At 64.4% G+C, this 57,671-nt stretch carries 40 protein-coding genes (2 of these 40 cut by a window edge); 24 read left to right on the forward strand and 16 right to left on the reverse strand.

Going from position 1 to position 57,671, the window contains the following annotated elements; genetic code table 11:
* The 3 genes in view from ACR65N_RS06820 to ACR65N_RS06830 are tightly spaced (at most 16 nt apart) and all read right to left on the reverse strand, a layout consistent with a single transcriptional unit that may run on beyond the window.
* Positions 1–367: the start of a carbohydrate ABC transporter permease gene (locus ACR65N_RS06820; protein ID WP_440456326.1), read on the reverse strand. It extends 476 nt beyond the left edge of the window; only the first 367 of its 843 coding nucleotides appear in the window; its start codon is at positions 365–367; its stop codon lies off the left edge, out of view.
* Entirely contained in the window at positions 364–1,329 is a 966-nt protein-coding gene (locus ACR65N_RS06825; RefSeq protein WP_440456327.1) for a carbohydrate ABC transporter permease, read from the reverse strand. Before ACR65N_RS06825 ends, ACR65N_RS06820 begins: the two co-directional genes overlap by 4 nt.
* Before the next feature lie 16 nt (positions 1,330–1,345).
* The gene (locus ACR65N_RS06830) at positions 1,346–2,599 is read right to left on the reverse strand and encodes a sugar ABC transporter substrate-binding protein (protein ID WP_440456328.1); all 1,254 of its coding nucleotides are present in this window, start codon (positions 2,597–2,599) and stop codon (positions 1,346–1,348) included.
* Positions 2,600–2,839: 240 nt separating this feature from the next.
* Between ACR65N_RS06830 and ACR65N_RS06835 the strand changes: the two genes are divergently transcribed.
* From ACR65N_RS06835 to ACR65N_RS06860, 6 genes are all read left to right on the forward strand, one after another.
* Positions 2,840–4,066, forward strand: a complete 1,227-nt coding sequence (locus ACR65N_RS06835) for an ROK family protein (protein WP_440456329.1) — start codon at positions 2,840–2,842, stop codon at positions 4,064–4,066.
* A gap of 19 nt (positions 4,067–4,085) precedes the next feature.
* On the forward strand, positions 4,086–6,488 hold the full coding sequence (locus ACR65N_RS06840; protein ID WP_440456330.1) for a PIG-L family deacetylase: 2,403 nt from the start codon (positions 4,086–4,088) through the stop codon (positions 6,486–6,488).
* A gap of 77 nt (positions 6,489–6,565) precedes the next feature.
* Positions 6,566–7,393 (forward strand): DMT family transporter, encoded by an 828-nt coding sequence (locus ACR65N_RS06845; RefSeq protein ID WP_440456783.1) that lies wholly within the window; start codon positions 6,566–6,568, stop codon positions 7,391–7,393.
* 92 nt (positions 7,394–7,485) lie between these two features.
* On the forward strand, positions 7,486–8,190 hold the full coding sequence (locus ACR65N_RS06850) for a GntR family transcriptional regulator (protein ID WP_440456331.1): 705 nt from the start codon (positions 7,486–7,488) through the stop codon (positions 8,188–8,190).
* Positions 8,191–8,294: 104 nt separating this feature from the next.
* Positions 8,295–9,257 (forward strand): dihydrodipicolinate synthase family protein, encoded by a 963-nt coding sequence (locus tag ACR65N_RS06855; protein WP_440456332.1) that lies wholly within the window; start codon positions 8,295–8,297, stop codon positions 9,255–9,257.
* Positions 9,258–9,346: 89 nt separating this feature from the next.
* Complete coding sequence (locus tag ACR65N_RS06860) at positions 9,347–10,591, forward strand: NAD(P)/FAD-dependent oxidoreductase (RefSeq protein WP_440456333.1); 1,245 nt, start codon at positions 9,347–9,349, stop codon at positions 10,589–10,591.
* Positions 10,592–10,604: 13 nt separating this feature from the next.
* Here ACR65N_RS06860 and ftsZ read toward each other — a convergent pair whose 3' ends face one another.
* From ftsZ to ACR65N_RS06890, 6 genes are all read right to left on the reverse strand, one after another.
* Positions 10,605–11,582, reverse strand: coding sequence for a cell division protein FtsZ (ftsZ, locus tag ACR65N_RS06865; protein ID WP_440456334.1), 978 nt, complete (start codon positions 11,580–11,582; stop codon positions 10,605–10,607).
* 135 nt (positions 11,583–11,717) lie between these two features.
* The gene (locus tag ACR65N_RS06870; RefSeq protein WP_440456335.1) at positions 11,718–13,463 is read right to left on the reverse strand and encodes an FAD-dependent oxidoreductase; all 1,746 of its coding nucleotides are present in this window, start codon (positions 13,461–13,463) and stop codon (positions 11,718–11,720) included.
* A 57-nt stretch (positions 13,464–13,520) separates the two neighbouring features.
* Positions 13,521–13,823, reverse strand: coding sequence for a UBP-type zinc finger domain-containing protein (locus ACR65N_RS06875; RefSeq protein WP_440456336.1), 303 nt, complete (start codon positions 13,821–13,823; stop codon positions 13,521–13,523).
* A gap of 2 nt (positions 13,824–13,825) precedes the next feature.
* Positions 13,826–14,218, reverse strand: a complete 393-nt coding sequence (locus tag ACR65N_RS06880; RefSeq protein WP_430306763.1) for a response regulator transcription factor — start codon at positions 14,216–14,218, stop codon at positions 13,826–13,828.
* A 103-nt stretch (positions 14,219–14,321) separates the two neighbouring features.
* Positions 14,322–14,978, reverse strand: coding sequence for a response regulator transcription factor (locus ACR65N_RS06885; RefSeq protein ID WP_440456337.1), 657 nt, complete (start codon positions 14,976–14,978; stop codon positions 14,322–14,324).
* The gene (locus ACR65N_RS06890) at positions 14,971–16,566 is read right to left on the reverse strand and encodes a sensor histidine kinase (protein WP_440456338.1); all 1,596 of its coding nucleotides are present in this window, start codon (positions 16,564–16,566) and stop codon (positions 14,971–14,973) included. The genes ACR65N_RS06885 and ACR65N_RS06890 overlap by 8 nt, the downstream gene beginning before the upstream one ends.
* A 366-nt stretch (positions 16,567–16,932) precedes the next feature.
* Between ACR65N_RS06890 and ACR65N_RS06895 the strand changes: the two genes are divergently transcribed.
* Complete coding sequence (locus ACR65N_RS06895; protein ID WP_440456339.1) at positions 16,933–17,451, forward strand: Dps family protein; 519 nt, start codon at positions 16,933–16,935, stop codon at positions 17,449–17,451.
* Positions 17,452–17,600: 149 nt separating this feature from the next.
* Here the strand turns inward: ACR65N_RS06895 and ACR65N_RS06900 are convergent, their stop codons facing one another.
* Complete coding sequence (locus ACR65N_RS06900) at positions 17,601–18,242, reverse strand: GntR family transcriptional regulator (RefSeq protein WP_440456784.1); 642 nt, start codon at positions 18,240–18,242, stop codon at positions 17,601–17,603.
* A 334-nt stretch (positions 18,243–18,576) separates the two neighbouring features.
* On the opposite strand from ACR65N_RS06900, the gene ACR65N_RS06905 reads away from it, so the two are divergent.
* The 15 genes from ACR65N_RS06905 to ACR65N_RS06975 all read left to right on the forward strand — a co-directional run bounded on the left by ACR65N_RS06905 (position 18,577) and on the right by ACR65N_RS06975 (position 38,371).
* Positions 18,577–19,344 (forward strand): LamB/YcsF family protein, encoded by a 768-nt coding sequence (locus ACR65N_RS06905; protein ID WP_440456340.1) that lies wholly within the window; start codon positions 18,577–18,579, stop codon positions 19,342–19,344.
* Positions 19,345–19,388: 44 nt separating this feature from the next.
* On the forward strand, positions 19,389–20,993 hold the full coding sequence (locus ACR65N_RS06910) for a 5-oxoprolinase subunit B/C family protein (protein WP_440456341.1): 1,605 nt from the start codon (positions 19,389–19,391) through the stop codon (positions 20,991–20,993).
* Positions 20,990–22,774, forward strand: a complete 1,785-nt coding sequence (locus ACR65N_RS06915) for an acetyl/propionyl/methylcrotonyl-CoA carboxylase subunit alpha (RefSeq protein ID WP_440456342.1) — start codon at positions 20,990–20,992, stop codon at positions 22,772–22,774. Before ACR65N_RS06910 ends, ACR65N_RS06915 begins: the two co-directional genes overlap by 4 nt.
* A complete protein-coding gene (locus tag ACR65N_RS06920; protein WP_440456343.1) occupies positions 22,771–24,612 on the forward strand; it encodes an ABC transporter ATP-binding protein in 1,842 nt (613 codons plus the stop codon). Before ACR65N_RS06915 ends, ACR65N_RS06920 begins: the two co-directional genes overlap by 4 nt.
* 43 nt (positions 24,613–24,655) lie before the next feature.
* Positions 24,656–26,191: an ABC transporter substrate-binding protein gene (locus ACR65N_RS06925; RefSeq protein WP_430306770.1), complete on the forward strand. Its 1,536-nt coding sequence runs from the start codon at positions 24,656–24,658 to the stop codon at positions 26,189–26,191.
* Positions 26,192–26,253: 62 nt separating this feature from the next.
* Positions 26,254–27,177, forward strand: coding sequence for an ABC transporter permease (locus tag ACR65N_RS06930; RefSeq protein ID WP_440456344.1), 924 nt, complete (start codon positions 26,254–26,256; stop codon positions 27,175–27,177).
* Between the two features lie 6 nt (positions 27,178–27,183).
* Positions 27,184–28,032 (forward strand): ABC transporter permease, encoded by an 849-nt coding sequence (locus tag ACR65N_RS06935; protein WP_430306772.1) that lies wholly within the window; start codon positions 27,184–27,186, stop codon positions 28,030–28,032.
* Positions 28,033–28,038: 6 nt separating this feature from the next.
* Positions 28,039–29,772, forward strand: coding sequence for a M14 family metallopeptidase (locus tag ACR65N_RS06940; RefSeq protein ID WP_440456345.1), 1,734 nt, complete (start codon positions 28,039–28,041; stop codon positions 29,770–29,772).
* A 102-nt stretch (positions 29,773–29,874) separates the two neighbouring features.
* Positions 29,875–30,780 (forward strand): LysR family transcriptional regulator, encoded by a 906-nt coding sequence (locus ACR65N_RS06945; protein ID WP_440456346.1) that lies wholly within the window; start codon positions 29,875–29,877, stop codon positions 30,778–30,780.
* A 175-nt stretch (positions 30,781–30,955) separates the two neighbouring features.
* A complete protein-coding gene (locus tag ACR65N_RS06950; protein ID WP_440456347.1) occupies positions 30,956–31,900 on the forward strand; it encodes an ABC transporter permease in 945 nt (314 codons plus the stop codon).
* Positions 31,897–32,715 carry an ABC transporter permease gene (locus ACR65N_RS06955; protein WP_430306776.1) on the forward strand — a complete coding sequence of 273 codons (819 nt, stop codon included), beginning with the start codon at positions 31,897–31,899 and terminating at the stop codon, positions 32,713–32,715. The genes ACR65N_RS06950 and ACR65N_RS06955 overlap by 4 nt, the downstream gene beginning before the upstream one ends.
* Positions 32,712–34,346: an ABC transporter ATP-binding protein gene (locus ACR65N_RS06960; protein WP_440456348.1), complete on the forward strand. Its 1,635-nt coding sequence runs from the start codon at positions 32,712–32,714 to the stop codon at positions 34,344–34,346. The genes ACR65N_RS06955 and ACR65N_RS06960 overlap by 4 nt, the downstream gene beginning before the upstream one ends.
* Positions 34,347–34,359: 13 nt before the next feature.
* On the forward strand, positions 34,360–35,202 hold the full coding sequence (locus ACR65N_RS06965; RefSeq protein WP_440456349.1) for a serine hydrolase: 843 nt from the start codon (positions 34,360–34,362) through the stop codon (positions 35,200–35,202).
* A gap of 40 nt (positions 35,203–35,242) precedes the next feature.
* Positions 35,243–36,787 carry an ABC transporter substrate-binding protein gene (locus tag ACR65N_RS06970; protein WP_440456350.1) on the forward strand — a complete coding sequence of 515 codons (1,545 nt, stop codon included), beginning with the start codon at positions 35,243–35,245 and terminating at the stop codon, positions 36,785–36,787.
* A gap of 132 nt (positions 36,788–36,919) precedes the next feature.
* Positions 36,920–38,371: a M20 family metallopeptidase gene (locus ACR65N_RS06975; protein ID WP_440456351.1), complete on the forward strand. Its 1,452-nt coding sequence runs from the start codon at positions 36,920–36,922 to the stop codon at positions 38,369–38,371.
* A gap of 71 nt (positions 38,372–38,442) precedes the next feature.
* On the opposite strand, the gene ACR65N_RS06980 is transcribed toward ACR65N_RS06975, so the two are convergent.
* Entirely contained in the window at positions 38,443–38,691 is a 249-nt protein-coding gene (locus ACR65N_RS06980; protein WP_440456352.1) for a hypothetical protein, read from the reverse strand.
* Between the two features lie 171 nt (positions 38,692–38,862).
* On the opposite strand from ACR65N_RS06980, the gene ligD reads away from it, so the two are divergent.
* Positions 38,863–41,571, forward strand: coding sequence for a DNA ligase D (gene ligD, locus ACR65N_RS06985; protein WP_440456353.1), 2,709 nt, complete (start codon positions 38,863–38,865; stop codon positions 41,569–41,571).
* A 12-nt stretch (positions 41,572–41,583) separates the two neighbouring features.
* Entirely contained in the window at positions 41,584–41,970 is a 387-nt protein-coding gene (locus ACR65N_RS06990; protein WP_440456354.1) for a DUF4267 domain-containing protein, read from the forward strand.
* 15 nt (positions 41,971–41,985) lie between these two features.
* Here the strand turns inward: ACR65N_RS06990 and ACR65N_RS06995 are convergent, their stop codons facing one another.
* The 5 genes from ACR65N_RS06995 to ACR65N_RS07015 form a co-directional block, all read right to left on the reverse strand.
* Entirely contained in the window at positions 41,986–42,675 is a 690-nt protein-coding gene (locus ACR65N_RS06995; protein ID WP_440456355.1) for an alpha/beta hydrolase, read from the reverse strand.
* Between the two features lie 23 nt (positions 42,676–42,698).
* Positions 42,699–43,148, reverse strand: a complete 450-nt coding sequence (locus ACR65N_RS07000; RefSeq protein ID WP_430306785.1) for a DUF2383 domain-containing protein — start codon at positions 43,146–43,148, stop codon at positions 42,699–42,701.
* Positions 43,149–43,233: 85 nt separating this feature from the next.
* Positions 43,234–44,430 (reverse strand): HlyD family type I secretion periplasmic adaptor subunit, encoded by a 1,197-nt coding sequence (locus tag ACR65N_RS07005; RefSeq protein ID WP_440456356.1) that lies wholly within the window; start codon positions 44,428–44,430, stop codon positions 43,234–43,236.
* A complete protein-coding gene (locus tag ACR65N_RS07010; RefSeq protein WP_440456357.1) occupies positions 44,427–46,694 on the reverse strand; it encodes a type I secretion system permease/ATPase in 2,268 nt (755 codons plus the stop codon). Before ACR65N_RS07010 ends, ACR65N_RS07005 begins: the two co-directional genes overlap by 4 nt.
* A gap of 81 nt (positions 46,695–46,775) precedes the next feature.
* Positions 46,776–57,671, reverse strand: the 3' portion of a protein-coding gene (locus ACR65N_RS07015; protein WP_440456358.1) for a BapA/Bap/LapF family prefix-like domain-containing protein. Its footprint extends 726 nt past the window's final position; 10,896 of the gene's 11,622 nt are visible here — the last part of the coding sequence; the start codon falls outside the window, past its right edge — the gene reads right to left on this strand; its stop codon occupies positions 46,776–46,778.

The following is a 57,671-nucleotide window of genomic DNA, read 5'->3' on the forward strand; positions in this document are numbered from 1 at the left end:
GGATCATCAGCGTCGAGAGGATGGCAATGAATACGAACTGCCGGCCACGGAACTGGAACTTGGCGAGCGTGTAGCCTACGAGGCTGTCGAAGAAGCAGTTGGAAACGGTGACGGCCACCGCCACCAGCGTCGAATTGAAGAACCATCGCGTGAACCGGCCGTCGGCCAGCACCGCCACGTAGTTGGCAAGCGTCGGCGCCGCCGGAATGAGGCGCAGGTCATAGACCTGGTCGGCGGTCTTCAGTGAGGTCGAGAACATGAAGGCCAGCGGCGAGATCATGATCACCCCGCCGATGAACAGCAGCGTCCAGGCGATGATGCGGCCGGGGCGGATGTTGGCGCGGTGGAGCGTCGGGGCTTCGCTCATTTCTTTTCTCTCAGGATGAAAAGCTGCAGCAGCGAGACGATCATCAGAATGACGAACAGCACGACGGTCTGGGCTGCGGCATAGCCCATGGCATAGGAGTTGAAGGCCGTCTGGTAGATCATCAGCACGAGCGGCTTGGTCGATCCGAGCGGTCCGCCGGGATCGTTGGTCGTCATGTTGTAGACCTGGTCGAAGATGCGCAGGAAGCCGATCGACGAGAAGACGACGAGGAAGACCGTGGTTGGTTTCAGCAGCGGCAGCGTGATCTTGCGCAGGATCGCCCATTCGCCAAGCCCGTCGATGCGGGCGGCTTCATAGAATGTCGACGGGATGGCGCGCAGGCCCGCCATGAAGATGATGATCTGGAACCCGAGGCCCGCCCAGATCGCCGTCACCATGATCGAAAACAGCGCCTGGTCGGTCGAGCGGATGAACGGCTGCTGCGGAATGCCGGCAATGCCGAGCAGGTCGTTGATGATGCCGATCGGCGGCGGCTGGTAGAACCAGCGCCAGACCCAGGCCATGGCTGCGGCCGTCGTCAGGAACGGTAGGAAGTAGAGCGCCCGGATGAAGTTGTGCATGAAGCGGACGCGATCGAGGAAGTAGGCGATGGCGAATGCCAGCACGAGGCTGATCGGCGTACCGACGATCAGGTAGGTGAAGGTGTTCTTGAACACCTTCCAGAACTGAGGGTCCTTGAACAGCTTGATGTAGTTGGCAAAGCCGACGAGCTTTGCCGGCCGCAGCAGGTCCCAGTTGGTGAACGACAGGTAGAAGGCTTGCAGGGTCGGGTAGAACCGGATCACCGTGTAGAACAGGATCGGCAGCGCCAGAAATCCCCAGACCCAGAGAAGCCGCCGGGTGCGCATGGAAAGGCGCTCACTGAAGCCGCCCCCCGGGTTGCCCCCGAGGTGACTGGTGAGACGGCCAGGCGCCGCCCCCTGCTGTTCAATCGCTGCCATGACCGGCTCCGTCGCTTTAAGGCTTCGCCGCGTCGATGATTTCCTGCTCGGCTTCGGCTGCCTGCTTCAGCGATTCCTCGACCGGCTGGTTTTCCAGAAGCACGCGGTTGACCATGTCGATGGCGTTCTGCCGCTGGGCGGCCTCATCCATGAACATCGTCGTATGCGCGTATTCGAGACCCTTGAGGAACGGCCCGAAGACCGGATCCTTGAGATTGGCTTCGATCATCGCCGCCGAACGACGCGCCGGCAGTTCGCCGACGGTCTTCAGCCAGATGTCCATCGCCTCGGGCGAGGAGATGTAGGCGAGGAACTTCTTCGAGGCTTCCAGTTCCTCGCCACTTGTCTTGGCGCTGATGCCGTTGGCGAAGTAGCTGGCATAGTTGGAGCGCACACCTTCGGCATTGGCCGGCAGTTCGGTCACGCCCCATTCGAAATCCTTGATCGACTTGAACGAGCCGAGGCGGAACGTGCCGTCGATCGTCATGCCGGCCTTGCCGCCACGGAAGGCAGCCTGGCCTTCGTCCATGAAGCCGGCCTGGCCGATCTTCTTCTCAAGCTGGAGGCTGGTGTAGAACTGCAGCGCCTTGAGGCCTGCCTCGTTGTCATAGGCAACCTTCTTATCGCCGTCCGTATACGGTTCGCCGCCGAACTGGCGGATCAGCACCTCACGCCACCACTGGTGATCCTGGCCACCCATGTCGAGCGTCGAACCGGCGACTGTCAGATTGCCGGCAGCGTCGTGCTTGGCGATCTTCTGGGCAGCGGCGACATACTCGTCGAGCGTCTTCGGCGGGCTGTTGGGATCGAGACCGGCCTCGGTGAAGAGCTTCTTGTTGTAGAACAGGGCGAGCGAGCGGACAGCCGTCGGCAGGCCGTAATAGTCATCGCCACGCTTCATCGCCGAAACGATGGGGAAGAACTCGCTTTCGATCTTGTCGTGCGGGAACGTGTCCTTGGGGAGTGGCTGAAGGATGCCGCCGACGGCGAATTTGTCGAGCCAGCCGTAGAAGAGCTGCATCACGTCCGGTCCGTTGCCCGACATGTTGGCGGCCACCACGCGGGTCTGGTAATCGGCGTAGGGGAAGGTCACCTGCTTGACAGTGATGTCGGGGTTGGCCTTCTGGAATTCGGCGATCAACTGGTCCATCGCCTTGACACGCGTGTCGAAGACGTACTGCCAGTATTCGATCTCGACCGCCTGAGCGGCGTTGAATGCCAGCGTGCTGAATCCGGCGACGAGACCGGCGAACAAAGTTGCCTTGCGCATGTAAGCCTCCAGTTTCCCAGCCGGCATTCCGGTCTTGGGGTGATCGTTCCCTTGGCCGATGCGCTAAACGCTCCGGCATTTGCAGTCGCCAGGCATGCCCGGCATCGGCAGGTCTTCTTCTGCCGCCTGGCTCTTACGGTCTCCCGAGATCCGTCAGGAGTCAATAAGATAATTTACTTGAATTAATCTATTGCCGTTCTTCGCAGTTGGACGGTATGAATTCGTGACGAGGAGATCGACATGACGATCCATCCGACCGGCAACCATCCGATAGCGATCGGTAAGAACCCCGAGCGTAGCCGAGACCACAACCGACGGGTCGTGCTCGATATCGTGCGCCAGCACGAGACCCTCGGGCGTGCCCATATCGCCAAGCTCACTCAGCTGACGCCGCAGGCGGTTGCCAATATCGTCGACGAACTGGTGGGCGAGGGCTTGCTGATGGAGATGGGCCGCAGGCGAACGGGCCGCGGCCAGCCGCCCATCCAATTCGCGGTCAATCCGGAAGGCGGCTTCACGATCGGTGTCGAGATCGCCGCCGACCACATCGTCACCGTGGCGCTCGATCTTGCCGGCAGGTTGCGCGCAAGTCGTATCCTGGCGCTGAAGGATTCCGGCCCGGATCATGTTCTTTCGACATTCGCCGCCGAGGTTGCGACGATCGCTGCCGAGGCTGGCTCAAGGCTCCTCGGCATCGGTGTCGTCATGCCCGGCCCCTTCGAGATCGACGGCATGACGTCTGTCGGTCCCACAACGCTTCCCGGCTGGAGCGGGCGCGATGCCGCAAAGGTGCTGGGCGAAGCCTGTGGCCATCCCGTCATCGTCGAGAACGACGCGACCGCAGCGGCCGTCGGCGAGAGACTGTTTGGCACGGGGCATTCGATCTCCAACTTCTGCATGGTCTATTTCGGCGTCGGTCTCGGTCTCGGCATCATCCAGGACGGCTCGCCCTATCGCGGTGCCTTCGGCAATGCCGGCGAGATCGGCCACGTGACGGTCGTTCCGAAGGGCAAGCAGTGTCCGTCATGCGGACAGCTCGGCTGTCTCGAAGGCTATGTCTCCGTCTATGCGCTGAAGGAGAAGCTTGCCTGCGCCGGGATCGTCGAGACGGACTTTGCCGATCTTGAGCGGCTGCATGCACAAAGCCATCCGGTAATCATCGAATGGGTAGAAGATGCCGCCACCTACCTCGGCCCGATGGTGGCCATGCTCGAAAACATTCTCGACCCGCAGACGTTGATCTTCGGCGGCGCCTTGCCCGACGCGATCATCGATGACGTCATCGGCCATATGAACCAGCTGCCGACATCCGTCGCCAGCCGCCGGCAACGCGATCTGCCGCGCGTCATGCGCGGCAAGACCGGCCAGCTTACGGCCGCCCTTGGTGCCGCAGCGCTTCCGCTTTTCGACATGGTGACCCCGAAGCTGGAGATCTCGCTCCCGGCCTCGGCGGCCGCTCTCGCATGATAGTCTGAGGAGGCCCCGCATGCTGAAAGCCCGCGAACGCATCGAACGCCAGATGAGCGACCCATCGTTGGTGCGGCTGCACCGCAAGCTCAGCCGGCTTCGGTCGACTGTGACGATGATGAACACCGGCGCGCATCCGGATGACGAGCAGAACGGTCTTCTCGCCTGGCTGCGCCTGGGGCTCGGAATGCGCGTCATCATCGCCTGCTCCACCCGCGGTGAGGGCGGTCAGAATGCACTCGGTCCCGAAAGGCTCGGCGCGCTTGGCGTCGTTCGTTCCCGGGAAATGGAGGAAGCCGCCCGGGTCCTGGATGCGGACGTGTTCTGGCTGGGCCATGGTCCGGCAGATCCCGTCCACGATTTCGGCTTCTCCAAGGACGGCGACGCAACATTCGGTCGCTGGGGCGAAATGCGCATCGTCGAGCGGTTGGTGCGCGCCTACCGGATGGAGCGGCCGGACATCGTCGTCCCGACCTTCCTCGACGTGCCGGGCCAGCACGGCCACCACCGGGCCATGACGCGGGCCGCGGAAGCCGCGATCGCGCTTGCCGCCGACGAGACGGCTTTTTCCGAGCATTTTTCCGAAGGGCTGAAGCCTTGGTCCGTCTCAAAGTACTATCTGCCGGCATGGTCCGGCGGCGGCGACACCTATGACGACGAGGTTCCGCCGCCGGATGCTACCCTGGTCATCCAGGCCGAAGGCCGGGATCCGGCCACCGGTGCCGAATACGACCGGATCGGCGAATGGTCGCGCTACTATCACGCGTCGCAAGGGATGGGACGCTGGCCGAAGCAGGCGCGCCGATCCTGGCCTTTGCATCTGAAGCTTTCCGGCGGCGGTTCCAGAACCGAGAATACCGTCGTTGACGGTGTTCCCGCCTCGCTTGCCGCGCTGGCCGACTTTCCGCAACTGCCGGCAGATGTCGCGGATGGTTTGAGAGCGGCCGATGCTGCTATCGCCGTTGCTTTGGCAGCGTTTCCGGATCGCGACGCGATCATTGAGCAACTGGTCGCCGCGGCCGGCGCTCTCGACCGGGTCGCGGCCGATGCGCCGGCAGCTTTTCAGGCACTGCATGGGCATCGGATCGAGCGCAAGCGGCTGGAACTGGATGCGGCCATCCTTGAAGCCGCCGCTATCTTCGAACGGGCTTTTGCCGATCCGGAGACGATTGCTCCGGGCGGCAGCAGCCTTCTGACCGTCGAGCTTTCGCAAGGGTTCGCGGGGAAGAACGTCGAGGTCGAGCCGATCCTCCCGACGGGGGTGACGTCGACAGTTCTTTCACGTCGTCCGGATCTTGAGTTCGCGCTTGCCGCCGCGTCCGATGCGCCGCTGTCGGATCTGTTTCGCCCCGCGTGGTCCGCACTCGGCGGCAACGGCCATGGCCACATCAGGCTGTCGGCCGAGATCGGCGGACGGACCGTCTTCGGATCGTTCGATCTGGAGGAGCCGTTTTCGGTGTCGCCCGCCGAGTCGCTCGCGCTGATGCCGGAGGCCCTGCTGGTGCCGCTGGACGCCGAGCGGACGGAGTGGCCAATTCAGGCCAGCATTCACGGTGCACAGGCTCCGCTCTCCTTCAAGCCGGTGCCGGGTTGGTCCATGAAGCCGGGCGATCAGGGTTGGACGCTTGCGGCGACCGGACCACTGATGCCAGGACTTGTGGAGGTGCAGCCGCAGCTCGACGGGCATCGCGCTTTTCAGGTTACGCCGATCGCCTTCCAGCACATCGGGCGCACCTCCTTCCGCCAGCCGGTGTCGCTGAAAATCCTGAGCCTCGATCTGAAGCTGCCGCTGGGTGCCAAGATCGGTTACGTCGGCGGAGGTGCCGACCGGGTAGGATTGTGGCTGTCGCGCATGGGTCTCGATGTTACCGAAATGGATGCCGCGGCGCTTGCCGGCGATCTGTCTCGCTTCACCACGATCGTCGTCGGCATTTTCGCCTTCGGCATCCGCAAGGATCTGGCGGCCGCAACGGCGCGTCTGCATCGGTTCGTCGAGGATGGCGGGCACCTCGTGACGCTCTATCATCGTCCAAGCGATGGATGGAACCCGAATGAGACGCCGGTCCGCCGAATCGAGATCGGCAGCCCGTCGCTGCGCTGGCGCGTCACGGATCCGAAGGCGGATGTCACCGTTCTCGCTCCCGAACATGTTCTGCTGGCCGGACCCAACCGGATCGGGCCGGACGACTGGCACGGCTGGGACAAGGAGCGCGGCCTCTACTTCGCCGCCCGCTTCGACGAGGCTTACGAGCCATTGCTCGCCATGCACGACGTCAACGAGCAGCCGCTCAACGGCGCGCTGATTTCGGCTGCTATCGGCAAGGGTCGCCATACCCACACCAGCCTCGTGCTGCATCACCAGATGGACAAACTGGTGCCCGGTGCCTTCAGGTTGATGGCAAATCTCGTGCAACCGGCGTGAGCGCGGCGGCGGCACCTGACGATGGAGAACAACGGCCCGCAGACGCGCGGATCGCCATCGGCTGGCTGCTGCTCGACATGACGCTCGTCTCCGGCGGCATGACCGCTCTCGTGAAGGCGCAAGGGGCGACCTATCCGGCCTTTCAGCTCGTCTTCATTCGGGCGATGATCGGCCTCGTGTTCATCCTGCCGCTGATCTGGCACCATCGATCCGAGATGTGCCGCGTCCGCCATCCCTGGCGCAACATCCTGCGCATTTCCTGCAATGCGATCGCGCTCACCAGCAATTTCCTCGCGATCACTCTCCTGCCGCTGGCCATGGTCAACGCCGTCGGCTTTTCCCGACCGCTGGTGACCATGGGACTGGCCGTCGCCATGCTTGGCGAGAAGGTCAGCCGCATTCGTTGGGCAGGCGCCGCCATCGCCTTCGTCGGAGTGCTGATCGTCATGGCGCCGGGAACATCGAGCTTCGACGTCAAGATCCTCGTCGTGCTGATTTCCGTCGTCTTCGGGTCGCTGGCGATCATCCAGACGCGGGCGCTGAGGGACGAGAACACGACCGTCATGATGGTGTTCTACACGGTCGGCCTTGCCGTCATCACGGCAGTCCCGGCGGCCTTCACCTGGCAGCCGGTGATGCCATTCGACTGGTTGCCGTTGCTCGGCATCGGCTTTTTGGCGCAGATCGGCCAGTACTGCTTCCTGCGCGCCTATCGCATTGCCGATGCAAGCGTGCTTGCGCCGATCGGCTATCTGTCGATCGTCTTCGTAACCGCCGTCGGCTACGTTTTCTTCGGCGAGGTGCCCGAAATGCGCGTTGTGTTCGGGGTCGTGGTGATCATCGCCTCCCTCCAGGGCGCGGCGCTTGTCGAACGCCGCCGCGCGCGTCGGCTGCCGGGCAGATAGGGCTGCCTGAGCCAAACGGGATCCTGCGCCTGACAATGCCGCCGTGATCGGCTATGGCAGGAAGCATCATGTCGACAGGAGGATTGGGCGGGATGACACACAGTGATCCGGGCCAGATGCTGGAGCGCAAGCGTGGATCCGGCGTGAAGCTGGTCTACGACCTTCTGCGCGATGAGATCCTCGACCTCAAGCTCGCCCCGGGAAGCGCTGTCGACGAGGTGCAGCTCGCGGCGCGGTTCGGCATGTCGCGGACGCCGATCCGCGAGGCCCTTGTGCGTCTTGCGGGCGAGGGGCTGATCGAGACGCTGCCCAATCGCTCGACGATGGTGTCGAACATCGATTTTCTCGGAATGCCGGCCTATTTTGACGCGCTAGTGCTCATGTACCGCGTCACCACAAGGCTGGCGGCCCAGCATCACACCGCGCAGGATCTGCAGGTCATCCGCTCGCATCAGGCGGCGTTTACCGCCGCCGTAGAGGCGCAGGACGCGCTGGCGATGATCGCCACCAATGTCGAATTCCATTCCGCCATCGCCGCTGCCGGCCGCAACGCTTACTATGCCGGCTTCTTCGAGCGATTGCTGGGCGAGGGGCGCCGCATGCTGCGCCTCTATTACCAATCTTATGAGGACCGTCTTCCGCCGCGTTTTGTCGAGGAGCACGAGGAGATCATCGCGGCTGTCGAGGCGCGCGATGTCACCCTTGCCGACCGTCTCGGCAAGGCGCATGGCGAACAGATCGTCGAGCAGATCGGCCGTCTGCTGACACGCAATGACCCGAGCGACATCGATCTCTGAAGTCGTTGTATTTTTCTTGTCGACAAAACCGGAAGATCGAGTAGTCTTCCGGTCAAGAGGCCGAGGCGACCGCCGCCCGCCATTCCGTACCCGAGGATCTCGACATGAAAGCAGCGATCTTTTCCGGCGTCGTGCCGGCCCTGATGACCCCGTGCAAGCCGGATCGCACACCGGATTTCGATGCACTGGTGTTGAAGGCCCGGCAGTTGATCGCAAACGGCATGTCGGCCGTTGTCTATTGCGGCTCGATGGGGGACTGGCCGCTGCTCACCGACGCGCAGCGGATGGAAGGCGTCGAGCGGCTTGTCGGAGCCGGCGTGCCGGTCATTGTCGGCACCGGCGCCATCAATTCGGCCTCGGCCGTGGCACTTGCCGCGCATGCCCAGAAGGTCGGCGCACAGGGGCTGATGGTGATCCCGCGCGTGCTGTCGCGCGGCTCGGTCATCGCCGCCCAGAAGGCTCATTTCAAGGCGATCCTGTCGGCCGCGCCCGACCTGCCAGCGGTCATCTACAACAGCCCCTATTACGGTTTCGCCACGCGTGCCGACCTGTTCTTCGCGCTGCGCGCCGAGCATCCGAACCTTGTCGGCTTCAAGGAATTCGGCGGTCCGGCAGACATGCGCTATGCGGCGGAAACCATCACCAGCCGCGATGACGACGTGTCGCTGATGATCGGCGTCGACACCGCCGTCTTCCACGGCTTCGTCAACTGCGGCGCCACCGGCGCGATCACCGGCATCGGCAACGTCCTGCCGAAGGAAGTCCTGCACCTCTGCAATCTTGCGCAGGCGGCCGCCACCGGCAATGCCGATGCCCGCATGCGTGCAAAGGAGCTGGAAGAAGCGCTCGGCGTGCTGTCTTCCTTCGACGAGGGCCCGGATCTGGTCCTCTATTTCAAGCACATGATGGTGCTGAAGGGCAACCAGGAATACGCGCTGAATTTTTACGAGACCGACGAACTGAGCGAAAGCCAGCGCGGCTACGTCGAAGCGCAGTTCAAGCTGTTCAACAGCTGGTACGCCGAGTGGAGCCAACTGCCGGGTGCCGTGCAGGATTGCAAAGCCTGATATCCCACAAGCAGAGCCCTCCGACGGAGGGCTTTGCCGCATCAGGATTGATGATGCGCGGTTGTCGCGCAATATGAAGGCGCTGAGAAATGGCAAGGTCGGATGTCGTCGTCATCGGGGCAGGCGTGGTTGGCCTCTCGGCGGCGATCGCGGCGCAGATGCGCGGGTTCAGCGTTACCGTAATTGACCGCGAAGGTCCGGCAGCCGGCGCTTCGGCCGGCAATGCGGGTGCGTTTGCGTTCACCGACATCCTGCCGCTGGCCTCGCCCGGCATCCTGAGGAAAGCACCGAGGTGGCTGCTCGATCCGCTTGGCCCGCTGTCCATCCCGCCGCGTTACGCGCTGCAGATCGCGCCCTGGATGTTCCGCTTCTGGCGGGCCTGCTCCCCCTCGCGCGTTGCCCACTCGACGGCGGCACAGACGTCATTGATGGATCTGTCACGGGCCGAACTGGAACCGTTTCTCGTCGAGACCGGCACGCTGCCGATGCTGCGCAAGGATGGCGCCCTGCAGGTCTACGAGAGCAAGGAGGAGTTCGACGCATCTCTTCCGGGGTGGGAGGCGCGCCAGCGACACGGCGTTGAATTCCGGCATATGAACGCCGACGAGATGGCGGCAATCCAGCCGGGGATCGCACCGCGCTTCACCCGCGGGACGTTTACGCCGGGCTGGTTTTCGATCGCCGACCCGAAACTCTACACGCTGGCGCTGGCGGAGCATTTCCGTGCCCGCGGCGGGGTGATCGAGCTTGCCGACATCAGCGCGCTACGGCCGGCAACCGACGGAGTCGATATCGTCTCCACGGATGGACAGGTCCGCAATGCCGCAAGGGTGGTGCTGTCTGCTGGCGCCTTCTCGCACCGTATCGCCCGGACGCTGGGCGACGCCATTCCGCTCGAGACCGAGCGCGGCTACAACACGACGCTACCGCCGGGCGCTTTTGACTTGCGCACGCAGGTGACCTTCGGCGGCCATGGCTTCGTCGTCAGCCGCCTCTCCACCGGCATCCGCGTCGGCGGGGCGGTCGAACTTGGCGGTCTCGATCTGCCGCCGACTTTCGCCCGTTCGCAAGCCATGTTGAAGAAGGCCAAGACGTTTCTGCCCGGCCTTGAGACCACGGGCGGGACGCAGTGGATGGGATTCCGGCCGTCGCTGCCCGACAGCCTGCCGGCCATCGGCCACGCGAGCACGACGCCGAACGTCATCTACGCATTCGGCCATGGCCACCTGGGCCTGACCCAATCGGTGGGAACGGCGCGTATCGTCGCCGACATGCTGAGCGGCCGGCCGGCACCTGTCGATCTGGCGCCGTTTGCGCCAGATCGTTTCCGCTGACCGGCAATCCGGTTCAGGCGGACGGCAAACCGCCGCCTTCGAGACCCGTTGCAACCACCGAAACCCGGAACCGGCCGTCGAGATTGCGGTCGAAGATCGCTCCAACGACGATGTCGGCTTCATCCTGTACCTCGTCGCGGATGCGGCTTGCCGCCTCGTCGACTTCGAACAGCGTCATGTCCAGGCCGCCGGAGATCGAGATCAGCACGCCGCGTGCGCCGTGCACGGAAATGTCGTCGAGCAATGGGTTGGCGATCGCCGCTTCCGCCGCCTTCATCGCCCGGCCTTCGCCGGATGCCTCGCCGGTGCCCATCATCGCGCGTCCCATGCCGCGCATCACTGATTTCACGTCCGCAAAGTCGAGGTTGATCAGGCCTTCCTTGACGATCAGATCGGTGATGCAGCCGACGCCGGCAAACAGCACGCGGTCGGCCGTCATGAATGCGTCCGAGAAGGTTGTCTTCGCATCGGCGATGCGGAACAGGTTCTGGTTGGGAATGACGATGACCGTGTCGGCGGCCTGACGCAGCGCCTCGATGCCGGCTTCGGCCGTCTTCATGCGACGGTTGCCTTCGAAGGCGAACGGTTTGGTGACGACGCCAACCGTCAGGATTCCGGCGGAACGTGCCGCCTGGGCAATGACCGGCGCCGCGCCGGTGCCCGTTCCGCCACCCATGCCGGCGGTGACGAAACACATGTGCGAACCGGCGAGGTTGTTCATAATTTCGTCGATCGATTCTTCGGCGGCCGCGCGACCGACATCCGGAAGCGAGCCGGCACCGAGACCTTCGGTGACGTGCGCGCCGAGCTGGATGCGCCGTGAAGCCTTCGATGTCGCAAGCACCTGCGCATCGGTATTTGCCGCGATGAACTCGACGCCCTGCAGATCCTCGGCGATCATGTTGTTGATCGCGTTGCCGCCTCCGCCGCCGACGCCGATGACGGTGATGTGCGGCCGTAGTCCGGAAATGCCGCTCTTGGCGTCGGTCATTGCAGTCTCCTTGTTATGCCCTGGCGCGCTGTCGATCCTGCGAAGCGCGGCGAATCGAGTGGTACACTAGGTGTGCTTCAAGGCACAGCCGGGGCGGCAAAAACTCTGCCTGCGTGACGAAGATCGGCAGTGGCGTCAGGTGGCGTGGACGGCCTCTCGCGACAGGTCAGGCGCTGTCGACGGCGACGGAACCTCCGCCATCCGGTTCATGAACTGGAGGGCGGCATGGATCTGCGAGACGACGGCTGCCCCTTCGCCGACGGCGGCTGCCACCCGTTTGGTCGAGTCCGATCGGACGTCGCCGATGGCAAACACGTTCGGCAGGCATGTCTCAAGCGGGAAGGCGGGACGCTCGGGAGCGGACGCCGTCTCGGCGAAGGGTCGCCCGGTCAGGATGAAGCCCTTGTCGTCCGTCTTGGCATGCGGTCGGATCCAGTCGGTGTTCGGGTCGGCACCGATGAACAGGAACATGTGGCGCAGCGGCAGGTGCGTCTTGCTGCCGTTCGTGCGGTCGTGGATCACGGCTCCGGTCAAGCCGTCCTGGCGGTCGCCGTCCAGACGGACGATCTCGCTCCCGACATGCAGCTCGACGTTCGCAAGCGAGGCGATGCGCTCGATCAGATAATGGGACATCGTCTCCTCGAGCTTGCGGCGCACCACGAGATGCAGTCTGCTCACCTGCGGTGCCAGAAAGGCCACAGCCTGTCCGGCGGAATTGCCGCCGCCGACCAGCGCGATCTGCTCGCCCTCGCACAGCTTCGCCTCGATCGGCGACGCCCAGTAGGAGATGCCCGAACCCTCGAACTGATGAATACCGGCAATCGCCGGCCGCCGATAGCGGGCGCCCGAGGCGACAATCACCGTCCGCGCCCGAACTGTGCGGTCGCCTGAGAGCTTCAGCGTCAGAAGTGGAGGCCCTCCGGCATCCGGTGAAGGCGGCACGATGCCTTCTACCGAGACCGGCACGACGAGTTCGGCACCGAACTTGAGCGCCTGATTGAAGGCGCGTCCGGCGAGCGCTCGTCCGGAAATGCCGGTCGGGAAGCCCAGGTAATTTTCTATCCGGGCTGACGCGCCGGCTTGGCCGCCTGCGGACCGTTCGTCGAGGATGATGACGCTCAATCCTTCCGAGGCGGCGTAGACGGCGGCGGCGAGCCCGGCCGGTCCGGCACCGACGATGGCGACGTCGTAGGTGGCGTCGGCCTTCAGATCCGGCGTGATCCCCAGGCAATAGGCGGCTTCCGCATCGGTCGGGTTCTTGATCACGTCGCCGTTGGAGCACACCATCAGCGGCAGGTCGGTCGCCACGATGCCGAGCCGCTCGATCAGCGCCCGACCTTCGTCGTCGGAGGCTGCGTCGAGCGCGATGTAGGGGTGGCCGTTGCTTCGCAGAAAGCCTTCAAGGCGCGTCAGCGCGGCACTACCGGGCGTGCCGATCAGCACGGATCCCGCGCCGCCCTGATCGATCAAGGCCACACGTCGCAGAATAAAGGCGCGCATCATCAGCTCACCGAGTTCCGCCGAGCCAATGATGAGCGCGCGCAAATGGGCGCTGTCGAAGGCAAGCGCCGTGCATCCGTCACTGCCGGCCCGCGCGCCGGCAAGCGCCGGGCGGCCGGACAGCTGGCTGACCTCGCCGGAAAACTGGCCGATGGCATGCGTGGTGACGGTTGCGGTGCGCGTCATGCCGTCGTGACGAAAGACATCCATCGAACCCTGCACCACCAGCCAGGCCGGAGCGCTCCTGTCGCCAACGTCGAATACCAGTTCTCCCGGCGCGAACTGCCTGGGACCGGCACTCGCGAACCGCGTCGCGATGTCGATCTGGCGTTGGTCGAGCGCCGGATACATCTGGTAGTCGCGTGAGCCGATGTCGGTCATGGTCGCTTCTCCGGGAATGGCGCGAGAGGATGCCTGCAGGTTCAGTGATGTTGCTGGTCAGTAATATCGTGGGATAGGGCCACGCTGCGGCGTCTGGTCGGGAAGGTCGACCATCGTCTCGTCGATGAAGCACCAGCCCCAGCCTTCCGGCGGATCATAGCCCTCGATGATCGGATGCCGGGTCTGATGGAAATGGGCTGTGGCATGCTTGCCGATCGACTGGTCGCAGCAGCCCACGTGACCGCATTCGCGGCAGAGGCGCAGGTGGAACCATTCTAGACCGGTATCAAGGCATTCCTCGCATCCGAGCGTTCGGGGCGTGACGGTGCGGATCGTTCCCTCATGCGTGCAGGCGGACATGCTCATTCTCCTGTTCGGCGCTGCGGAAGTCCGCGCAGCGCATCTTCCAGAACCTTGATCAGTCTGTCGAACTCCACCGGCTTGCCGAGAAAGGCGAGTGCGCCGCCGTCCATGGCCGCGGAACGGGTCCGCTCGTCCCGGTAGGATGTCATGAAAATGATCGGCGGCTTTGTCGCCTCGCCGTTCAGGATGGCCTGGAGGTCCAGCCCGGTCAATCCAGGCATCTTGACGTCCAGCAGCATGCAGTCGATCGCCCGCCGGTCTTCGTCGGCGAGAAACTCCTCGGCCGAAACGAACAGCCGGCTGTCGTAACCGCACGACTTGATCATATCGTCCAGGGCCTCGCGCATGGCCTGGTCGTCATCGACAATGGCGATGAGGGGAATGGATGACACGGGTATTGGCCTTGCTGTTATCGTTCTATCTGCGGCCGTTATGCGCCTCTGCGCAGGGTCGAAGTATCATACTAGAGTCTAGGTCTTCTCATGTGCAGGGTCGTCAGGCCACCGTCGGGGAGGACGGGTCGAGCAGTTCCACCTTGCGAACCAGGTCCGCGACGGAGCGGGCTTCCATCTTGCGCATGACATTTCCCCGGTGAAGCTTCACGGTGATCTCGCTGATGCCGAGCGCAAAGGCGATCTGCTTGTTCATCAATCCCTTGACCACGGCACCCATGACCTCCCGCTCGCGCGGCGTCAGCGTCGCGGCAAGCACGGCCACGGCATCCGATGCGGCACGATCCTGCCGGTTGCGCGCATCCCTCTCCAGGGCAACCGAGACCGCGTCGAGAATGTCCTGTTCGCGGAACGGCTTCGACAGAAAGTCCACGGCGCCGGCCTTCATCGCCCGCACAGTCATCGGGATATCGCCGAAGCCGGTCATGAAGATGATCGGCATCTTGTTGCCCGTTCGCTCCAGATAATTCTGGAAGTCGAGGCCGCTCAGGCCCGGGAGCCGGACATCGAGAAGGATACAGCCGGGCCGGCCGAGGTCGGCCTTGTCGAGAAACGCCTGGGCGCTCTCAAAGGGCATGACCTCCATCTTCATCGAACTGAAGAGGTCGGTCAGTGCCTCGCGCATCGACTGGTCGTCGTCGACCACATAGACCACCGGTCCGGTCGCTACGGGCTTTCTTGCGATTTTCGGCTCAGCCACGGGCGGCCTCCTGGGTTGGGATCAGCATGTCGAAGACGGCGCCGCCGTCCGGATGATTGCGTGCCAGCAGCTCGCCGCCGCGGGCTTCCATCGTGCTCCTGCAGATGGACAGGCCCATGCCCATGCCGGTCGGCTTGGTGGTGAAGAACGGCGCGAACAGCCGGGGCATGACATCCTCGCCGATGCCGGGACCAAAGTCGCGCACGCATATGCTGATGAAGCCGTCGTCGCGTCGTTGAGTGGAGACCAGCAACCGGCGTTCGGCAAGGTCGGTACCGCTCATCGCCTGGATGCCGTTGGTAATGAGGTTGATGAGCACCTGCTGAAGCTCGATGCGGACCGCATCCACCATATCCGCAGCCTGCGCGCAGTGCGCCTCGAAGGTCACACCCTCGCGGTTGAGATCGTGTTCCATGAGGGCCTTCGTCTCGGCAATCAGGTCCGGCAGGTTGACGGGCTCCGGCGCCCGAAGCTCGTGCGAGAGCATGGAGCGGGTGTTGTGAATGATGTCGCTTGCTCTCTGGCTGTCGCGGATCATCCGCTCGGCCGACCGCCGGACGGCCTCCAGATCCGGCGTCTCACGATTGATCCAGCGCAGCATGGTCTGGGCATTCAGCACCAGCGCTGCCAGCGGCTGGTTGAGTTCGTGCGCAAGCGAGGCGGACAGCGCACCGACTGTTGCCGCCCGTGAAGCCCGTGTCAGCTCCGCCTGCGCTTCCAGCAGCGCCTTCTGCGTCATTTCCCGTGCGGTGATATCGACCATGCCGACGATGATGCGGTTGAAGGCGGACCGATCTTCCGGAAAGCTCATGCTGATGAGCACCAGGCGCTTCTGGCCGTCGCTGGTGATCAGGTGACCTTTGCCCTCGAAATGCGCGTGCTCCTCGAAGATCGCCGCCAGAAGATCGATGAAGGTCGCGTCGTCCGGCGTCAGGTAACGCCGCATGGGCAGCTCGCCGAGATCGGCGGTGAGATCCCCGAACAGCGTCCGCGCCGCCTCATTGGCAGCGACCGTTCGGATCAGGTTGATGCAATCCTGTATGACCGCGGGATGCCGCGTCACATGTTGCTTCAGGTTGACGATGCCGCTCGACTTCAGCCGCATCAGCAACGTGCGGACGGCGGAGTAATCCCGCTCCCAGAGCGCCACGCGGCTCTCCTCGAAGATCGACCGGTAGCGGCGTTCGCTGTCGCTGAGGGCGGCGTTGGAAGCCAGCAACTCGCTGCGGAACATGTCGTTGCGAAAGATCAGTGCGCGGGTGATGAACAGTGCCGCCAGCGACACGGCCAGACGCAGCAGCGCCGGCAGGTCATAGGCGAGGCCGTGGCCGATCACGTAGGCTGACAGTGTGAGGATCAGGCATGCAGCCGTGGTCAGCCAGATGCCGCGCGTCGTCAAGGCTTCCGCCGATAGCAGCAGCACGATGACGTAAAGCACGGCGATGGCGCTCTCGATGGTGGTGAATGCATCGACCCAGAAGACCGTGACAGCCAGGATGAATGCCAGCCCTGCGACGGCACGACTGCGTCGCGAGGCGGCGGCCCCGTCGATCCCGGCGGCCGGCTTCAATAAGCGCAGCGGCTCCATTCTTCTGTTCCCCCGTCGACGTGCTGTCCGGTATCCGTCGGATCTTGGCAGAATAAAGCACATGATCCCTGCGGGAACCTATACCAAGGTTTGTGGGGGCTGCCGCCGGTCCGCTCGGGCTCGTTGCGTGGCGGTTCAGTCGGTACGTTCAAGCCTCACGTCGCATCTGGGAGTAGGCAACCTGTGCTGAAGTATAGCCTCTCATAGACGAGCATTGAATTTTCGCCGTCGTCGCCCGCGCCTAGTTTCATGGGGAAGCCGGACAGAAGGCGACGCCATGCCGCTGATCGTCCGGAGGATCGACCCGTTCACCCGCCGACCAACAAACGCCGCACCGATCACCAGACCTAACCAGGAGAAACCACAATGGACCGCACAGTCGTCGAAAAGCGCCGCAAGGCCGATCTTGCCACCCCGACCGATCTGGGAGCCAATGCAACGGCGGATATCGCCGGCGCGCTTGCCGCGCTGCTCGCCGATACCTTCGCCCTCTACCTGAAGACGAAGAACTTCCATTGGCACATGAGCGGCAGGCATTTTCGCGATTATCACCTCCTGCTCGATGAACAGGGCGACCAGATCTTCGCGATGACCGATGCCATCGCCGAGCGCTCCCGCAAGATCGGCGGCACGACGATCCGTTCCATCGGCCACATCAGCCGGCTGCAGCGCCTGCTGGACAACGACGCCGAGTTCGTCACGCCGCGCGACATGCTGGCCGAACTGAAGGACGACAACCGCCAACTGATCGGCTTCCTGCGCCAGGCCCACGAGGTGTGCGAGGAGCACAACGACGTCGCGACCACCAGCCTCATCGAAGTCTGGATCGACGAAACCGAACGGCGGACCTGGTTCCTCTTCGAAACGCTGCGCGACAGCGAATAGGCGAGGCGGTCCTGCGAGGATAGCGAGGCGGAGCCAACGGCTTCGCTTCACGATCAAATCGGTCATCCCAGATCGCGGCGTGCCGTTCGATCTGCGACATCTTGATAGAAATATAAGAAACCCGAAGCTGAGGCGCTTCCGGCTGCGTCTCAGCGATCAGTAAGCCGCGTATAGGCGCCGAGGATGAAACGCTCAGCCCGCAGCAGGTAGGCTTCGAGCATCTGTGCCGCCTCTGCTGCCTTGCCGGCTTCCAGTTCTGCAAGGATCTCGCGGTTCTGGTCGATGAACGGGCCATGCAGAAACTCGGGATCGCGCAACAGCCCGAAGACCAGCCGCAGTTCGAGAGAGATCTGCGCATAAAAGCCGGAAAGACGTGGGCTGTCGGCCAGTTCGACGATGGCTGCATGAAAGGCGATATCGGCGCTGCCGACGCCCAGCCAATCCTTGGCATCGCGGCGAAGCTTGGCGTCCTCCACGGCTGCGCGCATGCGCGAGACGCCCGGATGCAGCGGATGCGCCTGCGCCAAGGTTGGGCATTCGATGCTGCGTCGCACCCGGTAGATGTCGATGATCGTCGCCATGCTCGGCGTCGAGACGAAGACGCCGCGATTGGCTTCGTAGCGCAGCAGCCCTTCCTTGGTGAGCAGCCGAAACACTTCGCGCAGAGTATTGCGCGACACCTGCAGCTCGTCGCTCAGCGCCTGCTCCGACAAGTGGCTGCCGGGGGTCAGCATGCCGGAAATGACCTTATCGCGGATGCGCTGGGAAACTGTTTCGGCCAGTGTCTGCACCGGTTCCGAGGCGCGCGACGTACCGGTGCCGCCGGCTTCGCGTCTGCCCGCGGATCTTGCTTCGCCGTCCCGTCCGTTCGCTGCGCCGACCAATCCCGTTCCCCTGTGCGTGCGCGGCAGTCGCCCGCGTCAGATAGCTTGTGCCTCAAGCGGGCGGCAATTGCCACCCGCCCAGTGATTGCGCGGCGCCCTTTTCCGAGTCAGTCTCGCGCTGTGCACATCTAACGGGCGTTTGCCGAATTGTGGAGCAGAAGCTATAAATTGTTCAACACTATGGACACGATTGTCCGTGTTTGCTAGCTTCACTGACACATTAGAGAATGCTGGTGCAGACATGCGGTCAATCGATCTCAATAGCGATCTGGGCGAGAGCTTCGGACCCTGGAAGATGGGCGACGATGCAGCCATGCTCGATGTCGTCAGCAGCGCCAATGTCGCCTGCGGCTTTCACGCGGGTGATCCGGCAGGCATCCTGAAGACACTGCGGGCGGCCGCCGAGCGCGGCGTCGCCGTCGGGGCGCATGTCGGCTACCGCGACCTCGCCGGTTTCGGTCGGCGCAACATGGACCCGACGAGCGACGAGCTGATCGGCGACGTCATCTATCAGATCGGTGCGCTGCAGGGGCTTGCCAAGGCTGCCGGCACGCGCGTCACCTATGTCAAGCCGCATGGTGCGCTCTACAACACGATCGCCGTCGACACCCGCCAGGCAAATGACGTGATTGCCGCAATCCGCGCCGTCGATGCGTCGCTGGTGCTGATGGCGCTGGCCGGTTCGCAACTGGTCGAGCAGGCGCGCGCCGCAGGCTTGACGGTCGTCGCAGAAGCCTTTGCCGACCGTGCCTATACGGCCGAGGGCCATCTCGTCTCGCGCCGCGAAGAAGGGGCTGTGCTCCACGATCCGGACCTCGTCGCCGCACGGATGCTGCGCATGGCACGCGATGGCGTCATCGAGGCGATCGACGGCACCCTGACGAAGATCGATGCGCAGTCGATCTGTGTCCATGGCGATAGCCCCGGTGCGGTCGCAATCGCAAAGCGCCTGCGGGCGCTGCTGGAACAGTCCGGTCTGGACATCCGGCCGTTTACCGCGACGCTCTGACGCTCATGCAGGCCATCACCCCCGCTACAACCCGAGACACGTCGATGCGCATCCTGCCGGTGCGCACAGGCATCGTGCTCGTCGAACTGGCGGATCTGGCCGAGGCGCTGGCACTCTACGACGCGTTCGAAAACCACCCGATCGCCGGTATTCGCGAAATCATTCCGGCGGCGCGTACGCTGCTGATTTCCTTCGACCCGACAATTCTGTCCGGGGAGGCGCTGGAACGGGCACTCGCAGACCGCGCCGGTGGAGACCGCAAATCGGCCTCCGGGCCGCTGGTCGAGATACCGGTGCGGTACGATGGTGAAGACCTTTCCGAGGTTGCAGCCATGCTGGGCGTGACAGCAGATGAGGTCGTCCGCCTTCATTGCGAAAGCGAATTTGTTGCCGCCTTCACCGGTTTTGCGCCGGGCTTCGCCTATCTTTCCGTCGGCGAACCGCGTCTCAGGGTTCCGCGCCGGACATCGCCGCGCATTCAGGTGCCGGCCGGCGCCGTCGGCCTCGCCGGCGAATTCAGCGGCATCTACCCCAAGGCGAGCCCCGGCGGCTGGCAGTTGATCGGCACCACGCCGCTCGCCATGTTCGACATCAACCGCGAGCCGGCATCGCTTCTGCAGCCGGGCAGCCGCGTGCGCTTCCGCGATATATCGGCTGACAAGGCCTACGAGGTCGTCAGCCCGCTCAAGGCGGCAGTGGCGGCAGCTAACGTCGGAGCCGATCAAGGCGCCGCGGCCATGGAGATCCTCTCCGTCGGTCTGCCGGTCCTGTTCCAGGATCTTGGCCGGGCGGGACAGGCGAGCCAGGGCATCAGCGTGTCGGGCGCGCTGGATCGCACGAGTTTCAAAGCCGCCAACCGGCTCGTCGGCAATGTGCTCGATGCCGCTGCGTTGGAAGTCACCCTTGGCGGGTTGCGCTTTCGCATGCACGGGCGCGCCGTCATTGGCGTCACGGGTGCCACGACAACGATCACCGTTACCGGCGCAGACGGCCGACAGTTCTCCGCACCGATCAACCAGGCCGTTGCGCTTGACGATGGGGACGTCGTGGCGCTTTCAAGCCCGGTCGGCGGGATGCGTTCCTATCTGGCGGTGTGCGGTGGTTTCCAGGTTGCGCCGGTGCTCGGCAGTGCCGCGACCGACACGCTGGCACAGATCGGCCCGGCAGCAATCGGCGCCGGCGCGCTGATCAGCATTCGCCGGGCACCAACAGGCTCGATGGTGGCACCCGACATGCTGCCGGCCTTCGACATGCCACGGACGGGTCAGACCGTCATGCTCGACATCGTGATGGGGCCGCGCACCGACTGGTTCACCGAGCAGGCAGTCGATAGCTTCCTGTCACAGAAATGGTCGGTAACTCCGCAGTCGAGCCGGGTCGGCATCCGTCTTTCCGGCCACGCACTGGAACGATCGATCACCAGCGAATTGCCGAGCGAGGCGACGGTGCGCGGCGCGCTGCAGGTGCCAGCCAGCGGCCAGCCGGTGCTGTTCCTCGCCGACCACCCGCTGACCGGCGGCTATCCTGTCATCGCCAATGTTGCCGGTCATCATCTTGATCTCGCCGGCCAGGTCCCCGTCGGCGCAAGCATCCGTTTCAATGCGATCAGCCGCTTCGCCCCCCGCATCATTCCAGGAAAGCAGACATGAAGAAGGTTCTGATAGCAAACCGCGGCGAGATCGCGGTCAGGATCATCCGGGCCTGCAAGGATTATGGTCTAACCTCGGTCGCCGTTTACGCCGATGCCGATGCTGACGCACTGTTCGTGGCGCAGGCGGACGAAGCCTATGCTTTGAACGGAACGAGCGCCCGGGAGACCTATCTCGACATCGACAAGCTGATCGCCGTCGCAAGACGATCCGGCGCCGATGCCGTGCATCCCGGCTACGGCTTCCTGTCCGAACGCGCGGAGTTTGCAGAGGCCGTGGTCGATGCTGGGCTGATCTGGATCGGGCCTGACAGCCAGGTGATCGAGGCGCTGGGAGACAAGCTGAAGGCGCGCGAGATTGCCCAGACGGTTGGCGCGCCGCTGGTCGCCGGCAGCGACGGGGCGATCTCTTCGTCTGCCGAGGCTTTGGAATTCGCCCGCACGTTCGGCCTGCCGATCGCCATCAAGGCGGCGCATGGCGGCGGCGGGCGTGGTTTGAAGATCGCGCGTCAGCTCGATGAGGTCGAGGACCTCTTTGAATCTGCGACGCGTGAGGCGCTGGCTGCCTTCGGCCGTGGGGAATGTTACGTCGAGCAGTTTCTTGACCGCCCGCGGCACATCGAGGCGCAGGTGCTGGCGGACCGCCTCGGCAATATTCTGGTCGTGGGCACACGCGATTGCTCGCTGCAGCGGCGCAATCAGAAGCTCGTCGAGGAAGCACCTGCGCCTTTCCTGTCCGACGAACAGCGTCGGACGATCCACCAGGCATCCCACGATATCTGCGCTGCGGCCCGCTATACCGGTGCGGGCACGGTGGAGTTCCTGTTGAGCGCCGATGGTGTGATCTCCTTCCTTGAGGTCAACACGCGCCTGCAGGTGGAGCATCCGGTGACCGAGGAGACGACCGGCCTCGATCTCGTCGTCGAACAGTTCCGTATCGCCGAAGGGTTGCCAATCAGCGTCACGCATACGCCCGAACCGCGCGGCCATGCGATCGAGTTCCGTATCAACATGGAAGACCCCGGCCGAGGCTTCCTGCCGTCCTCGGGCGACATCACCACGTTCGCTCCGCCCTCGGGACCGGGCGTGCGTCTGGACAGCGGCGTGACCACTGGCTCGGCCATCCCGCCGATGTTCGATTCGCTGGCCGCCAAGCTGATCGTCTGGGGCGCCACCCGCGACCAGGCGATCGCCCGTGCGCGCCGTGCGCTCGGCGAATGCAGGATCGAAGGCGTGCCATCGGTCCTGCCGTTCCACCGGGCGGTGCTGCAGCATGACGATTTCTGCGGCAGCGACTTCCGCGTCCACACCCGATGGATCGAGACCGATTTTGCCGAGACGCTGGAGGCGGCGGCCCGACCGGCACAGGCCGAGGGCGCCGGCTTGATGCGCGGCTACGTCGAAATCGATGGCAAGCGCGTCGAACTTGGCATTCCGCAGACGTTCCTGCGCCTGATCGGGCAGCTGCCTGGTCAGACGTTGCAGCCGAAGAACACGGACGTCGCGAACGAAGCAGGTGCCGTGCTGGCGCCGGTGCCCGGAATGCTCGTGCAGTGGAATGTCGAAGACGGCGCTGCCGTTTCCGCCGGCGAGGTGCTGGCGATCATGGATGTGATGAAGATGGAGACGCCCGTGACCGCACCTTGCTCCGGCATCGTTTCCATCCTCGCTGCCTCGGGCTCCTCGCAGAGTGCCGGCGCCGTCCTTGCCCAGATCAAAAGCCCGCACGGTACGGTTAGAACAGACACAGCGGCAATGCCTAAGCCGGAGACCCAAGCATGAGCAGCCCGATGGACAACCGCCCCGTCAACGGCACGGAGCCGCTTCTGTCGGTCGAAGGGCTGAGCGTCGAGTTCGGCACCAGCCGCGTCGTCGATGATCTGTCATTTGTGGTCGAACCGGGCAAGACGGTCGCGATCGTCGGCGAATCCGGCTCCGGCAAGTCGGTGACCTCGCTGTCCACCATGCGGCTCGCCGACATGATGGGCGCCCGCTACGCGAGCGGACAGATCCGGTTCGGCGGCCGAGACCTGCTGACGACGTCGCAGAAGGAAATGCGCTCGGTGCGCGGCAAGGAGATCGCGATGATCTTCCAGGAGCCGATGACCTCGCTCAACCCGGTCTTCACCATCGGCGACCAGATCTGCGAAGTTCTGATGCTGCACGAGAAGATGAACAAGTCCGCAGCGACAGCTGAAGCCGGACGGCTGCTCGACATGGTGCGGCTGCCCGATTCCTCCGAACTTCTGACCCGTTATCCGCACCAGCTGTCGGGCGGCATGCGGCAGCGAGTGATGATCGCCATGGCGCTTGCCTGCCGGCCAAAGCTGCTGATCGCCGACGAGCCGACAACGGCGCTCGACGTGACCATCCAGGCGCAGATCCTCACCATCATGCGCGACCTGCAGAAGACGCTCGGAATGGGCATGATCTTCATCACCCACGACATGGGCGTGGTCGCGGAAATGGCCGACGACGTGGTCGTCATGTGGAAGGGCAAGAAAGTCGAGGACGGACCGGTCCGCGACATCTTCGCCAATCCGCAGCATCCCTACACGCGCGCCTTGCTGTCGGCTGTTCCGAAACTCGGTAGCATGACCGGCGAGGCATTCCCCAAGCGTCTTCCGTTGACCGTGCTCGAAAACGGTCAGCCGGTAACTGTCGGCGAGGAGCGGGTCCAGGACACGGTCAAGCAGGGCGCGACGCCGCTCTTGTCCGTGAAGGACCTGTTCGTCCGCTTCGACATCAAGAAGAACCTGTTCGGCAAGGCGACCCATCGTCTCAGCGCCGTCCAGAAGGTCAGCTTCGACATCCACCCGGGTGAAACGCTGGCGCTGGTCGGCGAAAGCGGCTCCGGCAAGTCGACGATCGGCCGGACGATCCAGCAGCTGCAGTCGGCGATGTCCGGCGATATCGCCTTCAATGGCCGCAGCTTCTCGTCGATGTCCGCTGCCGAGCGGTTCCGGATGCGCCAGGAAGTCCAGTACATCTTCCAGGATCCGTTCGCCTCGCTCGATCCGCGCAAGACCGTCGGATTTTCGATCGCCGAACCGATCAACACCCACAGCCTGATCTCCGACGCAAAGGCCGTCCGCCGCCGCGTCGACGAACTGCTGGAGCGCGTCGGGCTGACCTCCGACGTCGCGACACGCTATCCGCACGAGTTCTCCGGAGGCCAGCGGCAGCGCGTCTGCATCGCAAGGGCTCTGGCGTCGGATCCGAAGCTGATCATCGCCGACGAGGCGCTGTCGGCGCTCGACGTGTCGATCCAGGCCCAGATCATCAATCTGTTCATGGACCTGCAGGCGGAGCGTGGGCTCGCCTACCTGTTCATCAGCCACGACATGGCGGTGGTCGAGAAGATGAGCCACCGCGTCGCCGTGCTCTTTCTCGGTCAGATCATGGAACTCGGCACGCGCCGGCAGGTCTTCGAAACGCCTGCCCATGATTATACGCGCCGGCTTCTGTCGGCAGTGCCGGTCGCCGATCCGACCGTTGCTCGCCAGTCCGAGATGATCGAGGGCGAGATCCCCAATCCGGTGCGCCGCGTCGGCGACGAGCCAGCCATTCTCGTGCACGAGGAAATCAATCCAGGCCACTTCGTTGCGAAGAGCGCCTGAAAACCAGCGAAAAAATCGCATCTATCTGAAGAGGAACAGGTCAATGACAAGAATCACACGGGGACTGAACGCGACGCTGATGGCGCTTGCTCTTTCGGGCGCAGCCTTCACGTCGGCTCCGGCATTCGCTGCCGGCAAGATGACGATTTCCAGCCCGCAGGATCCGGGCAGCTGGGATCCGATCGATACGTTTCTCGTCCAGTGGGCGGCTGTCGCCACCAATATCTTCGACGGTCTGACCTATCGCGGCCCGGACCTGAAGCTGGTGCCGGGACTTGCCGAAAGCTGGGAGGAACTGGACGAAGGCAAGCGCATCCGCTTCAAGCTGCGCCAGAACGTCAAGTTCCACAATGGCGAGCCCTTCAACGCGGCTGCCGTCAAGTTCACCTTCGAGCGCCTGCTCGGCGAACAGGGTGCCAAGGGTCCGCAGCGATCCAACTATATCGCCATCGAGAGCGTCGAAGTCATCGACGACTACACGGTCGACCTGAAGCTGAAGGCGCCGGATCCGGTCCTGCTGACCAAGCTTGCCGGCTACGGCGGCATGATCGTGCCGCCGAAGTACATCCAGGAGAAGGGCGAGGACAACTTCAACCTCAACCCGGTCGGCACCGGCCCGTTCAAGTTCGTGTCCTACGCGCCTAAGGTGAACATCAAGCTCGAGGCCAACGCCGACTACTTCGAAGGCGCACCGAAGCTTTCCGAACTCGAATACCGCTTCATCGCCGAGCCGGCGACCGCGGTTGCCGAACTCCAGGCCGGCCGTGTCGATCTGGTCATCCCGCCGACCATCCCGATCGGCATGCTGCCGGTGATCCAGGGCGACAGCAAGCTGGAGATCCTCAGCGTTCCCGGCCCGACGGTGGATGCCCTGCGCTTCAACACCCGCGATGGCGTGACAGCCGATCCGAAGGTCCGCAAGGCGATCATCATGGCAGTCGACCGCGCCACGATCGTCCAGTCGATCCTCGCCGGCCAGGCCTCCGAGATCACCAGCTTCCAGAGCGCCCTGTCGTTCGGCTACGATGCCGACCTGAAGGCAATCCCCTTCGATCCGGAAGGCGCCAAGAAGCTGCTCGCGGAAGCCGGCGTCAAGGCTGGCACGACGCTGCAGATCGACATCCGCGGCAATGACGCGACGATGAACGAAGTGGCACAGGTGATCTCCAGCTACCTGTCGATGGTCGGTATCACCGCCACCATCAAGCCCTACGAGACCAACGTTCTGCTGAACGACATCATCCCGCAGGGCAAGACCGGCGCGATGTTCCAGCAGAAGTGGGGCGGCTGGACCTTCGACTACGACAACACGGCGTATTCGATGTACCACTCGGGCGAGAAGTGGAACCCCTACGACAAGGACGAGACGCTCGACAAGCTGCTGGAATCGCAGCGTCCGCTGACGGATCGCGCCGAGCGCGAGAAGATCCTCAAGCAGGTCGCCGCCTATGCGTCGGAACGGGCTCTCGAACTGCCGCTCTACAACACCAACGCCATCTTCGGCATCAACAAGCGGGTCAAGGGCTTCATCGCGCCCCCGGACAACCGCATGAAGCTGACGAACGTCACCGTAGAGTAAGCACCAGGGCAACGGTGCCGCCCGCCAGCCGGGCGGCACCCGATCACCTCAAGGACAGACAAGTGGCCGGTTTTCTCATCAAGCGACTGCTCCAGGCGATCTTCGTCGTCATCGCCATCACGCTCATCGTGTCGTTCGCCATCCGCCTGACGGGCGACCCTGCGGTCACCATGTTCCAGGGCGGCGGCTCGATGACGGAGGACGATCTGGCGCGCATCCGGGCAGCGCTCGGCACCGACCAGCCGTTCATCGTCCAGTACTGGAACTTCCTCAAGGGACTGGTCGTCTTCGATTTCGGCCGCAGCTTTTCGGGCGGCACGCCGGTCTCGCTTTTGATCCAGAGCGCGCTTCCCGCAACCCTGGTCCTCGCCTTCATCTCGATGGTCGTCTCGATTGTCCTGTCGATCCCGCTCGGCATCAAGGCGGCGACATCGCGCGGCAAGGCTGCCGATCAGATCATCCGCATCTTTTCGCTCATCGGCCTGTCGTTTCCGAATTTCTGGCTGGCTACGATGCTGGTGCTGCTGCTTGCCATCACCCTCGGCTGGCTGCCGCCGAGCGGCATGTCGGGCATTGCGAGCTATGTCATGCCGGCAATCACCATGGGCGTCATCCTGACTGCCACCAATGTGCGGCTGGTGCGCACTGCGATGCTGGATACGCTGCAGTCGCAATACATCATGGTGGCGCGCGCCAAGGGCCTGAGCGAAAGCAAGGTTCTCTACAAGCATGCGCTGCGCAACTGCGCCATTCCGTTGATCACCTATTTCGGCCTGCAGTTCGGCGGCCTGCTCGGCGGTATCGTTGTCGTCGAGCGTGTCTTCAACTGGCCGGGCATGGGAACGCTCGCCTTCGATGCCGTCGGTGCCCGGGATTTTCCGGTGCTCCAAGCCGTCATCACCGTGCTGTCGCTGATGATCGTCGGCATCAACCTCCTGGTCGATATTGCCTACGGGCTGGTCGACCCGCGCATTCGGACGGAGTAACCGACGATGGCCACCAAGACCTCCCGCCTGTCGCGCTTCGCGAGCCTCGAATTTGTTCTCGGCGCAACACTGACCGTCGTCATCTGCCTTGCCGTGCTGCTCTCTGACGTCCTGTTTCCGGGCGGCGCCGACAAGATCAATCTGATGGCGCGTCTGGTGAAGCCGTTCACCAACCCGGCTTTCCCGTTCGGCACCGATCCGCTCGGCCGCGACGTGCTGGCGCGCGTCGTCGCCGGCGGCAAGATCTCGCTGCTGGTCGGCTTCACCTCGGTTATCGGCGCCGTCGTCTTCGGCGTCGCGATGGGTCTGATCGCCGGCTACTACCGCGGCTTCTGGGACATGCTGGTCATGCGGTTTGCCGATCTGCAGCTCGCCATGCCGTTCATCCTGCTGGCGATCACCTTCATCGCCATCGTGGGCGGCAGTCTGACCAACACCATCATCCTGCTGATCGTCTCGCAGTGGGTGCAGTATGCGCGGCTGGTACGCGGCTCGGTGCTCACTTTGCGTGAGCGCGAGTTCATCCTGTCGGCCCGTGCGATCGGGGTGAAAGACTGGCGCATCATCCTCCAGCACCTGCTTCCGAACCTCATCGGACCGGTGATCGTGCTGATGACGCTGAACGTCGCCAACAACATTCTGCTCGAAAGCAGCCTGACCTTCCTCGGCCTCGGCGTCGATCCGACCATCCCGAGCTGGGGCGGCATGCTGGCCGACGGGCGGACCTACCTGCAGACGGCCTGGTGGGTCAGCGTCTTCCCAGGCCTTGCGATCCTGTTGACGGTCCTCGGCCTGAACCTTCTCGGTGACTGGTTGCGCGACAGCCTCGATCCGACCGGCAGAACATCAAGGTAATCCGACATGAGCATGATCTTCGAACAGTCCTTCGCGCGCAGCCTCGATGCGCTCGTCGCGCAAGCCGTTCCCGGGCAGCCGTTCGAGGCCTGGACCTTCGACGACACACGCAGCCGGCGCGATGCGGAACGGCGCCTGAAGGAAAAGGGCGTCGAGGCGCGAATTCGCAGCGCCTACAAGCCGCTGCTCTTCGTGTTCCTCGAGGATATCGATCTTTCCGGTGTCGAGCGCATCGAGATCCGCTACCCGGTCCATGCAAACGCGCCGGCCAACCGTTTCCGTCTCGAAGCCTATCCGCTGGCAGCCATGGTCGGCGACGCGACGATCGACTTCGTGGCGCGCGAGGACGATGGCTTCTTCTACGAGGTGGTGCTGACCCGCGCCGGACAGACCGAAACACTGACCGTGCTGGCGCCGAACCGAGTCCACACCGATGCGGTCGGCGAAACGAATGTCTCGCCGACCGGCTGGATTTGTCAGGTGGGTGAAACGACCGGTCAGCGGCTGGAAACCGATTACGAACAGCTGTTCCGTGCGGCGATCGATGCGGTCGCGGCGCATGACTGGGGTGCGGAAGAACCGTATTTCGAGGAACTCAACATTCGCGCGGCCTATCCGGCCGCAGATGAGCCGCTGCCGGTCGGTGACGAGGTGGTCAGCCTGCGCGAGGCGCTGCACGAGGATTTCTACTTCTCGCTGCTCGAATTCTTCCAGAAGAAGTCCGGCCGTCCGCTGGGTGACAGGGGTCTGAAGCCTGGGCAGATCGTCCCGGAGATTGTCAGCAGTCAGGGCGAGATCTCGATCCGAATTGAAACCCGCGCCCTGACCACCGGCTTCCTCGATGGTCGCGACCAGGCGGTCGATGCTGCCAGTGAACCACTGGCGGCGGGCCAGGTGGCAAGCCTGCTGGTCGAAATCGGCGGCGAGGAATTCCAGGCGCGCTCGCGCTCCGGCCGTCAGCTTTCAGCGCGCTATGTTGCCGGCAGCGATGCGGCGGTCATGATCAGCGGCGGCCAGCACCCGAACGAGACGACGGGAGTCGTCGGAGCACTTCGCGCGGCGCGGACGCTGTCGAAGCGCGAGGGCGCGCACTTCACCATCTCGCCGCTCGAAAACCCGGACGGCTACGCGATCCATCAGCGGCTTCGCGTCGACAATCCGCGCCACATGCACCATGCTGCGCGCTACACGGCGCTGGGTGACGATCTCGAATACCGGACCGCCGAGAACTCCGGCAGCCATCTGAACGAGAAGGAAATCCGCTTCAAGGCGCAGGATCTGAGCGGCGCGCAACTGCACGTCAACCTGCACGGCTACCCGTCGCACGAATGGACACGGCCGCTGTCGGGCTACGTGCCGCGCAATTTCGCGATGTGGACCCTGCCGAAGGGTTTCTTCCTGATCGTCCGGCATCATCAGGGCTGGACGGAGCAGGCAGAAAGCCTGCTCGACAAGGTGACACGTCACTTGAGCGCCATTCCCGGCCTCCTGGACTACAACAACCGGCAGATCGCGCTCTACGAGATCCATGCCGGCGAGACGGGGTTCCGTATTATCAACGGCTTCCCCTGCCTGTCCTCCGTCGACGACCGGCACACCGTGCCGATGACCCTGATAACCGAATATCCCGATGAGACGATCTACGGGGACGACTTCGTCACCGGTCACACGGCGCAGATGGAAACCGTTCTCTCTGCCTATGCGGCCTGGCAGGAACTGGTCGGCGACATGGTCGCCTGAACTCTTCCTGCTGCTGTAGCGGACCCGATTGCCCTTGAGCCGCTTCTGCCGATAGCCTAGGAGCGTTGGCAGGAGCGGGCGGTTATCGAAGTGGCGGGGACGATGAATATCAAGCAGCTGGAAGTGTTGCGCACGCTTCTCTCGACCGGTTCGACGATTGCCACCGCCAAGGCTATGGGGCTCAGCCAGTCGGGGGTAAGCAGGCTGCTTGCCCAGTTGGAGACCGATCTCGCGCTGACGCTGTTTGCCCGCGAAAAGGGTCGGCTCATCCCCACGCCCGAGGCAGCGCTTCTCGCCAGCGATGCGGAAAACGTGCTGCTCGCCGTCGACCGGATGTCGGGCCATGCAGAGGATCTGCGCAACGGTGCCGCCGGCCCCGAGATCGTCCGGATCGGTCTGCCGAGCAGCATGTGGGAGAACTTTGCGCCGGGCATGCTGGTCGACTATGTCCGGGATTTCCCCGGCGTCAGGATCGAGACCTTCTTCGAGACAACCACGGCGATCAACAGGCTTGTGGAAGAGCGGGTGATCGACATCGGCTTCCTGCGCATGGAGGGTGAGACCGGCCCCGGCATCGCGGTCGAGAAGGTGGCAAGCGGTGTCAGCGTCTGCGTCGTGCCACAGGACCACCCACTTGCCGAGCTGGAGGAAATCTCAGCGAAGAACCTGCGCAACGTGCCGCTGATCCTCATCGGCCGCCAGCGCCCCAACCGCATGTCGCTCGACCAGACCTTCAAGCGCGCCGGTGTCAAGCAGATGGTCAAGATCGAGACGCATACCAACAGCTCGGCCTGTTCCTACGTCGCGCACGGGCTGGGGGTGACGATCATCAGCAGCTTCTATGCCAACCTCTACCGTCACCTGCCGGTCGTCCAGCGGCCGTTCGCGCCCAGTGCGACGCAGGAGTTCGGTCTGGCCCGCGCCGCCGGCGTACCGCTGTCGATTGCCGCCCAGGCCTTGAGCAATGCGCTGAAGCGCCAGATCCAACTTTCCCAGAAGGCTTCCTGATTCAACACTCTACCTTCGCTGCGCGATGCCAGAACGAGTTCGCTCTGCTCTCAAAGCTGCATAAACCTATGAAGTTCATCATAGTGTTGCGCGATTATGATCGTCTTGTCATAGTCACAGACAATGAAACCGATGGTGGCCGGAGGGAAAACCGGGCGCCAATCGTGGGGAAACAATGCTGAGATTCATCCTGAGCCGTCTCCTGATGGCGCTTCCAACGATCGTACTCGTCTCTGTGACGGTCTTCGCACTGATCCGCTTCATTCCGGGCGATCCCGCAGCGCTGATGCTCGGCGACATGGCCCAGCCCGACCAGATCGCCGCCATGCGCGCCGAGCTTGGCCTCGACAAGTCGATGCCGCAGCAGTTCATCATCTGGGCCGGCAGCGTGCTGCAGGGCGATTTTGGACATTCCATCGTCAACGGCGATGCGGTCCTGCCGCTGGTCGTGTCGCGCTTCATGATCAGCGCCGAGATCGTCGTCGTCGCCGTCATCCTCGCGAGCCTGATTGCGGTTCCGGCGGGGGTGATCGCGGCCTGGCGGCAGAATAGCCTGACCGACCTGGCGCTGGTCGGCACCGCGACGGTGCTGCTGTCGATCCCGACCTTCTGGCTCGGTCTCCTGCTTCTTCTGTTTTTCGGTCTCGAACTCGGCTGGCTGCCGGTGCTCGGCTACGTCTCGATCGGTACCAACGTCGTCGGTGGTCTGCTGTACCTGGTGCTGCCGGTCATGACCCTGGTCATCCATGAGATGGGTGTGCTGATCCGCATGGCGCGCGCCTCGACGCTTGAAGTGCTGCGCCTCGACTATATCACCCACGCCCGGGCAAAGGGTCTGTCGGAAAGTGCAGTTCTCTGGCGGCACGCGTTCAAGAACGCCTTCGGCCCAACCTGGACGATGATCGGCCTGATCCTCGGCAACCTGCTCGGCGGCATCGCCGTCATCGAGACGGTGTTCACCATTCCCGGCCTCGGTCGACTGATGGTCGACAGCATCTTTGCCCGTGACTATCCCGTCATCCAGGGCTGCCTGCTGTTCGTGTCGCTCTCCTATGTGCTGGTCAACCTCGTCGTCGACCTGCTCTATCCTCTCTTCGATCCGCGGGTGGTCGCCGAATGAAAAAGCTCACCCTCAACGGCCTCATCGGCGGTGTCCTCATTGCCGTCCTCCTCATCACAGCAGGCATCGGCCTCTTCTGGACGCCATTCGATCCGATGAAGCTGTCGTTCACCGCCAGGCTTGCGGCTCCAGGCGCGGATCATCTGCTCGGTACCGACGAGTTCGGCCGCGACGTGCTGAGCCGCCTGATGCTCGGCGCGCGCGCCAGCGTCTGGATCGGCTTCCTCACGGTCAGCTTCGCCACCATCTGCGGCACGCTGATCGGACTGGTCAGCGGCTATGCGCGCGGCTGGGTGGATGGCGTCATCATGGCGGTCAACAACGCGCTCCTCGCATTCCCCGGCATTCTGCTGGCACTCGGCCTGCTCGCCGTCTTCGGCGCCAACCAGTACGGCATCATCTTCGCGCTCGGCATCGCCTACACGCCATCGATGGCGCGTGTCGTGCGCGGCGCCGTGCTGTCGCTGCGCGAACGCGAATTCATCGAAGCCTCGCGGGTGATGGGCAACAGCGAGCTCTACACGATGTTCCGCCATGTGCTGCCGAACTGCCTGGCGCCGATCACCGTGCTCGCCACCTCGATGTTCGGCTGGGCGATCCTGTCGGAAAGCGCCTTGTCCTTCCTCGGCCTTGGCGTGCCGCCACCGGCACCCACCTGGGGCAACATGCTGGCCGCCGGCCGGCCGTTCATCCAGCAGGCCGTCTGGCTTGGCCTGTTCCCCGGCCTCTGCATCGCGCTGACGCTGCTCGGCATCAATCTCCTGGGCGACGCGCTCCGCGACAAGCTCGATCCCCGCATGCGAGGTCTGAAATGACGACGGACACATTGCTCAGCGTCCGCGGCCTCACGCTCGAGGTTGCCCGGACCGGCCACACGGTGGTCAACGACATCTCCTTCGACATCGCAGCCGGCGAGATCTTCGGCATCGTCGGGGAAAGCGGCTCCGGCAAGACACTGGCGACGCGGGCGGTCATCTCGCTGCTGCCGCCGGCAATCCGGGTGACCGGAGGAGAAGTCGCCTACAAGGGGCGCAACGTCCTCAAGATGAACGACAACGAGCTGCGTCGCCTTCGCGGTGCAGAAGTCGGGGTCGTTTTTCAGGAGCCGATGACCTCGCTCAACCCGTCGATGACGATCGGCCGGCAGCTGGAGGAGGGCCTCGTCCTCCACACCAAGCTCACGCCGGACGAACGCCGCGCGCGGATCCTCGACATGTTGCGTCGCGTCGGCATCCGCGATCCGGAAGGCTCGCTGACTGCTTATCCGCACGAGTTCTCCGGGGGAATGCGCCAGCGCATCATGCTTGCCTCCGTCATGCTGCTGAAGCCGGCGCTGCTGATCGCCGACGAGCCCACGACGGCACTCGATGCCGTCATCCAGCGCGACGTCATGGAACTGATGGTCGAGCTGACGCGGGCGGAAGGCACCGCAGTCCTGCTGATCAGTCACGACCTGCCGATGGTGGCCCGCTACACCAGCCGCATCGTCGTCATGGAACAGGGCGTCATCGTCGAGCACGGCCGCACCGAAGACCTGCTGGAGGCACCGCAGCATCCCTATACGAGAAAGCTGCTCTCCTCGCTGCCCTATCGCGGCGAACCGCGCCCCGTCGATACGACGAAAGCCCCGATGGTGTCTGCCGGCAACATCGTCGTCGATTATCCCGGCCGCAAGTCGCTCTTGAAGAAGGCGGACGCCAAGCGGGCGCTGCACGGCGTCAGCATTGATATCCACGAAGGCGAAGTGGTGGCGCTGGTCGGCGGCTCCGGCTCCGGCAAGACGACGCTCGGGCGGACGATCGCAGGGCTGGTGAAGGAGACAGGTGGCGAGATCCTCTTCCAGGGCCGGGCGCGCGACGCGGACTGGCAGGATTACCGGCTGAATTGCCAGATGGTCTTCCAGGATCCCTATTCGTCGCTCGATCCCCGGATGACCATCCTCTCGCTTGTCGAGGAGGCGCTGCGCCTGGTGCCGGATCTCGATGGCGCCGCCAAGCGCAAGCGGGCGCTGGAAACGCTGGAGGAGGTCGGCCTCGGTGTCGACTATGCCAGCCGCTATCCGCACGAACTGTCCGGTGGCCAGCGCCAGCGCGTGGCGATTGCCCGCGCCATTGCCCGCCGCCCGCGCTTCCTGATCGCCGACGAGCCGGTTTCGGCATTGGACGTGACGGTGAGGGCGCAGGTGCTCGACCTCTTCTCCGATCTGCAGAAGCGCTACGGCTTCTCCTGCCTGTTCATCAGCCATGACCTCGGCGTCGTCGAACAGGTCGCCGATCGGGTGGTGGTCATGCAGGACGGGCGGATCATCGAAGAGGGCGACCGGGACACGATCTTCGACAATCCCGCCCATGCCTATACGCGCCGGCTTCTGTCGGCGATCCCGGCTCTCGACCACAACGCGACCGGTGGCGTTACGCTCAAGTGGCGCCTCGAAGCCGATGCATAACAGGACGACGACAATGACGACTTCCGACACGCTGAACGCGATCTGCGATGCGCAGCCCTTCGTGACCCGCTTCATGGTCCGCAACCTGGTGACCGGTCAGGAGATCGAACGCGGCGCGCATGAGGAGACGCCTTCGGGCAGCACCCGCAAGACGTCGATCATGATGGCGCTCCTGAAGGCGGCAACCGAAGGACGCGTGGATCTCGACGAACCGATCACCTATGAGAAGCGGCTTGCCGAGGAAGTGGCGAGCGGCATGCTGCGCTACCTGACGCCGGGCCTCGTCATCTCGCTGCGCGATGCCGTTTCCGGAATGATGGTGCTGAGCGACAACGTCTGCACCAAGATGGTGCTGGAGCGGCTGACGCTTGCCGAAGTCGATGGCTACTGCAAAGACCTGGGCATGGTGAACACGCATCACCGCTTCCTTATTCCGCCGTTGGCGCTGCCCGCTGACCATGCACTGACGACGGTGACGACCACCTCGGCCGCCGATCAGGTGCTGCTGCTGCAGACGATCCTCGATGCGCAGACGTCGGTCGAGGCGCAGCAGAGGCTTGGATGCCGGGAAGACCTTTGCCATTGGGCGATGCAGACGTTGAAGAACCAGGTCCTGCGCTACGGGATCCGCTCCCGCCTGCCGTTCGAGACGCTCGTCGCCAGCAAGAGCGGTCGCGGCAAGCGCGGTCGGATGGACGCCGGCATCGTCTACCGCAACAAGGCGCCGCTGTTCATCATCACCGCCTACACCGACCAGGTGCCGCAGGCGATGCCCGACGGCACGCCGGGCTACACTGTGGCGCTCGAAACCATGGGCCGACTGGCGCAGGCCTGCTGGCAAGATTTCCAGGCATAGAAATCCACAAACAATAAACGACAGCAAAGAGGGTAGAACAATGAAAAAGCTTCTTCTGGCAGGCGCAGCCTTACTCGCCTTCACCAACGTCGCGGGTGCCCGCGACATCACCATCGCCCAGAGCTCCGATCTGCGCAGCGCCAATCCCGGCGTCAATCGCGACGGCAATACCGACGGCGTGATCCTGCACATGGTCGAGGGCCTGGTCGGCTACAACAACAGCGGCGAAGTGAAGCCGCTGCTCGCCAAGAGCTTCGAGGCCTCAGCCGATGGCCTGACCTATACGTTCAAGCTGCGCACTGACGTGAAATTCCACAACGGCAAGCCGCTGACGGCTGAAGACGTTGTGTGGAACTGGACGCGCTACCTGAAGCCGGAAACCAAGTGGACCTGCCTTTCCGACTTCGCTGCCGGCGGTGCCGCGCATGTTACAGGCGTCAAGGCCACGGATGCAGCGACCGTCGAGATCACTCTCGAGAAGCCGTCGGCCGTCTTCCTTGGCCTGATGTCGCGTCCGGAATGCGGCTATACCGGGATCATCTCGCCGGAATCCGTCGGCGCCGATGGTGCCTTTGTCAAGCCGATCGGCACCGGCCCGTTCCAGTGGGACGAGTGGAAGAAGGGCGAGTACATCCACCTCGCGAAGTTCGCCGACTACGTCTCCCCGGAGAATGACGGCAAGCCGGACGGCATGGTGGGCTCAAAGCGACCGCTTGCCGACGGCGTCAAGTTCATGATCATCCCGGATGCATCGACGGTAAAGGCGGGACTGGAATCGGGCGTCCTCGACACGGCGGAAATCTCGCCGGATCTCATCCCCGAGTTCAAGTCGAGCGACAAGATGCAGCTCATCGTGTCCCGCAACAACGGCAAGAACCTGTTCTACATCCAGACCCGCGACAAGGTGCTCAGCAATCCGGGCGTGCGGCGTGCCATGGCGATGGCGCTGGATCTGGAGCAGCTCGTTGCGGCCGCCTCGAATGGGACGGGCGAAGCCAACGGTTCTATGGTCTCGCAGGACTCTGTCTACTTCAGCGAGACGCAGAAGAAGCGTCCGGCCTACGACATCGAAGCGGCCAAGAAGGAACTGGCAGCGGCCGGCTACAAGGGCGAGCCGATCTCGATCATCGCCAACAAGCGCGGCAACGTGCCGAGCTTCCCGGCCGCAGTGATGGCGCAGGCAATGATGCAGCAGGCCGGTCTCAACGTGCAGATCGAAGTACTCGATTACGCGACGCAGGTCGATCGTCGCCGCTCCGGCAACTACCAGGTGATCTCCCAGTCGGTCGCGCCGCGTCTCGACCCGGCGCTGATGTACAGCTTCTACGTCGGCGACAAGGACAAGAACGCCTCGCTGATGTGGGACGATCCGAAGGCGGTCGAGCTGATGAAATCGGCATATGTCGAGGCCGACCAGGCCAAGCGCCAGAAGATCTTCGACGAGTTCCACGAGCTGATGCAGAAGGAAATGCCGGGCATTTTCCTCTACGACATGGTTGATGTCTGGGGTGCCAGCAAGAATCTCAAGGGCATGCCGGTATGGCAGTCCAATGCGCGGCTCTGGGAAGTTTCGGTCGACGAATAGCGTCCGAGGCTGCGCCGGGCCAGCTGTCCGGCGCAGCACCTGTCTCTCACCTGATCTGAACGGACCGGCGGCCAGCCGCCGGCGATCTTCTGCGTCCTGTCGTCGGGCGCGCACGGAATGCGAGGACTACCAATGAACCATGATGCCGTAAGCGCGGTCGCCGCCACCATCGACCAGATGAAGCCGGACTTTACCAGGCTCAGCGACCGGATCTGGGACTTCGCCGAACTGAAGTTCGAGGAGCGGCAGTCTTCGGATCTTCTGGCGACTGCTCTGGAGGAAAACGGCTTCTCCCTAGAGCGCGGCGTTGCCGGCATGAAGACGGCATTTATCGGCGAGTCCGGCAGCGGCAAGCCTGTGATTGCCTTCCTCGGCGAGTTCGATGCACTGGCGGGCATGAGCCAGGCTTCCGACGTCGCCCGGCCGCAAGCGGTCACCGCCGGTGCGACCGGCCATGGCTGCGGCCATAATCTCCTGGGCGTCGGCTCGCTGATGGCGGCAATCGCCGTCGCTCGCCATCTCAGGGAGAACGGTCTTCCCGGCACGGTGCGCTATTATGGCTGCCCCGGCGAGGAAGGCGGCTCCGGCAAGACGTTCATGGTGCGCGCTGGCCTGTTCGCCGATGTCGACACGGCACTGACATGGCATCCGGCACCGTTCAACGGCGTGCGCTCGACGAACAATCTTGCGGTGCTCGAGTACTTCTACCGGTTCAAGGGAATGGCTGCGCATGCCTCGAACGCCGCCCATCTCGGGCGGTCGGCGCTCGACGCGGTGGAACTGATGAATGTCGGCGTCAACTTCCTGCGCGAACACATGCCGCAGGATTGCCGGGTGCATTACGCCATCACCGACGCCGGCGGCCGCGCCGCCAATGTGGTCCAGGCAAACGCCGAGGTGCTTTACCTGATCCGCGCCCCGGAAATGCCGCAGGCGCTGGAACTGGCGGCACGGGTGGAGAAGGTGGCGCGCGGTGCGGCGATGATGACCGAGACCGATGTCGAGATCGTCTTCGACACGGCCTCCACGAACCTTTTGCCGAACATCACGCTCGAGACGGCGATGCACGAGAACATGGTGGCGCTCGGCCCGATCGCCTTTGACGAGGCGGATCTCGCCTTCGCCAAGTCGATCCAGGACACCTTCACTGACGAAGCGATCAAGAGCAGCATCCGGCTCTACCAGATCAAGAAGGACGTCTTCTCCAACAGCAAGGTGGATGGCTCGACGCCGCTGCATCTCGGACTGCGGGATTTCGAGGGACAGTCGCACTTTCGCGCCGGCTCAACGGATGTTGGCGATGTCAGCTGGGTGACGCCGACGGCGCAGTGCTGGACACCGACCTGGGCGATCGGCACCAATCCGCATACCTGGCAGGTGGTAGCACAGGGCAAGAGCCCGGCCGCCCACAAGGCCATGGCGCATGCAGCGAAGACACTCGCGGCAACCGGTCTTTCGCTGCTGACGTCGCCCGATCTGCTCGCTGCCGCGAAGGCGGAGTGGGCGGAAAAGACCGACGGCAAGCCGTATGTCTGCCCGATCCCGGCAGACGTGATGCCGGACCAGTTCCGCCACGCGGATTGATGTGGAGGCTCCGCGGTTGGGGACATCCTCGCGCGGAGCCGCAGGAAAATCCGTTGCGGGAAGATGGTGTCTTAGTTGCGCGAAGTCGCAGGGCCCGGTTCGCGCACAACACCATTGCCGGGAGACCCTGCCGGTGCCGGATCAGTCTTGCCGCCCGAGCCGAAAAGGCTCCATCCGACGATCGAAACGAGGCAGACCACAGCGGCAGCCAGAGCCCAGGCAGATCGTGCGTAGCCGGACCGGTCAGAGGCGCGACTTTGGCCGTCATACTCGGTCGCAGTGTCGGTCGCGCCCTTGGTATCTCTGTCCGGTTCCGTCATGATGCACCTCCGCTGCTTGAACCCTTTGGATGACCGTTAGGTTCCGCTTCCAAAGGCAGGCTTGGCCATGCCCTGAGCACGACCATAAGGAACTTAATGACCTCGATGATCTTCTAGCACTGGAACGGGGCCGACAGGGCCTCCACCCGGTGACAGGAGCCGAGGATCATCATGGCTGGCGAGAAGCTTTCGACCTATCGCAAGAAGCGGGATTTCGAGAAGACGCAGGAACCGAGCGGCGAGGCCAAGGTCAAGGCTTCCAACCGTCGCCGCTTCGTCATCCAGAAGCACGATGCCACCCGGCTCCATTACGATCTGCGGCTCGAACTGGATGGCGTCTTCAAATCCTGGGCGGTGACCAAGGGACCGTCGCTGGATCCCCACGACAAGCGGCTGGCCGTCGAGGTTGAGGATCACCCACTCGATTACGGCGACTTCGAAGGCACCATCCCGAAGGGTCAGTATGGCGGCGGGACCGTCATGCTCTGGGACCGCGGCTATTGGGAGCCTGAGGGCAAAAGGAGCCCGGAGGAGGCGTTGGCCAAGGGCGACTTCAAGTTCATCCTCGCGGGTGACCGCCTGCAGGGCGGCTTCGTGCTGGTGCGGATGCGCAACGATCGCGACGGCGGCAAGCGGACCAACTGGCTGCTGATCAAGCACCACGACGAGACATCGGTCGATGAGAATGGTGCGGCGATCCTCGAGGACAACATGACCTCGGTCGCTTCGGGTCGGACGATGGAGATGATCGCCGCCGGGAAGGGGCGAAAGCCGAAACCGTTCATGATCGAAAACGGCGCGGTGGATGCCGATGCCGTGTGGGACAGCAATCATGGCCTTGCGGCCGAAGAGCGAGAGGCAGCCGAGCGCGAAGCGCCGGCAGAAGCAAAAGCCAAAACCTCAAAGACAGGCAAGCGTAAGGCAGCTCCAACGAAGACGGCTGAGATCCCAGACTTCATCCCTCCGCAGCTGTGCAAGACGCTGGAGCGCCCGCCGGCCAGCGAGAACTGGTTGCACGAGATCAAGTTCGATGGCTACCGGATCCAGATGCGGGTGATCGGTGGTGAGGCAACGCTGAAGACGCGAAAGGGCCTCGACTGGACCGCCAAATATCCGGAGATCGCAAAGGCCGCCGCGACGCTGCCGGATTGCATCGTCGATGGCGAGATCTGCGCGCTGGACGACCACGGAGCGCCGGATTTTGCAGCGCTTCAGGCGGCCCTGTCCGAGCGAACGACGGAAAACCTCGTGTTCTTCGCGTTCGACCTGCTCTACGACGGCGCCGAAGATCTTCGTGCACTGCCGCTCGTTGAGCGCAAGGAGCGCCTGCAGCGTCTTTTGGGCGACGCTACCGACGATCCGCGCATGCGCTATGTCGAGCACTTCGAGACAGGCGGGGATGCCGTTTTGAAATCGGCATGCCGGCTGTCGCTGGAGGGGATCGTCTCGAAGCAGGCAGACGCCCCCTACCAGTCGGGTCGCTCGGAAAGCTGGGCGAAGTCGAAGTGCCGGGCAGGCCACGAAGTCGTCATCGGCGCCTATGCCACGACCAACGGAAAATTCCGTTCCCTGCTGGTCGGCGTGCATCGCGGCGAGCACTTCGTTTATGTCGGGCGCGTCGGCACCGGCTACGGCGCAAAGACGGTGGCGACGCTGTTACCGAAGCTGAAGGCGATGGAGGCAACCAAGTCGCCGTTCACCGGGATCGGTGCGCCGAAGAAGAGCCCGGACGTGGTCTGGTTGAAGCCGGAACTGGTTGCCGAGATCGAATTTGCCGGCTGGACCGGCGACGGCCAGGTGCGCCAGGCGGCGTTCAAGGGGCTGCGGGAAGACAAGCCGGCCGATGAGGTGGAGGCCGACAGACCGGCGGCGCCCGCAAGCGCGGAGATTGCCGATCCGGAAACCGGCGAGGCCCCAAGCCCGAAGCCCAAGCAGGAGGCCCGCCCAGTACGACGCAAGGGTGCAAAAGCCGAGGTGATGGGCGTGATGATCTCCAACCCCGACAAGCCGCTGTGGCCGGACGCCGGTGACGGTGAGCCGGTTACCAAGGAGGACCTGGCACGCTATCACCAAGCGGTCGGACCCTGGCTGATCGATCACATCAAAGGTCGTCCCTGTTCGATCATCCGGGCGCCGGATGGCATCGGCGGCGAGCAGTTCTTCCAGCGTCACGCGATGAAGGGCACATCGAACCTCCTCGAACTGGTGACAGTGTTCGGCGACAAGAAGCCGTATCTGCAGGTCGATAGGGTTGAGGGTCTGGCGGCGATTGCGCAGATCGGCGGCATCGAGCTCCATCCCTGGAACTGCCAGCCGGGTGCGCCGGAAGTTCCAGGCCGGCTGGTGTTCGATCTGGATCCTGGTCCGGACGTGCCGTTTTCCGCGGTTGTCGAGGCAGCCCGGGAAATGCGCGATCGCCTCGACGATCTCGGTCTCGCCAGCTTCTGCAAGACCACCGGCGGCAAGGGGCTGCACGTGGTGACGCCGCTTTCGGCCACCAAGGGCAAGCCGCTGGCTTGGCCCGAGGCGAAAGCCTTTGCACACGACGTCTGCCAACAGATGGCTCAGGACGATCCGGACCGCTATTTGATCAAGATGACCAAAAGTCTGCGCAACGGCCGGATCTTCCTCGACTATCTGCGCAACGACCGCATGGCGACCGCCGTTGCGCCGCTGTCGCCGCGTGCGCGCGACGGGGCGACCGTGTCGATGCCGCTGACGTGGAGCCAGGTGAAGTCCGACCTGGATCCGAAGCGGTTCACAGTGCGGACCGTGCCGCAGCTACTCGCCAAGTCGATTGCGTGGCAGGACTACGCTGAGGGCTATCGCCCACTCGATCAGGCGATCAAGCGACTGGCCAAGACCGCAAAGGCGGCCTGAGGGATAGGTCTGGTGGGCACAGACACAGACGTTGCACTGTGGAAATGGCTGGTTCGGGCGCTGGGTCTGGTGCTGCTTGCGCTTGGCGTCGCCATTCTGCTGTGGCCCGACCTCGCGGCGCCGCTTTTTGCGACAACTCCATCACCGGGGAGCGAGCGGACCTATATGCGGGCGATAGCCCTGCGCGATGTGGCGATCGGCCTGTGGCTGATGGTCGGGGCGGCGATCTCGATACGGGCAACCGCCGTGTCGCTTGCCGCCGTCGCCGTCATTCCGTTCGGTGATCTCTTGCTGGTCGCGCTGAACCACGGATCGTTCATCGTCTTCCTGCCGCATGCCGTCAGTCTCATCGCGACGCTCGGGCTTGCTTTGTGGGGCAGACGTCTCGCCAAGCGTTGAGATGGTCATCGAAGCTCAGGCGAATGTCTGGCGCAGGAACCGCAGCGCGAGTACTGCGCCATCCATCGAGATCGTATGGCCGACGCCGGGAAGGATGTTCAGCTGAGTGCTGAACCCCGCCGCCCGCATCTGGCGTTCCGCAACGACTGACGCGGCGGAAGGGATCGTCCGGTCTTCCTTGCCGTGCACGAGAAGGATAGGCGTGTCGACGCTCGCCTGGGAGATCGCGACCGGCGGAAGCAGTCCGGCGAAGGAGACGACGGCGCCCGGTTGCCAGCGCCCCGAGGCGACTGCGTCGAGCGCCATGATCGCGCCTTGTGATACACCGACGAACGCGAAACGGTCGGCCGCGCCATCGAAGCCCTGCCTGTCCAGAAGCTCCGCGATCAGCGCGTCGAAACGGTCCCGGACGATCTTGATCCGATCAGGCTGGAATTCGCGGCCGTCGACGCCGAACCATTGATGCCCGGTGCCGCGCGGATGCGGAAACGGTGCGTCGGGCGCCAGAAAGTGAGCATGCGGGAGTTCCTGTCGCCAGGCGGTGGCAAGCGGCAACAGCGTAGCGCCGGTTCCACCGATACCATGGAGGAGGATCACGAGGAGCCGCGATGGCAATGGCGGAGCTTTCATGGGGTCATCGGTTGCTTGAAGCGGGCGCTCCGCCATGTCGGCAGGCGCCCGCCGCAGATCGGCACCGGAGATCATCGGCGCCTAGATTGTCTGCCTGATCACATCGCCTTGGCGGTGCTGTCCATCCAGGCGCGGTGACGCTGCTCGTCGTGGAGCGCCTTTTCGAAGAAGGCTTTCGACTTCGGAATTGCATCCTGGTGCTGCGAGGCCCGTTCGTAGGCGGTCACGGTGTCATCCTCGTTGGTCTTCATCGCCTTGAGGATCGCCGCATCGCCCAGCATGTCCGCCAGCGCAATCTTGCCGGTCGTCAGCATCTGCTTCATGTCGCCTTCGGTCGGCGCTTCGGCTCCGAGCTCGCGGGCCATCTCGTTCAGCACGTCGAGGTGCTGCAGGTGGTCCTGGCGAAACGCTGCAATCTGGCTGCTTAGCTGTTTGTCGTCCAGTCGCTCGATGCAGGACTCGTATGCGGCGATGGCGTCGCGCTCCAGATAGATCAGGTTGGTGACAAGCTTCTCGATGCTGGATTCGTTTCCGACCATGGTGACCATCAGGTTCTCCGTCTGTTGTTCTCGGGAGACAGAGAAACCTGCATGATCGGCGGATGTTCCCGGCCCCAGGCCGGCCGACATAGGCTCAGCGCTCGCGCATCGCCTCCTGCGCCTTGTTGAACGGCTTGATCAGGTAGTCGAGCACGGTCTTCTCGCCGGTCTGGATGTCGACGGTTGCGATCATGCCAGGCGCGATCGGGAAGCGCCGCCCCGCCTTGTTCACCAGCGCATCGCTCTCGCTTTTGACGAAGACGCGGTAGTAGTGGTTCTTCGGATCCGCTTCGTCGAGAATGGTGTCCGGCGAGATCGTCGTCACCTTGCCTTCCAGTGCCCCGTAGACAGCATAGTCGTAGGCGGTGATCTTCACAGTCGCGTTCTGGTCGGGATGAATGAAGGCGATGTCGCGCGGCGAGATGCGCGCCTCGATCAGCAGCTGGTCTCCGAGCGGGATGATATCCATCAGCTTGCCGTTCGGCGGCACGACCCCGCCGATGGTCGAAACCTCGATGTTCTTGACGATGCCGCGCACGGGCGACCGTATCGTCAGGCGCGCCAGGCTGTCGTTCCGGCCGTCGATGACCGAGCTGAGCGAAGCGATGTCGGCATTGGCCTTGGCCAGCTCCTCCCGCGCCTGCACGAGATACTGCGCCGTCGTCTCGACCTTCTTCAGCTCAAGTTCGGCAAGCTCGCGCTTCAGCCGGATCACTTCGACGGAGCTGGCAGCACCGATGTCGGACAGGCTCTGGTTTACCTCGAGTTCCTCCCGGACAAGTCCGGTCGATGTGGCGATCCACGACAGGGTCTCGTCGAGGTTGCGTCTGCGGGCCTCGAACAGCTGCGTCTCGCTGGCGATAAGGTCGGGGAAGGCATCGAGTTCGGCGGGGAACTTCAGTGGCTGCTGATTGACCTCGGCAGTCAGCCGGGCCGCGCTGGCGAGCGACGCACGATACTTGGCGGTCGACTCGCCGACGTTCGAAGCGGTCATCGTCGGGTCGAGCTGCGCCAGCAACTGGCCCGCCTCGACGACCTCGTTCTCGCGCACGTGCAACGCCGAGATGATGCCGCCTTCGAGCGACTGGACGATCTGCTCCTTGCGGATCGGCACGACGCGTCCGGAGCCGGTCGAGACCTCGTCAAGAACAGCGAAATACGCCCACAGCAGTCCCACCACGACAAACAGGGCCAGCAGCTTGACGACGGCTACGGCGCGCGACAGCCGCACCTGATCATCGCCGCCGTAGAGCCAGTCGTCTCCCCTGGATGCGTCTGCAAAGATCGTCATGATGCTGTCGCCTTGTTCCGGGATGCCGCCGGCTTTCGGACTTTCGCCGGTTTCATCGTGTCAGTGTTTGCAGCCAATGTCTTACTTGCGGCAAGCACCTCCTTGGCCGCTTCCGCTGCGGACGTGCCGCGCAGTTTCGCCAGGGCCTCGGCCTTCGGCGCGTCGAGAATGATACGGCCGGCGTCCAGCGCCACGACCCGCTCGACGAGGTCGAGCATGCGCATGCGATGGGTGGCGACAATGACTGTCTTGCCCTTGCTCCAGGCGGCGAACTTGCTGATGAACAGCCGCTCGGTCGCCTCGTCCATCGAGGCAGTCGGCTCATCGAGAAGCACGATGTTGGGGTCGCGGATGATCAGCCGCGACAGCAGCAAGGCCTGCTGCTGCCCGCCGGAGAGACCGCGACCGCCTTCCTCGATCATGTGGTCGAGCCCGTTCGGAAGCTGCCGGATGAACTCGTCCGCCCCGGTGATAGACAGAGCCTCAAGCAGTGCCGACTGCGGCGCATCCTGTGCGCCGAGCAGGACGTTCTCGCGGATCGTCCCGTAGAACAGCCGCGACTGCTGCGTGACGATACCGATATCCCGGCGCAGATCCTCGGGGTCGATGTGGGCGATCGACAGATGATCGACCAGCGCCTCTCCCGATGCCGGTTCGATCATCCCGGAGAGCGCCATCAGCAGCGTCGACTTCCCCGCGCCGTTCTTGCCGAGCAGGGCGATCTTCTGGCCGGGTTCGACGGTGAAGCTGTTGAGCACCAGTGCGGGACGACCTGTCGCCTCCCCATGATGGAACGCCGTTGCCCGGAACTGGTAATGGCCGGACAGCCCGCTGACCGAGATCCGGCGCTCGGCGTCCGGATGATCCGTCGGCAGCTTCATGATGCTGTCGAGGCTCTTCAGGCCCAGCTTGGCGTGCTGGTAGCGGCTGAGGATCTGCGCCATCTGGGCCATCGGCGCGATCATGCGCGAGCCGAGGATGGAGCAGGCGACGAGTGCGCCTGTCGTCAGGTCGCCGGCCATGACCATTGGCGCGCCACAGAAGACGATCACCGCAAAGGCGCTCGTCTGGACGGAGTGCGACCAGCTCGACAGGCTGTTGGTGAGAGTGCGCAACTTCATGTTGGCATCGGCGCTGGCCGCGTTGAAGTGGTTCCAGCGCTGCTGGAAGACCGGCTCTGCCTGTAGCGCCTTGATATCCTCGAAGCCCTGAACCGACTCCACGAGCATGGCGTTGCGCAGCGCGGACTCCTTCATGGCCAGCCCGGCAATCCTTTTCAGCTTGCGCTGGGCAAGCAGGCCAGGCGCGACGAGCAGGACGAGCGCCACCGCCGGGATGATGACCAGGATGCCGCCGATATACCAGAACAACACCAGGAAGATCAGGAAGAACGGCAGGTCGGCGACGGCCGAGACAGTCGTCGAGGTCAAGAGATCGCGGACCTGCTCCAGATCGCGCAGCTGCGAGATGAAGGTGCCGGTGGCCTTCGGCCGGTGCTGGTTCTTGACCCGCAAGGCATGGCCGAAGACGCGGTCGGAGACCTTGATGTCGGCGCGCTTGCCGACGACGTCGATGATTGCCGTGCGCACCCGACGCATGAAGAAGTCGAAGACGACCGCCAGCATGACGCCGCTGAACAGGACGGTGAGCGTCGTGACCGATTGTGCCGGCACGGCGCGATCATAGACCTGCATCGAGAAGATGACGCCGGCGAGCGACAGGAGGTTGGCCACCAGCGTTGCCACGAGTACATAGCCATAGGGTCGCAGGTCCCGCAGAACAAGCTGCCGGAACCATCCGTCCTTTTCCACCGCCAGCGCCGGGTCTAGGCGGCCGTCGCTGCCCTCGCGCGCATCGCGGGCCACCATGAGGTAGACGATACGGTCACGCAGGTCGGAGCGGGAGACGCGGGTCCACTGGCCGTTGTCGCCGCCGAAGATCAGCCGCACATGGTCTTCGTCGGCCGACACGATGAGAGCGACTGCACCGTCCGAAAGCTGGACCAGCATCGGCAGCCGTCGGCTGCTGATGCTTGCCGCTGATGGCTCCACGGCCCGGATGTCGATGCCGAACCGGCGGGCAAGCCGCTCGATGCGCTGGACCGGCGGGACGTCCTCTTCGGCGATGGCGAAATACGAGGCCGCGAACTTCGAGTGCGGAATGCCCAGACGCTGTGCCAGGCATCCAAGCACTTCGACCCAGGCGTCGGCTGGAATGCTCGCTGCAGTCTTGCCGTTCACGTCGGCTGCCATCGTCTGATCCATGTGTCATTCCCCGCGAAGGATCCGGCAGAGAGCGGCTCTGCGCGGAGGAGTGGCCGCCGGCAGGAGGCCGGCAGCCGATTGTCAGACGACCGGCAGATGGTTCTGGTCGTCCTGGTGGTGGAGCGGCTCGAACGGATCGGTCGGTGCCGGCTCCGGAAGCTCTGTCGGCTGGACGGTCGGCACATCCGCCGAGGCGAGTTCCGGCGCTTCGGCCGGTGCATCGCCCTGGTTGTCGAGGCTGTCGAGCCCGGACAGATCGATCTCCATGGAACTGCTTCCGGAGAGGTCGAAGGCGAGCGCCTCGACACCGGATCCGTCCGTACTGGTTCCGTCTGCCACGACCACATCTGCTCCGAAGCCGTCCGCACCAGTTCCGTCAGCAGTCGAGCCGTCTCCACCGTCGCCTACGGCGTCGAGGGAGAAGGTCCGCGCATGCATCGCCAGCGTGTCATGGCTGTCGTCCGCGCTAAGTGCCGCGCTGGCGTCGTCACCGGACATGTCCAGGGCGATGGCATCGCTGAGGAACAGGGACGCGGTGACAGTGGCGACCGGCGGCACGCCCGGGTGGTCCAGCGTTAGCGTCAACGTACCGGTGTCGGTCGATCCGTCGGCCGTGGTAATCCGGTAGTTGAAGACGTCCTGAGCACCATCCGACCCGGTGAAGGGCGAGTTTGCGGCGTAGCTGTAGGTGCCGTTCGGATTGATGGTCAGCGTCCCGTAGAGGCCGTTGACCTGACTTCCCGCGCCGACAGCCTGACCGTTCACTGCCGAGACGACGGTGCCGACCGGGCTGATGTCGTCCGTCAGTACATTGCCGCCCACCGTACCGTTGACGTTGCGGTAGTTGTTGATGACATCGGACGTCGTGCTGACGCTGAGGCCGCCGAGCAGCGACAGGTTGAGCAGGCCGCCGTTGTTACCGAGCACCACGTAATAGGTGCCGCCACCTTCGAAACGAGGCAGCGTGACGACATTGGCATCCCAGTTCGCGCCGAGAATGCCGCCTGAGCCGACAAGCCAGTTGTCCAGACCGTAGACGCGGGTTGCCGTGGTCGCACCCGCCTCGGCCCGGTAGACCTGCAGGTCGAAGTTGACGTCGCTGAACAATCCAAGGTTCAACAGACCGAAGCCCGATCCGTCGAGACTGATCTGACGCGTTGTGTTCTCCTGAACAGCGAAGGTCAGGGCGCTGTTGTTGCTCAGTACGCCGACATCGATGGCACTGCCGACCAGCGCGAGGTTGAGAAGGCCACCAACCCGCCCCGTCTGCAGAGCCGGGCTTGATGACGTCGGCGTGACCGACAGGCCGACTGTGTTGGTGTTGTTCACCGCATCGAGGTTGAAGACCGTCAGCGGACCGAGTGCTGTCGCGGCGGGATTGCCGGCAACGTCAGTCTGGCGCACCTGCACGGCACCGGCCGCATAGGTGTTCACAGGCAGGACAAAGCTGTTTCCGGTGCCAAGGCTCCAGGTGGTGCCGCCATTGACGGTGTATTCCCAGGTGGTTCCCTGGATGCCGCTGACGGCAACCGTGCCGTTGCTGGTGAACCCGTCGCCGATCGCACCGGTATCGGAGGCAAGGCCGATGACCGGAGCGGGCGGCGGGGTGGTGTCGACCGTCAGCTGACCGAGCGAGCCCGCGGCACCGCGGGTGCCGTCGGTATCCACCTGCCGCACCTGCACTGCGCCGTCGGCATAGGTGCCTTGGGCGAGAGCAAAGCTGGCGCCGGTTCCGGCCGTCCAGGTGACGCCCCGGTCGAGGCTGTATTCAAATCCCGCGCCGGCTTCGAGGCCACCGACCAGGATGGTGCCGTTGTTGGTGATCCCATCGCCGACCACGCCGCTGTCGGCCGCGATCCGGAGCTCGGGGGCGATTGCGGGGAAGTCTAGGGTTACCGTGAGGGCCGAGGTGTTCGTCGAGCCATCCGGCGACCGGATCGTATAGGTGAAGACGTCCTGGGCACCATCCGTACCGGTGAACGGCGAGAAGACCGTATAGGTGTAGGTGCCGTCCGGATTGATCGCCAGCGATCCGTAGAGACCGTCGATCTGGGTTCCGGCAGCGACCGCCGTGCCGTTGATGCTGCTGACGGTGGTTCCCGTCGGCACCGTATCGTTGGCAAGGACGTTGCCGCTCGTGCCGCCGCTTCCATTCCGATAGTCGGTGATGACATCGGAGACGGTATTGAGCGTCAGGCTCTGGAGCAGCGAAAGGTTGAGCAAGCCACCGTCATTGCCGACCACGACATAATAGGTGCCGCCGCCCTCGAACTGCGGAAGCACCAGCGGGTCCGCATTCCAGGTCGGGTTGATCAGGCTGCCGGGTTGGAGCCAGTTCTCCCGCTCGAAGACCAGCGTTGCCGTCGTGCTGCCCGGTTCGGCGCGGTAGACCTGCAAATCAAAGCTCACGTCGCCGAGCAGCGACAGGTTGAGGAGCGCCGTACCGGTTCCGTCGATGGTGACCTGACGAATGGTGTTGTCCGGAATGGCGAAGGTGAAGGCGCTGTTGTTGCTGATGAGCCCGACGTCGACCGCGCTGCCCAGCAATCCGAGGTTCAGCAACCCACCGACAGCGCCGGTTGCCGGAGGCACGTTTGAGGTCGTCGGCGTGACGGTGAGGGCGACGGTTGTCGGGTCGCCGACTGCATCAAGCAGGAAGACCTCCACAGGTCCGAGCGCCGCTGTTCCGAGGTTCCCGGCCAGATCGGCCTGACGCACCTGGACGGCACCGCTGGCATAGACGCCCGGCGGTAGCTCGAAGCTGTTGCCGGTTCCGGTAATCCAGGTCGCGCCGTTGTTGATGCTGTACTGCCAGCTCTGTCCGGGCTCGATGTTGCCGACCAGCACCGTGCCGTCGGTGGTGAGGTTGTCGGCCGGATTGCCGGTGTTGGCTTCGAGAGCCAGGGTCGGGCTGGGCGCCGTTGTATCGACGACGGTCGCACCGAGCGAAGCCGGCGCGCCTGTATTGCCGGCCAGATCCGTCTGTCGCACCTGAACGGCGCCGGCGGCATAGGTGCCGGCCGGCAGAACGAAGCTGGTGCCGGTGCCGGGGAGCCAGGTTGCACCGCCATTGGTGCTGTACTCGAAGGTGGCACCCGTTTCCAGCGCGCCGACGAGGATCGTGCCCTGGTTGGTGACGCCGTCACCCACGATGTTGCTGTCGGCCGCCAGTTGTGCGGTCGGTGCAAGCGGCGCGGCCGTGTCGACGGTGGCGTTCGCTATCCCCGGTGCGGAGATGTTGCCGGCCGGATCGGTCAATGTGGCGGTGACGACGAGCGGCAGTCCATTGGCCGGCGCAGCAACCGTGGAGATGACCTGACCCGCAGTAATGTCGGCCTGGCTGAGCGTCTGAACATTGCCGTTGATCGACAGCCGATCTCCGGCGGTTGCACCGGATCCGGCAAGACTGACGGTAACGGCGACCCGACCGTTGGCGATCTCGCCGCTGCCGATGAGGCCGTCGCCGTTGCCGATGGTCACGGCTGGCGCGGCTGGTCCTGATGTATCCACCAGGGCATTGGCTGTCGCGGGCAGGGAGGTGTTGCCGGCAGGATCGGACAGCGTCGCGGTGACGTTGAGCGGCAGGCCATTGGCCGGCGCTGCGACCGTGTTGATGACCTGGCCGGCGGTGATGTCTGCCTGGGTAAGGGTTTGTGTGGCTCCGTTGATTGTCAGGCGGTCGCCTGCGACCGCACCGGTTCCGGCAAGGCTGACGGTTACGGTGACGAGGCCATTGGCGATCTCGCCGCTGCCGATGAGGCCATCGCCGTTGCCGATGGCAACGCCCGGCGTGCCCGGTCCCGACGTGTCGACGGTGGCGCTGGCAGCTCCCGGCAGGGAGGCGTTCCCTGCGGCATCTGTCAGTGTCGCGGTGACAGCGAGAGGCAGGCCATTGGCGGGCGCGGTGATCGTCTCGACGACCTGTCCTGCGGTGATGTCTGCCTGGCTCAGCGTCCGGATGTTGCCGTTGATCGACAAGCGATCTCCGGCTGCCGCACCGGTGCCGGCGAGGCTGACAGTGACGCTGACGAGACCATTGACGATCTCGCCGCTGCCGATGAGGGCGTCGCCGTTGCCGATGGTAACGCCTGGCGCGCCAGGTGCGGTCATGTCGACGATGCCGCTGGCGGTGCCGGGCAGCGAGCTGTTGCCTGCCGGATCGATGAGCGTCGCGGTGACGGCGAGTTGCTGGCCATTGGCCGGAGCAGTAACCGTATCGGTCACCTGTCCTGCGGTGATGTCGGCCTGCGTCAGGGTGAGAACGGAGCCGTTGATCGACAGGCGATCTCCGGCGGCCGCGCCTGTGCCGGCGAGGCTGACCCTCACGGTGACGAGACCATTGACGATTTCGCCGCTGCCGATGAGCCCGTCGCCATTGCCGATGATCACTCCGGGTGCGCCTGGCGCCGTCAGGTCGACGATGGCGCTGACAGTCTGCGGAGCCGAGCTGTTGCCGGCCGGATCGGTGAGCGAAGTGGTGACCGTCAGCGGCTGACCGTTGGCCGGTGCGGCGACCGTCTCGACAACCTGGCCGGCGGTGATGTCGGCCTGGGTGAGGGTGCGCGTGCTGCCATTGATCGTCAGGCGGTCGCCGACAGCCGCGCCGGTGCCGGCGAGGCTGACATTGACGCTGACGAGACCATTGACGATCTCGCCGCTGCCGATCAGGCCGTCGCCGTTACCAAGCGTTGCAACCGGAGCCCCGGGTGCGGAGATGTCGACAATGGCGCTGGCCGTCGCGGTCGTGGAGCCGTTTCCGGCTGCGTCCGTCAGTAATGCGGTGACCGCAAGCGTCTGGCCGTTGGCGGGCGCTGCGAGTGTCTCGACAACCTGGCCGGCATTGATTTCGGCCTGGGTCAGGGTCCGCAGGGCGCCGTTGATGGACAGGCGATCGCCGACGGCGGCACCGGTGCCGGCAAGGCTGACGGTGACGCTGACGAGGCCGTTGACGATCTCGCCGCTGCCGATGAGGCCATCGCCATTGCCGATCGTAACGCCCGGCGTGCCCGGTGCCGTGATGTCGACGATGGCGTTGGCCGTGGCTGGGGTGGAGGCATTTCCGGCTGGATCGGTGATCGTGCTCGTGACGCTGAGCGCCTGACCGTTCGCTGGCGCTGCGACCGTCTCCACCACCTGACCGGCGGTGATGTCGGCCTGGGTCAGTGTGCGAGTGCTGTCGTGGATCGCGAGACGATCGCCGGCTGCGGCACCCGTTCCGGCGAGGTTGACCGTGACGGTGACGAGGCCGTTGACGATCTCGCTGCTGCCGATGAGGCCGTCGCCATTGCCTATCGTGATACCCGGTGCGGTCGGACCGGAGGTGTCGACGGTCGCCGTGACGGTCTGCGGGACGGTCGTATTGCCAGCCGGATCCGAGAGCGAGGTGGTGACGCTGAGCGTCTGGCCGGTGGCGGGTGCCGGGACGGTATCGATGACCTGACCCGCCGTGATGTCGGCCTGCGTGAGCGTGCGGGCGACACCGTTGATCGACAGGCTGTCGCCCACGGCAGCACCGGTGCCTGCGAGGCTGACAGTGACCGTGACGAGACCATTGACGATCTCGGCGGTGCCGATCAGACCATCGCCATTGCCGAGCGTGGCAATAGGGGTTCCCGGCGCCGCGGTGTCGACAATAGCGCTGGCCGTCTGCGGCGCGGACGCGTTGCCTGCTGTATCGGTAAGGGTGGCGCTGACTGTCAGTTGCTGGCCGTTTGGCGGAGCGGCAACAGTTTCGGTCACCTGGCCCGCCGTGATGTCGGCCTGGCTCAGCGTATGGAAGCTGCCGTTGATCGACAGGCGATCGCCTGCGGCGGCACCAGTGCCGGCAAGGCTGACGGTGACGGTGACGAGGCCGTTGACGATCTCGCTCGTGCCGATGAGGCCGTCGCCATTGCCGATCGTGATGCCTGGCGTGCCGGGTTCTGCCGTGTCGACAGTTGCCGTTACGGTCTGCGGGACGGATGTATTGCCCGCCGGATCCGACAGCGAGGTCGTGACGCTCAGCGCCTGCCCGTTGGCAGGTGCCGGGATGGTATCGATGACCTGGCCCGCGGCGATGTCAGCCTGGGTCAGCGTGAGGGCGACACCGTTGATCGACAGGCTGTCGCCTGCAACTGCGCCGGTGCCGGCGAGGCTGACGGTGACGGTGACGAGGCCATTGACGATCTCGCTTGCGCCGATGAGGCCGTCGCCATTGCCGAGAGTGGCAACCGGCGTGCCCGGAGCGGCAGTATCGACAACAGCGGTGACCGTCTGCGGTGCAGACGTGTTGCCGGCAGTATCGGTAAGCGTCGCATTGACCGTCAACGACTGGCCGTTGGCGGGTGCCGTGATCGTCTCGACAACCTGGCCAGCAGTGATCTCGGCCTGGCTCAGCGTATGGAAGCTGCCGTTGATCGACAGCCGATCGCCGGCGGCCGCACCGGTTCCGGCAAGGCTGACGGTGACGGTGACGAGGCCGTTGACGATCTCGCCTGCGCCGATGAGGCCGTCACCATTGCCGAGCGTCACGCCCGGCGTGCCGGGTGCCGCGGTGTCGACGGTGGCGCTCACCGTCTCCGACAGGGAGGTGTTGCCGTTCGTATCGACCACCGTCGCGGTGACCGTGAGGAGCTGGCCGTTGGCGGGGGCTGAGACGGTGTCGATGACCTGACCCGCGGTGATCTCGGCCTGGGTCAGCGTGCGGGCGACACCGTTGATCGACAGGCTGTCGCCAGCAACTGCGCCGGTGCCGGCGAGGCTGACGGTGACGGTGACGAGGCCATTGACGATCTCGCTTGTGCCGATGAGCGCATCGCCGTTGCCGAGCGCGACGCTTGGTGTTCCGGGGCCGGAGGTGCTGACAACCGCAGTGGTCGTGGAGGGCAATGAGATATTGCCGGCTGGATCGGTCAAGGTGGCGACGACCGACAGCGTCTGACCATTGGCGGGTGCCGTGACCGTTTCAACGACCTGACCTGCGGTGATGTCGGCCTGGCTGAGTGTTCTCGTGCTGCCGTTGATCGTCAGTCGATCGCCGGCGACGGCGCCAGTTCCGGCAAGGCTGACGTTGACGATGACGAGGCCGTTGACGATTTCACCACTACCGACGATCCCGTCGCCGTTGCCGATCGTCGTGCTGGGTGCGCCGGGGGGCGTCGTGTCGACGGTCGCAGTGACGGTCTGCGGCGAGGACGTGTTGCGGGCAGCGTCGGTGAGAGCCGTCGTGACTGACAGCTGCTGTCCGTCAGCGGGCGCTGTCACCGTGGCTGTGACCTGGCCGGCAGTGATGTCGGCCTGGCTGAGCGTCCGCACGATGCCATTGATAGACAACTCATCGCCGGCAACGGCGCCGGTGCCGGCAAGGCTGACGGTGACGTTGACGAGGCCATTGACGATCTCGCTTACGCCAATGAGGGCATCGCCGTTGCCGAGCGTCGCGACCGGCGCACCCGGTGCGGCGGTGTCGACGGTGGCCGTTACGGTTTGCGGCGCGGACGCGTTGCCGGCCGGATCGATGAGACTGGTCGTGACGCTCAGTGTCTGGCCATTGGCCGGCGCCGCGACGGTTTCAACGACCTGACCTGCGGTGATGTCGGCCTGGCTCAATGTCCTTGTGCTGCCGTTGATCGTCAGTCGATCGCCGGCGACCGCATTTGTGCCGGCAAGGCTGACGGTGATGCTGACGAGGCCGTTGGCGATCTCGCCGGCGCCGATGATCCCGTCGCCATTGCCAAGCGTTGCGACTGGCGCCCCAGGTGCCGTCGTGTCCACGGTCGCCGTGACGGTCTGCGGCGCGGACGCATTGCCAGTCGCATCGATGAGCGACGTCGTCACGCTGAGCGGCTGGCCGTTGGCAGGTGCTGCAACCGTGTCGGTGATCCGACCAGCGGTGATGTCGGCCTGCGTCAGCGTGCGGGTGCTGCCGTTAATCGACAGTTGGTCACCCGCGACGGCACCCGTGCCGGCGAGGTTGACGGTGACCGTGACGAGACCGTTGACGATTTCGCCTGTGCCGATCAACGCGTCGCCATTGCCAAGCGTTGCGACTGGAGCGCCCGGCGCCGTGGTGTCGACGGTCGCCGTGACAGTCTGCGGCGACGACGCATTGCCGGCCGGATCGGTGAGCGTGGTCGTGACGCTGAGCAGCTGACCATTGGTCGGTGCTGCGACCGTCTCCACCACCTGGCCGCCGGTGATGTCGGTCTGGCTGAGCGTGCGGGTGCTGCCGTTGATCGACAGACGATCGCCGGCCGCGGCACCTGTGCCGGCAAGGCTCACGGTAACGGTGACGAGACCGTTGACGATCTCGCTGCTGCCGATGAGCGCATCGCCATTGCCGAGCGTGGCAACGGGAGCGCCCGGTCCAGCGATGTCGACGATGGCGCTCGCGGTTTGTGGTGTGGAAACATTGCCGGCGGGATCGATGAGGGTGGCCGTTACGGCGAGCGGCTGGCCATTGGCCGGAGCAGCGATGGTGTCGACGATCTGGCCGGCGGTAATGTCGCTCTGGGTGAGGGTCCGGGCCACACCGTTGATCGACAGGCGGTCGCCGGCCGCCGCCCCGGTTCCGGCGAGGCTTACGGTGAAGGTCACGAGGCCGTTGACGATCTCGCCGCTGCCGATAAGCGCATCGCCATTGCCGAGCGTGACGCCGGGTGCGCCGAGGGCTGAAATGTCGACGGTTGCGCTTGCCGTCTGAGGCAGCGAGGTATTTCCAGCTGCATCAGTGATGGTTGCACTGACCGTCAGGGGCTGGCCATTGGCCGGTGCTGCAACCGTTTCGACCACCTGGCCGGCGGTGATGTCGGCCTGTGTCAGCGTCCGCATGCTGCCGTTGATCGACAGGCGGTCGCCGGCTGCGGCGCCGGTGCCCGCCAGGTTGACTGTGACGGTGACGAGACCATTGACGATCTCGCCACTGCCGATAAGCGCATCGCCATTGCCGAGAGTGACGCCCGGGGCGCCGGGAGCGCTGGTATCGACAGTGGCGCTCACCGTCTGTGGGGCGGACGTGTTGCCGGCGGAATCCGCAAGTGTCGTGGTGACGGAAAGCTGCTGGCCATTGGCGGGAGCGGTAACGGTCTCGACCACCTGGCCGGCGGTGATGTCGGCCTGGGTGAGCGTCCGGAGAGCCCCATTGATCGACAGGCGATCGCCGGCGACGGCACCCGTGCCTGCAAGGTTGACAGTGACAGTGACCAGTCCGTTGACGATTTCGCTGGTGCCGATCAGGTTGTCGCCGTTGCCGAGCGTAACACTCGGGGCACCGGGACCGGATGTGTTGACGATCACTGTCGTCGTCTGCGGCACCGACGCGTTGCCGGCCGGATCGGTCAGCGAGGTGGTGACGCTGAGCTGCTGGCCATTGGCGGGCGCAGCGACGGTTTCGATGACCTGGCCGGCGGTAATGTCGGACGGCGTCAGCGTCCGGGTACTGCCGTTGATCGACAGCCGGTCTCCGGCGGCCGCGCCCGTGCCTGCAAGATTGATGGTGACGGTGACGAGGCCGTTGACGATCTCATTGGTGCCGATCAGCGCGTCGCCATTGCCGAGCGCCACGACGGGGGCTCCAGGCGTCGCGGTGTCGACCGTTGCATTCACCGTCTGCGGAACCGACGAATTGCCGGCAGCATCCGTCAGCGAGGTGGTGACGCTGAGCGGCTGGCCGTTGGCAGGCGCGGGAACGGTCTCGATCACCTGTCCGGCCGTGATATCGGCCTGCGTGAGGGTACGGGTATTGCCGTTTATGGAGAGACGGTCGCCGGCGGCGGCGCCTGTTCCAGCAAGGTTGACGGTAAGTGTAACAAGACCATTGACGATCTCGCTTGTGCCGATGAATGCGTCGCCATTGCCGAGCGCCGCGACAGGCGCGCCCGGTGCGGCGGTATCGACCACGGCGCTGACCGTCTGCGTCAGCGATGTATTGCCGTTGCTGTCGGTCACTGCCGCGGTCACTGTCAGGGTCTGACCGTTTGCTGGTGCCGTGACGGTTTCGATCACCTGTCCGGTGTTGATGTCGCTCTGGCTGAGCGTCCGCGTGCTGCCATTGATCGAAAGGAGATCGCCGGCTGCCGCTCCGGTACCCGCCAGGCTGACGGTGACCGTGACGAGGCCATTTACGATCTCGCTGCTGCCGATCAGTGCGTCGCCGTTTCCGAGGAAGACGGTCGGGGTACCGGGGCCCGAAATGGCCACCACAGCGGCCGCGATGTCGGGCGGGGACGCGTTGCCGGCCGGGTCGATAATCGTTGCGGAGACCGTCAGCCACTGACCGTTGCCGGGTGCGGCGACCTCCGTGACCACCTCTCCGGCATCGATGTGGGACTGGTCGAGGACGCGGACCGTGCCGTGGATTACCAGCCGGTAGCCAACTGCCGCGCGGGTACCGTCAAGACTGACGGTGCAGGTGACCATGCCGTTGTCGATTTCGGTCGTGCTGATGAGCCCGTCGCCATCACCGATGAGAACGCTCGGAGCGCCCGGTGCGAATGTGTCGACAACAGCGGTTGTGGTCTGCGGCGGCGATGCGTTGCCGGTTGCATCCGCAAGGAACGTCGTCACGGTGAGCGGCTGGCCATTGCCGGGTGCTGCAACCGAGTCGATAACCTGGCCGGCGTCGATGTCGGCCTGCGTCAGGGTGCGCACGGCACCGTTGATTGACAGGCGATCACCGACGACTGCGCCGGTTGCGGCAAGGCTGACAGTGACGGTGACGAGGCCGTTGACGATTTCGCCGCTGCCGATCAATGGGTCGCCATTGCCGAGTGTCACCACCGGGCTGCCCGGTGCCGCCGTGTCGACGAGCGCGCTGATCGTTTGCGGCGTTGACGAGTTGCCGGATGGATCGGTCAGTGTCGTCGTGACGGAAAGAGGCTGGCCGTTGGACGGCGCTGCGACTGTGTCGACCACCTGTCCGGCATCGATGTCGGCCTGCGTCAGCTGCCGGTCTGTTCCGTTGATGGTGAGAGTGTCGCCGGCAGCCGCGCCGGTACCGGC

Source organism: Rhizobium sp. SAFR-030 (assembly GCF_059415005.1).

Coding starts and splice junctions, on each gene's coding strand:
- ACR65N_RS06825 (WP_440456327.1), bottom strand. CDS start 1,329: ATGGCAGCGATTGAACAGCAGGGGGCGGCGCCTGGCCGTCTCACCAGT.
- ACR65N_RS06830 (WP_440456328.1), bottom strand. CDS start 2,599: ATGCGCAAGGCAACTTTGTTCGCCGGTCTCGTCGCCGGATTCAGCACG.
- ACR65N_RS06835 (WP_440456329.1), top strand. CDS start 2,840: ATGACGATCCATCCGACCGGCAACCATCCGATAGCGATCGGTAAGAAC.
- ACR65N_RS06840 (WP_440456330.1), top strand. CDS start 4,086: ATGCTGAAAGCCCGCGAACGCATCGAACGCCAGATGAGCGACCCATCG.
- ACR65N_RS06845 (WP_440456783.1), top strand. CDS start 6,566: ATGACGCTCGTCTCCGGCGGCATGACCGCTCTCGTGAAGGCGCAAGGG.
- ACR65N_RS06850 (WP_440456331.1), top strand. CDS start 7,486: ATGACACACAGTGATCCGGGCCAGATGCTGGAGCGCAAGCGTGGATCC.
- ACR65N_RS06855 (WP_440456332.1), top strand. CDS start 8,295: ATGAAAGCAGCGATCTTTTCCGGCGTCGTGCCGGCCCTGATGACCCCG.
- ACR65N_RS06860 (WP_440456333.1), top strand. CDS start 9,347: ATGGCAAGGTCGGATGTCGTCGTCATCGGGGCAGGCGTGGTTGGCCTC.
- ftsZ (WP_440456334.1), bottom strand. CDS start 11,582: ATGACCGACGCCAAGAGCGGCATTTCCGGACTACGGCCGCACATCACC.
- ACR65N_RS06870 (WP_440456335.1), bottom strand. CDS start 13,463: ATGACCGACATCGGCTCACGCGACTACCAGATGTATCCGGCGCTCGAC.
- ACR65N_RS06875 (WP_440456336.1), bottom strand. CDS start 13,823: ATGTCCGCCTGCACGCATGAGGGAACGATCCGCACCGTCACGCCCCGA.
- ACR65N_RS06890 (WP_440456338.1), bottom strand. CDS start 16,566: ATGGAGCCGCTGCGCTTATTGAAGCCGGCCGCCGGGATCGACGGGGCC.
- ACR65N_RS06895 (WP_440456339.1), top strand. CDS start 16,933: ATGGACCGCACAGTCGTCGAAAAGCGCCGCAAGGCCGATCTTGCCACC.
- ACR65N_RS06905 (WP_440456340.1), top strand. CDS start 18,577: ATGCGGTCAATCGATCTCAATAGCGATCTGGGCGAGAGCTTCGGACCC.
- ACR65N_RS06910 (WP_440456341.1), top strand. CDS start 19,389: ATGCGCATCCTGCCGGTGCGCACAGGCATCGTGCTCGTCGAACTGGCG.
- ACR65N_RS06915 (WP_440456342.1), top strand. CDS start 20,990: ATGAAGAAGGTTCTGATAGCAAACCGCGGCGAGATCGCGGTCAGGATC.
- ACR65N_RS06920 (WP_440456343.1), top strand. CDS start 22,771: ATGAGCAGCCCGATGGACAACCGCCCCGTCAACGGCACGGAGCCGCTT.
- ACR65N_RS06925 (WP_430306770.1), top strand. CDS start 24,656: ATGACAAGAATCACACGGGGACTGAACGCGACGCTGATGGCGCTTGCT.
- ACR65N_RS06935 (WP_430306772.1), top strand. CDS start 27,184: ATGGCCACCAAGACCTCCCGCCTGTCGCGCTTCGCGAGCCTCGAATTT.
- ACR65N_RS06940 (WP_440456345.1), top strand. CDS start 28,039: ATGAGCATGATCTTCGAACAGTCCTTCGCGCGCAGCCTCGATGCGCTC.
- ACR65N_RS06945 (WP_440456346.1), top strand. CDS start 29,875: ATGAATATCAAGCAGCTGGAAGTGTTGCGCACGCTTCTCTCGACCGGT.
- ACR65N_RS06950 (WP_440456347.1), top strand. CDS start 30,956: ATGCTGAGATTCATCCTGAGCCGTCTCCTGATGGCGCTTCCAACGATC.
- ACR65N_RS06955 (WP_430306776.1), top strand. CDS start 31,897: ATGAAAAAGCTCACCCTCAACGGCCTCATCGGCGGTGTCCTCATTGCC.
- ACR65N_RS06960 (WP_440456348.1), top strand. CDS start 32,712: ATGACGACGGACACATTGCTCAGCGTCCGCGGCCTCACGCTCGAGGTT.
- ACR65N_RS06965 (WP_440456349.1), top strand. CDS start 34,360: ATGACGACTTCCGACACGCTGAACGCGATCTGCGATGCGCAGCCCTTC.
- ACR65N_RS06970 (WP_440456350.1), top strand. CDS start 35,243: ATGAAAAAGCTTCTTCTGGCAGGCGCAGCCTTACTCGCCTTCACCAAC.
- ACR65N_RS06975 (WP_440456351.1), top strand. CDS start 36,920: ATGAACCATGATGCCGTAAGCGCGGTCGCCGCCACCATCGACCAGATG.
- ACR65N_RS06980 (WP_440456352.1), bottom strand. CDS start 38,691: ATGACGGAACCGGACAGAGATACCAAGGGCGCGACCGACACTGCGACC.
- ligD (WP_440456353.1), top strand. CDS start 38,863: ATGGCTGGCGAGAAGCTTTCGACCTATCGCAAGAAGCGGGATTTCGAG.
- ACR65N_RS06995 (WP_440456355.1), bottom strand. CDS start 42,675: ATGATCTCCGGTGCCGATCTGCGGCGGGCGCCTGCCGACATGGCGGAG.
- ACR65N_RS07000 (WP_430306785.1), bottom strand. CDS start 43,148: ATGGTCACCATGGTCGGAAACGAATCCAGCATCGAGAAGCTTGTCACC.
- ACR65N_RS07005 (WP_440456356.1), bottom strand. CDS start 44,430: ATGACGATCTTTGCAGACGCATCCAGGGGAGACGACTGGCTCTACGGC.
- ACR65N_RS07010 (WP_440456357.1), bottom strand. CDS start 46,694: ATGGATCAGACGATGGCAGCCGACGTGAACGGCAAGACTGCAGCGAGC.